Below are 57,671 nucleotides of genomic sequence, written 5' to 3'. Positions count from 1 at the left end.
TGGTCTGCCCGACGCTCTGGCTGTCGTGGATGATTTGCCGTTGCAGGTTGGTCAGATCGACAGTATCGAAGTCCGCCAGATGCAGCTCCCCAACACCGGCGGCAGCCAGGTACAGCGCCACTGGCGAGCCCAGCCCGCCCAGGCCGACGATCAATACCCGACTCTGCTTGAGATTCAACTGGCCGTCGATATCGACGTGCTGCAACAGAATCTGTCGGCTGTAGCGCAACAGTTCCTGATCACTCAGCACGGCAGGCGCCCGAAGGTGATGCGTTCATGGTCGCCCAGATCACGGCGGGTCTGGATTTTTTCGAAGCCATGGCTGCTCAACAGGTCCCGCACCGCAGCGCCTTGGTCGTAGCCGTGTTCCAGCAGCAGCCAGCCTTCCGGCCTCATGTGCGCAGGGGCTTGGTCAATGATCAAACGCAGGTCATCCAGGCCCTCAGCGCCGGCAACCAGCGCACTGTTGGGTTCGAAACGTACGTCGCCGGTGACCAGATGCGGATCCTCGGCAGCGATGTATGGCGGATTGCTGATGATCAGGTCGAAGCGCTTGCCTTGCACCGAATCAAACCAGTGGCTGCTCATCACGTGGGCGTTATCGAGTTGCAGACGCTGACGGTTGCGTTCGGCAAGGGCGACGGCTTCGAGCACCCGATCAACCGCCGTAACGTGCCAGGCCGGTCGTTCGCTGGCCAGCGCCAGGCCGATTGCGCCGGTACCGGTGCCCAAGTCCAGGACCTGAGCAGGGGCGAATGCGGGTACCAGCTCCAGAGCCGCCTCGACGAGCATTTCGGTTTCTGGACGCGGGATCAGGGTGTGTGGCGCGACTTCCAGGTCCAGTTTCCAGAAACCCTGCTGGCCCAGAATGTATGCCACAGGCTCACCAGTCTGGCGACGTTGCAGGTACGAGGCGAACTTCAATGCCGCTTCGCTGCTGACGATCCGCTCCGGCCAGGTGTGCAGGAAACTGCGGGGTTTGCCCAGTGCAGCTGCCAGCAGCAGCTCCACATCCAGACGCGCAGTTGGTGAATCGGGCAGTTCGGCGCTTCTTAACAAGCTGGCGATGATTGTCATTTACTCACCCAGTGCCGCTAGTTGGTCTGCCTGATATTCGGCAAGTAGCGGTTCTATCACTGCATCGACTCCACCGGCCAGAACTTCATCCAGCGAATACAAGGTCAGATTGACGCGGTGATCCGTTACTCGCCCCTGAGGAAAGTTGTATGTGCGAATCCGCTCGGAGCGATCCCCCGAGCCAACCAGCAGTTTACGCTCACTGGCGATGGCATTGGCCGCCGCGCTGGTTTGCTGGTCATTAAGTTTGGCAGATAGCCAGGACATCGCACGGGCGCGGTTCTTGTGCTGCGAACGTTCTTCCTGACACTCGACGACAATACCCGACGGAAGGTGGGTAATCCGAATCGCCGAGTCAGTCTTGTTCACGTGCTGCCCCCCTGCCCCCGACGACTTGTAGGTATCAATGCGCAAGTCCGACGGATTGATCTCGATAGCCTGCTGCTCATCCGGCTCCGGCAGCACCGCAACGGTGCAGGCCGAGGTGTGGATACGGCCTTGGGATTCAGTTTCCGGAACCCGCTGTACGCGGTGCGCGCCGGACTCGAACTTGAGTTTGCCGTAGACATTCTCGCCTTCGACCCGGGCGATCACTTCTTTATAACCGCCGTGCTCGCCTTCGTTCTCGGAGAGAATCTCGACCCGCCAGCCACGGCGCTCGGCATAACGCGAATACATGCGGAACAGATCGCCGGAAAAGATCGCTGCCTCATCGCCACCGGTGCCGGCGCGGATTTCAAGAAACACGTTGCGTCCGTCGTTGGGGTCCTTGGGCAGCAGCATGCGCTGCAACTGGGCTTCCAGGTCCGCCAGCAATTGCTTGGTTTCCCGGACTTCCTCGACAGCCATTTCACGCATGTCAGGATCGCTGTCCTTGAGCAGCGCCTGGGCGCCCTCCAGGTCAGCCAATGCCTTGAGCAATTGCTTGTAGGCCGCGACGATCGGCTCTACCTCCGCGTATTCACGGGAATACGCGCGGAATTTGGTCTGATCGGAAATGACCTCGGCATCGCCAAGCAACGCAGTCAGTTCCTCAAAGCGGTCGCTGAGGATATCCAGCTTATTGAGCAGTGAAGCTTTCATTGCGGGGGTTTATCCGTCGAGCCCTCACCGAGGGCAAAAAGTTCCTGGGCCATGGCCAGCGCATCGAGGCGGCCTTCGGCAGAGAGTTTTTTCAGTTGCACACTCGGTGCATGCAGCAATTTGTTAGTCAGCCCGCGGGCGAGCTGGACCAGCACGTCGTCGGCATTGCCACCGTTGGCAAGCAGGCGCTGGGCCTTGAGTAATTCTTCGTCGCGCATCCGCTCGCTTTGCTGACGATAGGCTCGCAACACGTCGACCGCCGCCAGTTCACGCAGGCGAAACATGAATTCATCGGTGCCCGCCGCGACCAGCTCTTCCGCAGCCTGGGCAGCACCCTGACGACTTTTGAGGTTCTCGGCGACCACTTCGTGCAGGTCATCGACGGTATACAGGTAAACATCGTCAAGATCGCCGACTTCAGGCTCGATGTCCCTGGGCACGGCGATGTCGACCATGAAAATCGGCTTGTGCTTGCGCAGTTTCAAGGCGCTTTCCACGGCGCCTTTACCGAGAATCGGCAACTGGCTGGCCGTGGAACTGATAACGATGTCGCTGTTGACCAGCTCCGCCGGTATGTCCGACAACAGCACCGCATGGGCACCAAACTCGGCCGCCAGAATGCTCGCGCGCTCCAGGGTCCGGTTGGCGACGACAATGCGTTTGACGCCAAGATCATGCAAGTGACGGGCAACCAGGGTAATGGTTTCGCCAGCCCCGATGAGCAAGGCCTGGCTGCGCTGTAAATCACTGAAGATCTGCTTCGCCAGGCTGACCGCGGCAAACGCCACCGACACCGGGTTTTCACCAATCGCGGTATCGGTGCGCACCTGCTTGGCGGCACTGAACGTGGCCTGAAACAGACGCCCCAGCAACGGACCAATGGTTCCGGCTTCCCTGGCCACTGCATAAGCCGATTTCATCTGACCCAGAATCTGTGGCTCGCCCAGCACCAGCGAGTCCAGCCCGGAGGCCACCCGCATCATGTGACGAACGGCCGCATCATCGGCGTGCACATAAGCACTCGCGCGCAGCTCTTCGAGGCTCAAATGGTGATAATTGGCAAGCCAGGCGAGGATGGTTTCCGAGCCAGCCTGGTCTTGTTCGATGTACAACTCACTGCGGTTGCACGTCGAAAGAATCGCGGCTTCGCGACTATTGGTCATGCGGCAAAGCTGCTGAAGCGCCTCTACCAGCTGCTCTGGCGTAAACGCCACGCGCTCGCGGACGTCTACCGAGGCAGTCTTATGGTTAATACCAAGTGCAAGGAAGGCCATTCAAGGTCGCTGATGGTGACGTGAAGCCGGCAATTGTCCTACTTCAATAGGTTCAGAACAACCACCGCTGACTATTGTCCTAATAGAGCTGCTCTCAAACCGCCACCATCGCGGGCTTTGCGCCCAGCCAAAAACCGCGTCCCAGCAGTTTTCGAACCCGCTGTGGGTTTGCTCTCGGCCTTGTGTCATGATGCTCCAACCGCAGGTAAGTCGTCCCTTCTTATATATGAATAGATCCTCCGCACTGTTCCTTGCTCTCGCCTTTCTCAGCGGCTGCCAATCCATGGCTCCCGTACAGCCGCAGAACACGCCTGCGCAGAAAGACACCGTTCCCGCACCTGAAGCCAAGCCTCAGGTGTATGGCTCGTTCACCCAGGAAACGCTCGTCAGCCTGTTGAGCGCGGAGCTGGCTGGCCAGCGCAATCGTTTTGATATTGCGCTGGACAACTACGTGACTCAGGCGATCAACACTCAGGATCCGGGCGTCTCCGAGCGTGCCTTTCGTATCGCCGAGTACCTGGGCGCCGATCAGGCTGCGCTGGATACCTCGCTGATCTGGGCCCGAAACGATCGGACCAACCTCGAAGCGCAGCGTGCAGCGGCCATTCAACTGGCCCGCGCCGGGCGCTACGACGACTCCATGATCTATATGGAGAAAGTTCTGCAGGGTCAGGGCGACACGCATTTTGATTTCCTGGCCTTGTCGGCTTCCGAGACCAATCCGGAAACCCGCAACGCGCTGTTGACCAGTTTCGACCGCTTGCTCGCTAAATACCCGAACAATGGCCAACTGATTTTCGGCAAGGCACTGCTGTTGCAGCAGAATGGCGATGCGGAAAACTCGTTGAAACTGTTGGAGGACAACCCGCCCAAGGAGGGTGAAGTTGCACCCATCCTGCTGCGCGCGCGTCTGCTGCAAGGCATGAATCGCGGCAAGGAAGCGCTGCCGATCCTTGAAAAAAGCATCAAGAAATACCCGGACGACAAACGTCTGCGCCTGACTTACGCCCGAATGTTGGTGGAGCAGAACCGCATGGACGACGCCAAGGTGCAGTTCTCCAGCCTTGTGCAGCAGTTTCCGGATGACGACGAACTGCGCTTCTCCCTGGCACTGGTATGCATAGAAGCCAAGGCCTGGGACGAGGCAATCGGCTACTTGCAGGAATTGATCGCCCGTGAAGCCCACGTCGATTCGGCACACCTGAATCTGGGCCGTATCTACGAAGAGCGTAACGATCCGCAAAATGCCCTCTCCGAATACGCCCAGGTTGGTCCCGGCAATGATTTCCTGCCCGCTCAGTTGCGTCAGGCCGACATCCTGATGAGCAATGGCGGCGCGGCTGAGGCATCCAAACGTCTGGCTGAAGCTCGGGAATCACAACCGGAGTTCGCCATTCAGCTGTATCTGATCGAAGCCGAGACCCTGACCAACAACAATCAGGCTGAACGCGGCTGGCAGGTGTTGAACCAGGCGCTCAAGCAATACCCTGACGACCTGAATCTGCTGTACACCCGCTCGATGCTGGCCGAGAAGCGCAACGATCTGACCCAGATGGAAAAAGATCTGCGCGCCATTCTCAAGCGTGAACCGGACAACGCCATGGCGCTCAACGCACTGGGCTACACCCTGTCCGACCGCACCACACGCTACGCCGAAGCCAAAGAGCTGATCGAAAAAGCCCATAGCCTGAACCCGGAAGATCCGGCCGTGCTCGACAGCCTGGGCTGGGTCAATTACCGCCTGGGCAATCTCGATGAAGCCGAACGTTTGCTGCGCAAGGCGCTTGAGCGCTTTCCCGATCACGAAGTCGCCGCTCACCTGGGCGAAGTGCTCTGGGCCAAGGGCGAACAGCGTGAAGCCCGTAAAGTATGGGGCAAAGCCCTTGAAGACCAACCCGATAGCCCAATCTTGCGCAGCACCGTGCGGCGCTTGACCGGATCCGAGACTCTTTGAATTTATGTTTTTGCGCCACGTAATCGTATTCAGCCTTATCGCCCTGCTTGCCGGTTGTGCCGGTTTGACCTCCCGCGAAGCCCTCCAGGGCAAGGGCGACCCCGCCCAATGGCAGCAACACAAACAGCAATTGACCAGCCTTGATGGCTGGCAGATCAACGGCAAGGTCGGCATCCGCGCCCCCAAGGATTCCGGCAGCGGCACCCTGTTCTGGCTACAACGCCAGGATTATTACGACATCCGCCTGTCCGGCCCCCTGGGTCGCGGTGCAGCACGCCTCACCGGTCGCCCTGGCGCGGTCAGCCTTGAAGTCGCCAATCAGGGTCGCTACGAAGCGCCGACGCCGGAAAGCCTGCTTGAAGAGCAACTGGGCTGGAAATTGCCGGTATCGCATCTGGTCTGGTGGGTCCGCGGCCTGCCCGCCCCTGACAGCAAAAGTCGTCTGACCCTGGATGGCGACAGCCGCCTGGCCAATCTCGAACAGGACGGCTGGCAGGTCGAATACCTCAGCTACGTCGAGCAGAACGGCTACTGGCTGCCCGAGCGGGTCAAACTGCACGGCCAGGACCTGGACGTCACGCTGGTGATCAAGGACTGGCAACCTCGCAAACTGGGTCAGTAAACATGAGTACACCTCGCCTGACCCTGCCCGCGCCGGCCAAACTGAATCTCATGCTGCACATCCTGGGCCGTCGACCTGACGGCTATCACGAGCTGCAAACCCTGTTTCAGTTTGTCGATTACGGTGATGAACTCAGTTTCGCCGTCCGTGAAGACGGCGAAATCCGCCTGCAGACCGATGTCCCCGGCGTTCCACACGACAGCAACCTGATTGTCAAAGCCGCCCGAGCGCTGCAAAAACAATCGGGCTGCACCCTCGGCATGGACATCTGGCTGGAAAAACGTCTGCCCATGGGCGGTGGTATCGGTGGCGGCAGTTCCGATGCGGCCACCACTTTGCTGGGCCTGAACCATTTATGGCAGTTGAACTGGGACGAAGATCGCCTGGCCGCGCTGGGCCTCACCCTCGGTGCCGACGTTCCGGTTTTCGTCCGTGGACACGCCGCATTTGCTGAGGGTGTGGGCGAAAAACTGACCCCCGTAGACCCCGAAGAACCGTGGTATCTGGTGCTCGTGCCGCAAGTATCTGTAAGTACAGCAGAAATTTTTTCAGATCCACTGTTGACACGTAACACTCCTCCCATTAAAGTGCGCCCCGTTCCCAAGGGAAACAGTCGAAATGACTGCTTACCGGTTGTAGCAAGGCGTTATCCAGAAGTACGTAACGCATTGAATTTGTTAGGTAAATTTACCGAAGCAAAATTAACCGGAACTGGAAGTTGTGTGTTTGGGGCCTTCCCAAACAAAGCTGAAGCTGATAAAGTCTCGGCCCTTCTGACAGAGACCCTTACAGGGTTTGTAGCGAAAGGAAGCAACATCTCGATGTTGCATCGCAAGCTGCAAAGTCTGCTTTAAAAGGAACCGAGTACTCGGTACTCGTTGCAACAGATACAGGGGCGTCGCCAAGCGGTAAGGCAGCAGGTTTTGATCCTGCCATGCGTTGGTTCGAATCCAGCCGCCCCTGCCATTTTCCTATACTCATCCAGGTTACCCTCAGCCTTCAGGTACTGCGCGTGTCCAAGATGATGGTCTTTACGGGGAACGCTAACCCCGATCTGGCTCGACGTGTTGTACGTCAGCTGCATATCCCACTAGGTGATGTTTCTGTCGGCAAGTTTTCCGACGGCGAGATTTCTACTGAGATCAATGAAAACGTCCGCGGTAAAGACGTCTTTATCATTCAGCCAACGTGCGCACCGACCAACGATAACCTGATGGAACTCGTCGTGATGGCAGATGCCTTCCGTCGCTCCTCAGCGTCCCGAATCACTGCGGTGATTCCTTACTTTGGTTATGCCCGCCAGGATCGCCGTCCGCGTTCGGCACGTGTTGCTATCAGCGCAAAAGTTGTCGCTGACATGCTGACCGTTGTCGGGATCGACCGTGTACTCACGGTGGATCTGCATGCTGACCAAATCCAGGGTTTCTTCGATATTCCGGTAGATAACATCTACGGCTCCCCTGTTCTGGTGGATGACATTGAAGATCAACGCTTCGAAAACCTGATGATCGTTTCCCCGGATATCGGCGGCGTCGTGCGTGCACGTGCTGTTGCCAAATCCCTGGGCGTCGATCTCGGGATCATCGACAAACGCCGTGAGAAAGCCAATCACTCTGAAGTGATGCATATCATCGGTGATGTCGAAGGGCGTACCTGTATTCTGGTCGATGACATGGTCGATACCGCCGGCACTCTGTGCCACGCGGCCAAGGCCCTGAAAGAGCATGGCGCTGCCAAGGTCTTTGCCTACTGCACACACCCCGTGCTGTCGGGTCGGGCGATCGAAAACATTGAAAATTCCGTGCTGGACGAGCTGGTGGTGACTAACACCATCCCGCTGTCCGCTGCAGCACAAGCCTGTAGCCGTATCCGTCAACTGGATATTGCTCCGGTAGTCGCCGAAGCGGTTCGCCGCATCAGCAACGAAGAATCGATCAGCGCGATGTTCCGCTAAGGGTTTTCCCTGAGCTGACACCCTGTTGACGAAAAGCGCCCCGCCCTGACATTCGGTCAGGGCGGGGCTTTTTTGCCCATATCGTTCTGACGTCGGTCGCAAACGTCAGCTCGAATGTGGCTAATTTGGAGATACAAAATGAACGATTTTACCCTGAATGCTGAAGTGCGTTCCGACCTGGGGAAAGGTGCGAGCCGCCGCCTGCGTCGTCTCGCAAGCCTGGTTCCAGCTGTTGTTTACGGTGGCGAAAAAGCCCCTGAATCCATCAGCCTGCTGGCTAAAGAAGTTGCCAAACTGCTGGAAAACGAAGCTTCGTACAGCCACATCATCGAGCTGACCGTTGCTGGCAAAAAGCAAAACGTGATCATCAAAGCTCTGCAACGTCACCCGGCCAAAGGCCACGTGATGCACGCTGACTTCGTACGCGTTATTGCTGGCCAGAAACTGACCGCTATCGTGCCTGTTCACTTCGTTGGTGAAGAAGCTCCGATCAAGAAAGGCGGCGAAGTTTCGCACGTAACTTCCGAACTGGAAGTAACCTGCCTGCCGAAAGATCTGCCTGAGTTCATCGAAGTCGACGTATCGGCTCTGGAAATCGGCGCAATCGTTCACCTGTCCGACCTGAAAGCGCCTAAAGGCGTTGAGTTCGTGGCACTGGCGCACGGTAACGACCTGGCTGTTGCAAACGTTCACGCTCCGCGCGTTGTACCGACCGAAGACGAAGCAGAAGGTACTGCCGAGTAATTCAATTACTTGGTAATGCCGGAGTTGCTCGGGAAACCGCTGTAGAAGTCAGGCAAAACGGGCAGAATCGCGGAGTTTACATCATGGTAAATGAGCAGTTTTCCTCCAGTTTTGCCGCTGCCTGCAGCGGCTTCATCCACAACTCCAGAAAAGGGCCCCTGTCGTGACTGCCATACAACTGATCGTTGGCCTGGGAAATCCAGGCGCTGAATACGAACAGACCCGGCATAACGCAGGGGCTCTTTTTGTTGAGCGTATCGCTGAGGCGCAACGGGTCAATCTCGTCGCCGAGCGCAAATTCTTTGGCCTGACCGGGCGCTTCACTCACCAGGGTCAGGATGTTCGTCTATTGATTCCCACCACCTATATGAACCGCAGCGGCCAGTCCGTCGCGGCGCTCGCTGGTTTCTACCGGATTCCGGTCGATGCCATTCTGGTGGCTCACGACGAACTCGATCTGCCACCGGGCGTTGCCAAATTCAAACAGGGCGGCGGCCATGGCGGTCATAACGGGTTGCGTGACATCATCGCGCAACTCGGCAATCAGAATACTTTTCACCGCTTGCGGCTTGGCATTGGCCACCCAGGCGATGCCAACAAGGTCTCCGGTTTTGTTCTGGGTCGAGCGCCACGCGCCGAACAGGAAAAACTGGACGCCAGCATCGACTTTGCCCTCGGCGTGCTGCCGGATATCTTCGCCGGTGAATGGAACCGGGCGATGAAAAACCTGCACAGCCAGAAGGCCTGACATCACTCGAGGGGATACACCATGGGCTTCAATTGCGGCATCGTCGGCCTGCCCAACGTCGGCAAATCCACCCTGTTCAACGCCTTGACCAAATCCGGTATTGCGGCGGAGAACTTCCCCTTCTGTACCATCGAACCGAACAGCGGCATCGTGGCCATGCCTGATCCGCGTCTGGCGGCACTGGCAGCTATCGTCAATCCGAAGCGCATCCTGCCGACCACCATGGAATTCGTCGACATCGCCGGTCTCGTTGCCGGTGCGTCGAAAGGTGAAGGCCTGGGCAACAAGTTCCTCGCCAACATCCGTGAAACCGATGCCATCGCCCACGTGGTCCGCTGCTTTGAAGACGAGAACGTGATTCACGTTTCCAACAGCGTCGATCCGAAACGCGACATCGAAATCATCGACCTTGAGCTGATCTTTGCCGACCTCGACAGCTGTGAAAAACAACTGCAGAAAGTCACCCGCAATGCCAAGGGCGGCGACAAGGACGCAGTGGTTCAGAAAGGCCTGCTGGAGCAGTTGATCGCTCACTTCACCGAAGGCAAGCCGGCGCGCAGCCTGATGAAGAGCATGAACGCTGACGAGAAAGCAGTGATTCGTGGCTTCCACCTGCTGACCACCAAGCCAGTGATGTACATCGCCAACGTTGCTGAAGACGGTTTCGAGAACAACCCGCTGCTCGATGTGGTGCGTGCCATTGCCGAAGAAGAAGGCGCAATGCTGGTGCCGGTCTGCAACAAGATCGAAGCTGAAATTGCCGAACTCGACGACGGCGAAGAAAAAGACATGTTCCTTGAAGCCCTGGGCTTCGAAGAGCCAGGTCTGAACCGAGTGATCCGTGCGGGCTACGAAATGCTGCACCTGCAGACTTACTTCACTGCAGGCGTCGAAGAAGTCCGCGCCTGGACCGTCCGCGTCGGTGCCACCGCACCGCAAGCCGCTGGCGTGATCCACACCGACTTCGAAAAAGGCTTCATCCGCGCCGAGTGCATCGCCTACAACGACTTCATCCAGTACAAGGGTGAAGCCGGTGCCAAAGAAGCCGGTAAATGGCGTCTGGAAGGTAAGGAATACATCGTTAAAGACGGCGATGTGCTGCACTTCCGCTTTAACGTCTGAGTGTTGCCGTGGTTTAGCACGGCACCTGATGAACCCAAGCCCCCGTGGTCGCACAGCGACACGGGGGTTTTTCGTTTAATGGGCCGTTGCAAAATCGGGTAATGCTTATAAAGGATTTCTGTTTAGCGATTAGACAAACAGCCACCAGAAACACATCCGCTAACAAATAAAGACAGATCAAGTTGCAACTTGTAGATATTTAGTTGAAAAAAATAATTACTACATTAAAATCCCGCCCCTTGCCTGCAAAGCCACTTACATGATGGCAAAATGCAGCCTCTCTATTTAGAAATATATTATTACAACTCGCCCTCCTTAAACGACTGATTCATGAAATTAAAACTTGAGACACCTATCCTGAGCGATAAAGGTGGCCTCCCCCGCCTGTTGGCTACGTCGAAGGGTTTACAGGGTATTTCAACCTTGCCCAGCCTGCTGCATGACTATCAGCTACTCCACAGTCGCGATTCTGCGGCCACGAAGGCCGATGCGGTATTGGTGTGGGGGCGCAAGCCAAGCTATAGAACGGCCAAACGAATAGCCGATAAGTTCCAGCTGCCTCTTGTAACAATTGAGGATGGTTTTCTGCGTTCAATCAAAGCGGGGCCTGATGAACCACCTCTTTCATTAGTGATCGACAACTTAGGCATTTATTTCGATGCCAGTGCGCCATCATTATTGGAACAACTCATTGCACAACCACTCACGGCCTCGGTAAAACAACGAGGTCTCGCACTTAAACTACTTTGGCAGAGTAATAGCGTTTCGAAATATAACGCAGCACGTATTGAAAGATTCGTACCGAAGATGCCCTGTGTTTTAGTGGCCGACCAGACATTGGGTGACGCCTCGTTGCAAGGCGCGGGTGTGGCGGAGTTTCAACAGATGCTGCAGGCCGCGCTCCTCGCATTCCCGCAATGCGAGGTTCTGCTGAAGGTGCACCCTGACGTAATAGCAGGGCGCAAGAAAGGCCATTTCAACCTGACCGCCCTGCGCCAAAACCAGCGCGTCAAAATCCTCGATCAGGATATTCACCCGGCAGAGCTGCTACCGCATATGCATGCCGTGTTTGTCATGACTTCCCAACTTGGTTTCGACGCTCTGCTGTGGGACGTCCCCGTCTATACCTTTGGCATGCCGTTCTACGCGGGCTATGGGTTGACCCGGGACGCCCTGTCCGCTCCGCTGCGACGTCAGCCAGCATCCCTGGCCCAATTGATCCATGCCACGCTGGTGCTCTATTCCCGTTACGTGCATCCAGAGACAGGCACCCTCTGCACACCGGAGGAGCTGATCGTGTGGCTGGGACTGCAGCGCCACAAGCGCAGCTGTCTGCCAGTACAGCTGCAGGTGCTGGGTTTCACTCGTTGGAAGCTGCCCCATGTCCGGCGCTTTTTCGATGGCAGCGTCCTGCACCTGAGTGGGCAGCGTATCGGTCGGCCTAACGCTCGTCATGTGGTGACCTGGGGTTGTAAGCACGATGCTGCACTGGACGGTAAACAGGTTTCGGTCATCCGTGTGGAAGACGGCTTCCTACGGTCTGTAGGGCTGGGATCGGCGAAAAACCGCCCACTGTCATGGGTCATTGATGACCTTGGAATCTACTACGATGCCACTCGTCCATCCCGTCTGGAGCACATCCTGCAGCACGGGGGCAGCACACCGGCACAGCTGCATCGTGCGGCGGCACTGCGTAACGCCATATGCAGCGCTGGAGTAACGAAATACAACCTCCCCGGCCCGTCCTGGAGGCGTCCGGATCACGCTGAAAAGGTGATTCTGGTAACGGGCCAAGTGGAGTCGGATGCCTCCATTCAGTTTGGCGCCAACAGCATTCGCACCAATCTTCAGCTGCTCATGGCAGTACGAGCGGGCAACCCGCAGGCCTGGGTGCTTTACAAGCCTCATCCCGAGGTGTTGACCAGTGCGCCGGCCAAAGGCGACAGCCAACACCAGATCGTGAACGGGTGTGACGAAGTGCTGGGCGGCAACTGTTTCCATCAGCTACTCAATCAGGTCGACGAAGTCCATGTGCTGACCTCGCAATCAGGCTTCGAAGCGCTCATGCGAGGGATTCCGGTGACCACGTATGGCCAGCCATTCTATGCGGGCTGGGGCCTCACGACTGACATCGACATGAGCCCTTCAGTCCAGGCCAGGCGCCAGCGCAGACTGAGCCTGGACGAGTTGGTCCTGGGCACTCTCATCCATTACCCCACTTACGTCAGCCGCATCACCGACCGCTTCACTACTGCAGAGCAGGCTCTTCTGGAGCTGACGAACTGGCATGAAATACCCGAGCAAGGAACTCCCGAAAAATGGCGGCATGTGATCAAAACCTGGTGGAAAAAACTGTCAACGAACCGGTACTCCACCATGTGAGCCGACCAAGCCGGGCTCGAAGTCTCGGCATCCGCCCCCGCAAGTCATTTTTGTTCCTGCAAGGGGTCAGCTCGCCCTTCTTCGCAAGACTCGCACATGGGCTGCGTGCCGAAGGCCACTTGGTGAAGTCCGTCAGTTTCAACATGGGCGACCAACTCTACAGCAGCGGCTCCAGGGTTTACTTTTCAGGGCGACCGGAACAACTGGAGGACTTCTATTTCCAGTTGATGCGCGACGAGTTCTTTACCGACCTCGTGCTATTTGGCGACCAGCGCCCGGTGCATCAGCCAGCGTTAAAAATAGCCAGTCTTAGAGGCATACAGGCTCATGTCTTCGAAGAAGGTTACTTTCGTCCGTACTGGGTGACACTGGAGCGTGACGGGGTCAACAACCACTCTCGGCTGCCCAGAGACCCCCGCTGGTACCTCGATGTCGGCAAGCACATCCCGCATTACCAGAACGGTCGCAGGTTCAAGCTTTCGTTCCCGCAGCGGGCGATGCACGACGTCCTCTATCACATGAGCGGAGCCTTGAATCCGGTGTGTTTCCCACACTACCGCACCCATGCCCCCTACAACGCTGCCATCGAATACGCAGGTTATCTACGGCAATGGCTGCGGCTGGCTGCTGCGAGAAGCCGTGATGCCGAAACCGTCAGGCAGATCGCGCAAGAGCGGCAGCCGACGTTTCTGCTGCCGTTGCAACTGGACAGCGACGCTCAGATTCGCAAGCACTCGGCGTTTTCCGGCATGGGTGAAGTGCTGCACAAAGTGCTGCGCTCGTTCGCTGCGCATGCGCCTGGCAATGCGCGCCTGGTGGTCAAGAACCACCCGTTGACGCCGGGCCTGGTGAACTACCACCGGGTAACCCGGGAAGTCGCTGCACACTATGCGGTTGCCGACCGTGTCGATTTCCTTGAAGGCGGTTGCATGCCAACTCTTCTATCCCATGTTGCCGGTGTTGTGACAGTTAACAGCACTGTGGGCGGGTCGGCCTTGCTGCACAGCCGTTCCACTTTGACCCTCGGCGACCCGATTTATGCGATGCCCGGCCTGACCCATCAAGGCAGCCTGGATGACTTCTGGGTTGCACCGCAAACACCGGATGCAACCCTGTTTCAGCGGTTCCGCAATACGGTCATTCACACCACTCAGGTCAATGGCGGCTTTTACACCCCCTGTGGCATTGAGATGGCGGTTAACAACTCAATGGAGGTGTTAATGGCCAAGACTTCAAGAGTCGAACTGTTTCTATGAAACTGATCAAATTCCCGCGCTGTATTGTCATCACCGGGGCCACGGGCGGGATTGGAGGCGCACTCGCAGCCGCCTATGCCGCGCCAGGAGTGACGTTGATTCTCCAGGGCCGACGCCTGGGGCGGCTGGAGCAACTGGCCACGCAATGCCGCGCTGCGGGTGCTCGGGTCGTGTTGGCTGAACTGGATGTCCAGGATCTCGACAGGCTGCGCGCCTGGATGCGGCGCATCAGCGATGAGGAGTCACCGGATCTGCTTATCGTCGGCGCCGGGGTGAATACCGATGTGGGGGCCGATGGCGCGGGGGAGGCCTGGGGCAATACCCAGGCACTGATCGAAATAAATGTGCTGGCGGCAATGGCGACAATTGAAGCCGCCCTGCCCGCCATGCGCGCTCGTCGCAGTGGTCAGATCGCTGTGTTCAGCTCGCTGGCTGCGTGGCGCGGCCTACCCATGACGCCTAGCTACAGCGCCAGCAAGGCCGCGATGAAAGCCTACGGTGAGTCGCTGCGGGACTGGCTCGCACCGCAAGGTGTCCGGGTCAGTGTGATCATGCCTGGCTATGTCGAATCGAAGATGTGCAACGAAATGCCGGGCCCTAAACCGCTGCTGTGCACGCCCGAAAAAGCCGCGCGCCTGATACAGCGCGGCCTGGGTAGTGACCGTGCACGTATCAGCTTTCCTTTCCCGCTGAATCTGGGCTGCTGGGCCCTGGCTTTCATTCCTCAGCGCCTGTCATCACTGATGCTGCGCTGGTTGCACTACGGAGTCTGATATGAGCGATCTGCTCTTTGCCTCGGCAACCCTCGGCGGACTCTGTCTGACTGTCGGAATTGAAGCGATTTTGAAACCCCGCCCCCGCCTGTTGCGCCCCCTCTCCTGCTGGCTGCTTCACAGTGGCGTCTGGTGCCTGCTGCTGACCTGTGTTTTAGCATTGACCGGCCGGGTCTGGTTCAGTGTGTTCAGCCTGCTGGCCGGATGGCTACTGATTGTGCTGGTCAGCAACGCCAAATTTCACACGCTACGCGAACCGTTTGTCTTCGCCGATTTCGAGTACTTCAGTGACGCGGTGCGTTTTCCACGGTTATATCTGCCCTTTTTCGGAATGGCTAAAACAGCAGCGATGGCGGCAGGTTTCTGCGCCTACCTCGTCTTCGGCCTGTATTTCGAAAGGCCCGCGACTGACGCATGGCTAAAAAGCACGCTGCTGCTGGGGGCTGGCGCGGCGCTTGTTGCCTTAGGCATGAGGCCGTTATGGAAACCCAGCTTTGCGCCGGAACTGGACCTACGCAACTGGGGGCTGGTTTTTTGCCTGTGGACCTATTTCCTTGCCGGTCGAAGCAAGGTTGATATCACCACACTAGGCTCGCCGTTCCTGAGCACCGCCACACAGCCGCCTGATCACAGGCTGCCGGACATGATCTCCATCCAGAGCGAATCGTTCTTCGACGTCCGACGTCTGTACAGCGGAGTCAAACCTCAGGTGTTACAAAACTTTGACCTCATGCGCAGCGAATCCCTGGCTCAGGGCGAGCTTCAGGTTGCAGCCTGGGGCGCCAACACGGTGCGCAGCGAGTTCGCTTATCTAACGGGCCTGAGCAGCGATAGCCTCGGGGTACACCGCTTCAATCCTTATCGCGTACTGGCGCGGCAGGGGCTGCCGAGCATCGCCACGCACCTTAAGCAACAGGGCTATCGAACCATCTGCATTCATCCTTTTGCTGGCGGCTTCTATGGTCGGGATCGAGTGCTGCCTGCTTTGGGATTCGACGAGTTTATTGACGGGCGGGCTTTTGATACCAGCCAGAAAGCCGGGCCCTTCATCGCTGACTCGGCCGTAGCTGAAAAGATCCTCGCACTACTTGATGCCCCTGGTCGTACCGAGCCCTTGTTCATTCACGCAATCACCATGGAAAACCATGGTCCGCTGCATCTGGAACAGGTTGACGCCGCGCAATTACCAGACTGGTTTGATGGTGCGCTCAGCAAGCACCTGTCCGACCTTGGACCCTATGTACGCCACATCGCCAATGCTGATCACATGCTGGGGATGCTGCGCCAGAACCTCAAGGCCAGCTTACGCCCTGCCAACCTGTGCTTCTTTGGTGACCACGTCCCCATATTGCCCAGCGTCTACCGCGCGCTTGGGGAGCCCGACGGCAGCACCGACTATTTCATCTGGTCCAATCGGGTCAGACACCATCAGCAGCCCAAGCTGCTAGCCGTGGACCACTTGGCCAAGACCTTCATCGAGCTTACTCAGCCATGAACAGTAGAGACTCGACAACTGCGGCCATGCTTCACACAGACGGTGAAGGCTGGATCGGCATCATGTCGCAATGGGTTGCCTGGAAGGTCTTGCACCTGCCGCGCTTCCTCGGCGACGAAGGGACTCCCCATTGGTTATGGCGACGAGGTCGGCGAGCACCCGAAGGCCTGAAAGCCATTGCCGGCATCGGTTACAAGCGCTCATCGGATCACGCCCGGGTTCTTTGCCAGCGCTGGGAAATTCCCTATATCGCACTTGAGGATGGTTTCCTGCGGTCTTCCTCTCTTGGGGTTCAAGGCGATACGCCAATGTCCATGGTGGTGGATCCCATCGGAATTCACTACTTGGCCGATCGGCCGTCTCTACTGGAAAACATTCTGCAGAACCCCGAAGACATCAGCTCACAGGAGCTGGACACGGCACGCGCACTCATAGACATCATGCGTACTAGCGGCATTGGTAAGTACAACCACGCGCCGGATCTTTGCCCGAGCGACGAGCTTGGGCAAAAGCGCCCTCTGGTCCTGGTGGTTGACCAGACCTTTGGCGACTTTTCGATTCCCGGGGGTGGCCTGTGTGAAGCGGATTTCATCCGAATGCTCGATTGTGCCCTGATGGAAAACCCGGACGCCGATGTGCGGGTCCGCATTCACCCCGATTGCGTCGCTGGCTATAAGAAAAGCTGTTTGTTGGAAGCCGCACAGCGTCGCGGGGTTAGCGTTGAAAGCCGCGTGATTTCCTGGTCATCCCTGGTCAGGCGCGCCAGCCGTGTCTACGTCGGCACCAGCCAGGCGGGTCTGGAAGCTTTGATCGAGGGAATACCGGTGACCTGTTTCGGCCTGCCGTTCTATGCAGGCTGGGGGCTGACGGACGACCGCATGCCGTCGCCCCGTCGCCAAGCACAGCCGAGTCTCTTGCAATTGGTAGCCGCGGCTTATATCCGTTACTGCCGCTATGTCGATCCGCTGACTGGCGAGCGAACTGACGTGTTGACCGTAGCGCGTCAACTCGCCCTGCAAAAAAATCGGGACAGTCTGTTTGCCGGACCTTTGGCAGTATTTGGCGTAAAACCAAGGGAGCGAAGGAGGATTCGACATTTTTTGCACAGTCGGTGGGGGCAACTGCGTTTTGTAAAGAATGCCACCCAGGCACTGCCGGGCATCTCGGCAGAGGGTGGGAAACTTGTGGTTTATGCAGGTCGAGAACCCGACGGATTGCAACAACACGCCAATGCCGTGCAAGTGCCAATCTGGCGGATCATTGAAGGCTTGTTGAAACCTGACGGCCCGATCGCCGCCAGGGCGTCAACCTTGTCGCTGCTGCTGGATCGAAACGGCGTGGATAAAGGCTCCGACAATGATCTGGCCTCGACGCTGGTCAACAACCTAAGCTGTCGAGCAGGGGTTCGACTTCATTGGCAAAGTCGGTCTGCAAATGCTGCATGACCGGCTCCCCCAGCACCGTTGACAGTGCGGCGTAAAGACTGACTGCCGGGGTGACCTGGATATCGGCACCGTTCACAGGCATTGCCACCCCGATTGTGTCGAGCCGTTTGATGTCGGCAGAACCATCACGCTGTAAACGAACACCCCGAAAACGCGCATCCTTGATATGCACCACTGCACGGCCGTCTTGATCGTAAAGGGTGAAATCCAGCAGCAATGAATGCTCGGACACCTTGACCTGTCGCACCTCGGCGAGTGTCGGGACACCTGCCTCGCGAGCGAAAGCAATACGGCCCAGTTTTACTGGAATGAATGCCACCCCCGGTCGCCGCATCGGGTCACGGGCCAATAATTGAGTCACCAGCTGAAACGCACCATCGAGCAATGCCGGGTGCAGATGCATCCTCTTCAGCTCAGCCTCGATCGACGCCGGGATGCGTAAACGGGCCAGAACACCCCGGTCCAGCCTCCAGCCCTGCTCCACTACTTGATAAGCAGGCCCGTAGTTCAGGCCCGCCGCCCGGGTCAACTGCAAGTGATCATCGCCGCTAAAGTCCGCAGCACGTTCCGGGATAACGGGAGCACGCCTATCGAGCATTACCCCTTGCGCCGCGCCAGGAAGACGAGCTACCACATGTGCTGACCAATCTTCGCTTTCACCGGTAGTACGCGATGTGATGCTCAGGCTGCCATCAGCCGTATCGATCCTGACCCGCACTTTCTTGCTGAAATCGGCACTGAGAATCAGTGGACCCAGGATCTCCAGCTCCTCGATATCCACGAATTCGCCGGGCTGATATTGCAGCGCTGCCGTCAATGCCAGCTCCGTGAATCCCGCCGCGGGAAACAAAACAGCATCACCGATCTGGTGATCCTCAAGCGTGGGAAACAATACCGTATCGAGCCGGTTTTCCCAGTGAAATGCCTGGTTCGGCAAGGGGTAACCCAACAGTGGGTGAAGCCGCTCACGCAACAACAACCCACCTGCCTCGGCCGTTACCGGGTGCCAATGATGCTCGCGCTGCCAAGGATAATTGGGTAGCTGCAACCAGCGTCCGGGGGTCGGAAACAATGCGTGCCAATCAGGCGTGACACCGGCGATCAACAGTTTGGCCAGGGTGCGGTCAATCAGATCCTCGCGGTCTTCGTTACGCCGCAGCGTTGGAATCACCACCCCTGGCAACGCATTGATGCGTAGAGTATCGAGCACATAACTGCTAAGAATCGGGTGTGGCCCCACCTCGACAAATACATTGCAACCCTGGTCGACCAGGCGCTCAATCGCCCCTTGAAACAAAACCGGCTGGCGTATGTTTTGCCACCAGTACTCGGCATCAAGACGCGTGCTGTCGAACACATCGCCAGTCACAGTGGAATAGAAAGGAATCAAGGCAGCCTGAGGCCTGACGCACCCAAGCGAGTCAATTACCGCTTGGCGAATGGGGTCCATGCTCGCCGAGTGGAAGGCATAGTCCAACTTCAACCGACGCACGAATACCTTCCGCTCGCCAAGCGCATGCTCAAGCACCTCCAGCGCGGCAGCAGAGCCCGCTACCGTCGAACCCTTCGCGCTGTTCTCTCCAGCCACGACAATCGCTTCAGCCAGACCCAACTCATTCAGCAACCGCTGAACGTGCTGGCTCTCCAGGCCCACTGCCGACATCTGCCCAGAGCCACGCGTCAGGCCCTGCAACAGACTGCGGTGGTAAATAACCAGGGTCGCATCCGCCAGACTCAGCGCGCCACATGCCCAGGCAGCAGCCACTTCACCCACACTGTGACCCATCACGGCCTGTGGCTTCAAACCGCGTTTCTCAAGCATGCGCACCACGCCAACCTGCACGGCAAACAGCGCAGGCTGGGCAACCTCGGTCAAGTCATAATGGTCCTCTCCATTCTTGCCAGCCAACTCGGCGAGCAACGAATAACCGGCCAAGGGTATGAACAACGTATCGACTTCGGCCACTGCATCGCTGAACACCTTATCGTCCATCAGCGCCCGCGCCATTCCACTCCACTGGGAACCGTTGCCGGAGAAGACCCAGACCGGTTCGCTGGCAACGGACAACGAGGTCCCTGTTTCCAGAATTACAGGCAACGGGCACGTTGATCGGTTGCCGGCAAAGGTCGTCAAGGCTTGAGCTGCCTGCGTGGCATCAGCGCTGATCACCACCACGCGCTGAGCTTGATGATCACGGCGCAGCAACGTGTGGTAGGTGGTGTCATACCAGGCATGGGCATGATCGTTCAGATGGGCGGCATGCAGCAGAGCGCTGGCAGCCAGGCCGCCGTCATCACGGGCGCTCACCATCAAGGGCAGCGGCTGCGGGTCCGCAGATGTGTCAGCGTGTGGCTGCGGCTCGACGCTGGTCAGAATCACGTGCGCATTAGCCCCGCCAAAACCAAATGAATTAACGCCTACCACCAACTCGCCTTCCGCCTTCAAGGCAAGCGTGTGAGCAACTACATTCAGATTCAATTCGGCAAACGGGATAGCCGGGTTCAGTTGAGTGATCCCCACGGTGGCCGGCACTTGACGATGCTTGATACACAGCAGCGCCTTGGCCATACCAGCCACTCCAGAGGCAGCTTCCAGATGGCCCAGATTACTTTTCACTGAACCGATTGGTAGTGGCCGGGACCGTTGCATCCCCAGAGCCTGACCAATGGCTTGCGCTTCGATAGGATCGCCAACCGGAGTGCCTGTTCCGTGCGCCTCGATGTAATCAATCTGGTCAGCAGTTATACCCGCGCTGGCACAGGCACTTTGCATCACGCTCACCTGCGCCTCTACACCTGGAAGCGTCAGGCTAGATGTACGACCCGTCGTATTGATCGCACTACCCGCGACGAATGCCAGAATTGGATTACCGTCGGCCAGCGCCTGCTCGTACTCCTTCAACAGGAACAGCCCACCCCCTTCGGAGCGCACATAGCCGTCAGCAGACTCGTCAAAGACGTGGCACTGACCGGTTCTAGACAACATCGACGCTTTTGAGAAAACAAGAAATCCAAAGGGATGCAGGTGCAAGCTGATACCGCCAGCGATTGCCTGGCTGATTTCTCCCGTGCGGATGGCTTGGCATGCTTGATGAACCGCCACTAACGACGACGAGCATGCCGTATCGACCACCATGCTCGGGCCGTGCAAATCATAGAACCAGGAAAGGCGATTGGCCGCGATGCTTGAAGCATTACCGGTAGCCGATCCCGCATCGATTGCCGCCATGTCTTCGGCCAGTCGGTAGCCGTGGTCGACACTTGCCAACCCCAGATAAACGCCACAATCAGAACCGCGAACACTCGACGGCCTGACGCCTGCATTTTCGAACAGCTCCCAGGCCATCTCCAGCAGCACACGCTGCTGGGGGTCCATGCTTGCCGCCTCCCTTGGGGAGATATTGAAAAAACCGGCATCGAAACCGGAAATATCACCTAGGGTTCCTGCGGCAAACGTGTAGGCAGTACCTGGGTTGGACTTGTCCGGATGAAGGAATTCCTCATGCGTCCAGCGGCTTGCATCCGCCTGAGTAATGAGGTTTCGCTCCTCAAGCAGGGCTGGCCAAAGCGTAGCGCTGTCTACACCCGGAAAACGACAGGACGCTGCCACTACTACGACTTTTTTCAACATAACCTACCTAAAATCATTCATCGGCTGCAGGCCCATACGTGTTATCGCGCAGGCGCCAGCGTCAACTGTCCACGACCGCAAGGTCGGCACTGTCCTTTGAAGTTAATTAACTCGTATTGGCGGCTGACCGGCTGATAGCAACTTGCCGTAGCACGCAGAACTTTCGGCCGAGGGCACCGAAGTAAATATGTAACCAGAGACTATAGAGAAAACCTGACACCTGTCGCTGAGGCGGCATGATAGAGACTTGCCGTAACCATTACACCCACGAACCACTAGATTAGGAAATTTCCTACAACCACGTCTTACTAGTCCTACATATCCCTTGAAAAGATTAGATGTATAAATAGCCTAATATTTTTCGATACAAATAATCCTTCCATCACAAGCTTATTTGCTGGCTTTACGCCAGTCATTTAGATGACTTCCATATATGGAAATCATCATTAACGCACCACTAAATTTCCTGTTCAGCGGGTGCGTCGGCACTTATCGGTAAATGTCTTGAAACAGCGTTCCCCACTTGAAATTCAAAGGTCGGTCATTTTCGCATTGCTGCTGCGGGAGGTTCGCTCGCGGTTGAGCGCGCGACGATTCGGCGCGGCATGGGCCCTGTTGGAGCCTGTCTGCCACATTCTGATTCTGAGCCTGTTATTCAGTTTGTTACGGAGTAACAGCGTCAGCGGCGTCGACTACCCCGTATTTGTTCTGTCTGGTCTGGTGCCTTTCCTGCTATTTCGCAACACAGCACTGCGCTTGATGGACAGCACGCGGGAAAACCGCTCACTGTTTGCCTACAGGCAGATCAAACCGCTGGACACCTTCATTGCTCGCGTTCTGGTCGAAACCTGCCTCTCAGCCTCGGTGTACGCCATCCTGTTATTCAGCTTTGCCTGGTTTGGGTATGACGTGAGCATCGCAGCGCCCATCGAATGGGCAATGACGCTGTTGCTGGGGCTGTTATTCGCAACGGGTCTGGGGATACTTCTCGCGCTGGTTGCCCACGCCATCCCTGGCAGTAAAACCGCCATCCGCATGATGTTCTTCCCGCTGTATTTCATCTCTGGCGTGCTGGTGCCGGCGACCTACCTGCCTTCGGCATTCATGCCGATATTGCTGCTCAATCCATTTCTCCACCTGCTCGAGCTGCTCCGCGCCGAGGTCTTCACGACCTACACGGCGGTCGCTGGGGTATCGGGGATGTATGTCATCGCTTGGACTTTAGTGCTCATCTTCGTCTCGCTGGGTACCTATCGGGCACGTCGCCTGCACCTGCTATCCACCAAGAACGGTTAAAACAGGCTTTCCGTGTTTGAACTCAGAAATATCACCAAGTCATACCTGACGCCTAAAGGTCGGCGCTACATTTTGCGCGATCTCTCCCTTGCTGTTCCTACAGGGAAAAACATCGCCTTGATCGGGCGCAATGGCGCCGGCAAAACCACTTTGATGAACCTGCTTGGTGGAGCGGACATTCCAGATTCGGGAACAATCGTCAGCGATAAAAGCCTCTCGTGGCCGGTGGGTTTGACGGGAGGCTTTCAAGGCAGCATGACAGGGCGAGACAACATCAAGTTCGTCTGCCGGGTTTACGGTGCGACCGGTGATGCGATGCGCGAGAAAATTCGCTATGTGCAGGAGTTCGCCGAGATCGGCGACTGGATCGATGAACCCATCAAGACCTACTCCTCCGGGATGCGCTCGCGGATAGCGTTCGGCCTGAGCATGGCGTTTGACTTCGACTACTACTTGATCGACGAGGTGATGTCGGTGGGTGACGCGCAGTTCCGTCGCAAATGCGCCGAAGTTTTTCAAGCCAAACGGCAAAGCTCCAGGATTGTGCTGGTCACCCACAACATGAATGAAGTTCGCAAGCTCTGCGACATCGTTCTGCATGTGCGCGACGGCGGCATCCAGCTCTATCAGGACGTGGAGCAGGGAATCGCAGCCTATGACGCCTGACCTTCTCCAACCAAACATCAAGTTTCAGCTTCAGGGGTTCATGAGCATATGAGTAATACGGGCATACCCAAACACTGGCGGATGATGATCGGCCTGGTCGTCGCGCCATTAGCTGTGGCCGTCATCTACTACGCATTCTTGGCCGTCGACCGCTTTGTAAGCTCGGCGCAAGTAGTCGTGCGCCAGGAAAGCAACACGACTTCCGCTGCCCTGCCTAACCTGGGAGCCCTGCTCAGTGGTGCCAGCACGACTTCCCGCGAAGAGACGCTGTACCTGCGCGAATACATCACTTCAAACGACATGATGCAATTGCTCGAAGAGCGTTTGCAGTGGGTAGAGCATTACCAGCAACAGCGCCGAGACGTCTTTTTTCTGCTGAGTAAAAAACCTCGGCGCGAAGACCTGCTCAAATTTTATCAGCGCATGGTCAAGGCCACGTACGACGAATCCACCGGTTTGCTCAAAGTAGAAGTCCACGCCTTGCAACCCGATATGGCCAAAAGAATGCTGACGGCCATCCTTGAAGCCAGCGAACATTTTGTCAACGAAGTTTCCCACGGTATCGCCCGCGAACAGATGACCTTCGCCAAGGAGGAACTTCAGGGTGCTCGTGAAAACTACGCTGTGCATAAAGAGCAACTGCTGAGCTTCCAAAACGAAAACAAAGTGCTGGACGGCAAAACGTCGGCCCAGGGTCGAGCTGAAATCATCGCCAGCCTGGAAAGTGAATATTCCAGGCAACAGGCCGTCGCCACCGAAATGAAGTACAAGCTGCGCGCCAACTCCCCGCAAGTGCTTCAACAGCAAGCGCGAGTCAATTCCATTCGTGCACAACTGGCTGCAGAAAAACGCCTGCTGGTATCAGCTCCGTCCGGTGGTCAGGCCAACGTTGTCGCTTCACGCTATCAACAGCTTCTACTGGACACCGGCATCGCGGAAGAAAGCTACAAAGCGGCCGTGGCAGCTCTCGAAAACGCACGCATCGAGGCGAGCAAGAAAATTCGCACGCTGGTCACCGTAGTCAGCCCGAATACCCCTGAGATGGCGCTTTATCCAGAGCGCATCTACAACCTGGCAACCATCCTGCTGGCGTTGCTCATGCTCTATGGCATCACCTGTTTTCTGATTGCATCCATTGAGGATCACCGTGATTAACTTTCCACCCCTGCTCACCCGTCGCGCCTGGACAACGAATATGCGCAAAGCCAGTGTTGCCAGCACGATGTCGCTGACCTTGGTGCTTAGCGGCTGCGCCGGCACTTTTTCCGGCGCCGGTCCGTTTAAAAGCTCTATCGAAACAACGACCGAGGCTTACACCCTGGTGGATATCAGCGCCAGCACCATTACGCCGTTCATGCGCAGTGCACAGGAGCCAACGCTTGCTACCGTGGCCAACTCTGCTCCCGCGAAAACCAGCTTGATGGCGGGCGACGTGATTGATGTCCTGATTACTGACAATGCCGCGCAGGGAATTGCGTTATTCGCCCCCCTTGCCACCGGCGGCACTCAAATAAAAGTCCGCCTTGATCATCAAGGCATGATTTCCCTGCCCTACGTTGGTCGCAAAAAAGTAGCTGGCATGACCCCGATGCAGGTCGAGACCCTGATCCGACGAAAACTCAAGGGCGTAACCTCCGACGTACAAGTCCATGTCGAACTGGTCGCAGACTTGTCGGGATCGGTACTGGTGGCGGGAGCCGTCAAATCCCCGGGACGTTTTTCGACACTGCAGGGACCATTGACACTGCTGGATGTGATCAATCAGGCAGGCGGCCCGATCATGGAGCCGCATCTCGTGAGTGTGACAGTGCGCAGTAGCGGCAAAGTGGAGACGATCAGCTACGAAGAAGTACTGGCCGGAAATAACTGGGCTCTGACTCCCCGCGCGGAAGTCGTGGTCGAGCGCTCTCGACAAAGATTCGTCGCCATGGGGGCCGTGGCGAAACCAGGCCTGCATGACTTACCACAAAAAAACACCAGCTTACTGGACGCACTCGGAGCTGTAGGTGGATTAAAGGAGAACATCGCAAATGCTCAAGGGGTATTTGTTTTTCGCCTTGACGAGCACGCACCTGACAAGCCTCTGGTAATGCGAGTGGATCTTAGGGATCCTGCGGCCATTTTTTTTGCAAAACGCATAGTACTTAAACCTGACGATACCCTTTACGTCACCAATGCTGCTGTCCATGAGTGGCAAAAAGTAATTACTCCCATCGTACAAACGTTGATTTTGGGTAATGCCTTGGGCAACTCGGCTAACTAGCAAGCAAACAAATATCGATGTTGATCACACTACGTCGTAATAAAAATCCCGCCCCCGCAATCACTAAGCATGTAGAGGTAGTTACCCCGCTCAAGCCAGTATCCACAAATGCCCATTGTGCACCTGCAGAGCAGCGCGACCTATAACAAAATGGAAGAAATTCTTAAAGAAACGCCAAGAAGACTTTTCTGGATTCAACAAACACACGAACCCGATGGCTATACGTCTTGTTTCCGGTGTTTATCTTAGAATAGCCTTTGATGCCTAAGCCGAACGAGCTCTTCGTCACCGCGCTGCCCCAGTGGATTTCTGGACAAACACCAAAAATCCGGATACTGAAAACGTGATGAAAGCTCCCGGGATTTAGCTCTTTAACTCAATCCCGAACAGGCTTGGCCCCACTGCTGACAGATACAACGTGTCAAATATCGAAATTGGCTTTAATAAAAAACCTGTTGAATGCTTGAAGAGTGCCTGCCGGAAATTCATACAATTCAGTAGGCACTCAGAGAGCTTTGTTTGGCTGTCAGTCGAAAATCTCCACAACCCCCACCACCTCTTCCCCCTCGTCCGCTATCACCGGCAGGGCTTTGATTTTTCGCTCCAGCATGTACATTTCGGCTTCCGAAAATTGCGTGCTGGCCTTGATGGTATGAGGGTTGCGACTCATGAAGCTGGATACGTCGTCGTTGACTGTCTGCGGGTTGTCCAGCAACGCTCGTCGCAGATCGCCATCAGTAACAATGCCCGCCAACTTGCCTTCGTCGATGACAACTGCCAAACCCAGGCGACCTGCTGTCATGACCCACAAGCAATCATGAAAGCTGGTAGTCGGTGTAACCGTGGGCATATTGGTGTGCATGACGTCGCTGACCTTAGTCAGCAGTTTTCTACCCAGGCTACCGCCGGGATGGTACCGGGCAAAGTCCATTGGCTTGAACTGCAATGCGTCGATCAGTGCGACTGCCAGTGCATCCCCCATGGCCATGGTTGCGAGGGTGGAAGTTGTAGGCGCGAGGTTGTTCGGGCAAACTTCTCGCTCGACGGAAATATCAAGCCAGATGTCCGCATGCTTTGCCAATATCGATTCGCCATTACCCGTCATGGCGATAATTTTATTGCCGAAGGATTTGAGACTCGGAATGAGTTTCACCACCTCCTCAGTCTCGCCGCTATAAGAGATGAGAATAATCACGTCACTCGGCTTGAGCATACCGAGGTCGCCATGCAAGGCTTCCGCCGGATGAAGAAACAGGCTTGGAGTACCCGTAGAAGCGAAAGTAGCGACCATTTTTTGGCCAATCAATCCGGATTTACCCATCCCGCAAACAGCGGTGCGTCCTTTACAGTTCAATATCAGTTCGACCGCGCTTTCGAACTCATCAGCAATGCGGTCCGCAAGTTTTTTAATCGCTTCAGCCTGAACGGTAAGAGCCTCTTTGGCGGTGAGAATATGTTTCATTACGAACAATGCATCCTTGAAACTTAAAATGAAACAAATTTTAACTAAATCAAAAGATTTAACAAAATTACATATGTAACGGAACATGCCAGAGGTGCAGCAAGCTGCTGATAAAAAACCTCAGGGATATACGTCTTTCTAAAGCGGAGTTAATTTGACCAGCTTTGAATTCAGCCGACTACAATCTGGTAAAACGGTGTACTGGCTCACCCGCAAAACGCTGCAAAAGCGCCTGGCCCTTATGCTGCCGGATATCGACATGAATGAAGTTGTAACTGTGACTGCCGAGCTGTCCGGCAACGCCTCCTTCGTAAACTATGTGCGGCATCACACACTTACCCACCTGCCCAGCGGCGCGGTGCTGGATGTTGTGGAGAAATCCATCCGCAAGCTGGGGTTTGTATCCAGTCTTGAAGCCAGTTTTTACCGTGAGAGACATCTGTTCGCCGACAGCATTCACTTTCAGCATCCGCCCTGTCATGCACTGATCGACACGCCGTGGGAAAGTCTGATCTTTATTCAATTCGTCGAAGGAAAGGCCCCGCACCTACACGCTATCGCTGAAAAAATCGCACGGGGTATCGCGGAGATCGAGAGTGTTTCCAGGCAACATTTGCGGGATTCGTCGAGAATCCAGGGTCTGAAGCATTGGCGAATGGATTTCTTCCGACTTTGGTACCTCCTGCGCCCGCGCTTCAATTTTTCACGATTGCTTCCAAGTGTCCGTGCGTTGGCCACGCAAGATACTCGCTTCGCTGGCCTGGAAGCCCAGTTGAGACCATTCATTGCGCAAGTCAGGGAAAATGCCCGCGCAGCCCAGCGTTCACCTCGTTGCTATTGCCATATGGATTACTTGCGGAAAAACCTGTTCGTTTCAGAGCAAGGTCTACATCTGATCGATTGGAGCGAGGTAAAAGTAGGCAGGGTCGGCTTCGATGGCGGTGCTTACTTGAGTGCCGTGTTCCGCCGCAACAACATGTTGCGATTCAGGCAAGTCAGCGAAGAGTTTTTAACCGCTTATTCACAGGCGCTCACCGATGACGCTGACAGATCACTGGCGATTGCCAACGTACGCTACGTATTCCTGCTAAACAGCCTGTGGTACTGCATGCGGCCGCAGACCATCGCCGAATATTCCAGAACGGAAAACCTCAACGAGTTACGGGAAAAGTTCGAGTACCTGCTGACTCTGAAAGTCGTGTAATAGCATGGACTCGCCCAGGGCGAGTCCATCAAAAAGCCTATGACTATCGGTCAGTCTTGGGCCCCTACCTCCACATGGTCACCCCGCAACCGCGCCGGCCAGACCCGCAGCCGCTCATCCGGAGTCTCGACACAAACGCCGTCCTCCAGGCCGAAATGCTGTTTGTACAAGGGCGCAGCCACCACCAGTTTGTTCGCCAGATTGGCAATCAGCCCACGGCCGATGATATTGGCGCCTGAGCGAGGGTCGCGATTGTCGACCGCATACACCCTACCGCCGCCCTCTTGGTCCGGCAGGAAAAACAAGGCGATCTGCGCGCCGTCCAGCCAGGCAACCACCCCGGAGTTGGGTACGAGGTCGTTGCGCGCACACACCGTGCGCCACGTCGCATTCACTTCGGTCAGCACAGCATTCAGACCACTCATCACACCACCTCCGTAGCGGTAATCAGGTTCAATTCATCAAGACGCGCCGGACGTCGCTGGCCGCGTTCTTTCACGAAATGGATATCAGGGTCCGCGCCATTGGCATTGACGAAGGTGCGGAAACGCTTGAGTTTTTCCGGGTCCTTCAGGGCGTTGGCCCATTCGCATTCATAGCGATCAACGACCAACTGCATTTGCGCTTCCAGCTCAACCGCGAGACCGAGGCTGTCATCGATCACCACCGCCTTCAGGTAATCCAGACCACCTTCCAGACTTTCGCGCCATACCGAGGTGCGCTGCAGTTTGTCTGCGGTGCGGATGTACAGCATCAGGAAGCGGTCGATGTAGCGAATCAGGGTTTCGTCATCCAGGTCAGTGGCGAACAGTTCGGCGTGACGCGGGCGCATGCCGCCGTTGCCGCTGATGTACAGGTTCCAACCCTTCTCGGTAGCAATCACACCGACGTCCTTGCTCTGGGCTTCGGCGCACTCGCGGGTGCATCCTGAGACGGCGAACTTGAGTTTGTGCGGCGAGCGCAAACCCTTGTAGCGATCCTCGATGCGCAGGGCCATTTTCACGCTGTCCTGCACGCCATAACGGCACCAGGTGCTGCCGACGCAGCTCTTCACGGTGCGCGTGGACTTGCCATACGCGTGTCCGGTTTCGAAGCCGGCGGCGATCAGTTCGGACCAGATGTCCGGCAGCTCGTGCAACTGGGCGCCAAACAGGTCGATGCGCTGGCCGCCGGTGATCTTGGTGTACAGGTCGTACTTTTTGGCGACAGCACCAATGGCGATCAAACCGTCCGGCGTAATCTCGCCACCCGGAATGCGCGGCACAACCGAGTAGGTGCCGTTCTTCTGCATGTTGGCCATGAAGGTGTCGTTGGTGTCTTGCAACGGCACCAGCCAGGGCTCCATGATCGGCCGATTCCAGCACGAGGCGAGGATCGAGCCGACAGCGGGCTTGCAGATATCGCAGCCCAGATGCCCTTTGCCATGACGGGCCAGCAGCTCGTCGAAGGTTTCGATGCTCTCGACCCGCACCAGCGAATACAGCTCCTGACGGGTATAAGCGAAATGCTCACACAGGCTCTTGTCGACTGTGACGCCCCGGGCAATCAGCTCATGCTCGAAGACCTGCTTGAGCAGCCCGGCGCAACCACCGCAACCGGTGGCGGCTTTGGTCTGGCTCTTGAGCCCGGCCAAATCGCCACAGCCGGCGTCAATGGCGCAGCAGATCGCACCTTTGCTGACGTTGTGGCAAGAGCAGATCGTTGCAGTGGCGGGCAACGCATCCACGCCAAGGGTGGGTGCCGCTTCGCCCTGGGGCAGAATCAGTGAAGAAGGGTCCGCAGGCAGCTTGATGCCGTTCTGGATGTATTGCAGCAGCGTGTCGTAATAGCTGTTATCCCCTACCAGCACGGCGCCGATGGCCTGTTTACCGTCAGCGGACACTACAAGACGTCGGTAGCTGGCCGTGGCTTCGTCGATAAAGCGATAGCTGCGTGCCCCAGCAGTGGCGCCGTGAGCGTCGCCGATGGAACCGACGTCGACACCCAGCAGCTTGAGTTTGGTGGACATGTCGGCGCCCACAAACGACTCGCCCTCGGCTGTACACAATTGCGCCGCCACGCTGCGAGCCATCTGGTAACCCGGAGCGACCAGGCCGAAGACGCTGCCGTTCCAGGCGGCGCACTCACCGATGGCATAGATGTGCGGGTCGTTGCTGCGGCAGTTGCTGTCGATGGCAATACCGCCCCGGACGCCCAGCTCCACCTGGCACGCTTTGGCCAGCGCATCCTGTGGGCGGATGCCGGCAGAAAACACGACGAGATCGGTTTCGAGAAATTCATCACCGGCGAAATTCATGCGGAAGCGATATTCGCTGCCCGGCGTGATCGATTGAGTAGCGCGGGATAAGTGCACGCTGACGCCTAACGCCTCGATACGCGCCTTGAGCGCGACCCCACCCGCCTCGTCCAACTGGACCGGCATCAGGCGTGGCGCGAACTCGACGACATGGGCTTCCAGCCCCAGACTTTTCAGCGCATTGGCCGCCTCGAGTCCTAGCAGACCGCCGCCGACCACGACGCCGCGACGGGCATTTCTGGCGGCTGCGCGGATGGTGTCCAGATCCGCCAGGGTGCGATAGACCAGACGCGAATCACCGGCCGCGCCTTCAATAGGTGGCACAAACGGGTAGGAGCCGGTGGCCATGATCAGGTGCGCATAGCTGACACAGCCATTGGCGGTAATCACTTCCTTGCGTGCCCGATCAATCTCCAGTACCGGTACACCCAGATGCAAGGTCACTCCGGCACGCTGATAGAGCGCCGCGTCGCCAAGGGCCAGGGATTCAGCATCGCGACCACCGAAGTACTCGGACAGATGCACGCGATCATAGGCGCGCAGCGGCTCTTCGCTGAACACGTGGATCTGGTAGCGGCTCAATGCACCGCCTTCCACCAGTTGCTCGACACAGTGGTGGCCGACCATGCCATTGCCGATTACCACCAGGTTTTGCAGATCACTCGCCAACTCGCTGTTCATAGATGCACCCATCAAAGCCGATCCGGTTTTTTCAAAGCAAAAAAAAACGCCTGGAACCAAAAGGTTCCAGGCGCCTTTGCCTGTTCGTGCTGCGGGCCCATGGGCCTGACGCAGTCATTGTTACCCGGGCCATTGAGGGGCCAAACGATCGCCGTTGATCGACCAGGTATCCCACTGGCGACTCCGCCGCGGGTTGAACAGGCTTATGCAGTGGTTGTGCCAGAAAGGCTGGGATGGTCTGCAAGCCCCGTTTCTAGGGCTTGCACCAGTCTTGAGAGATTTTAAGGAGACACGCACGACAAGGCCCAAAACAGTGCGATTCGAACACGGCATGCCCCACGGCGAGGCGATTCCATGCAATCGCAACCCCTTCGATGTACCTGAAAATCCACCTCAAAGGCCCCAGCCTCCGACGCCGCCCGTTGTTGGCCCAGCCATTGCTACACACATGCAAAGGCTATCAACGACGATGGTCATCTATCAGGCAACACCTCACGACAAAGGCGCCGTGCAGCTCCCGTTGAAAAACGGAGAAGCAGCATGGCGCCTTTGTCGTTTCTGCAAGAGAGAACGGCGATGGCGAATTCCCTTGAGGTCAGCAAGACAGTACGCAGCGTATGCCCCTATTGCGGCGTGGGCTGCGGCATCGTCATGCAGGTGGAAAACAACCTGATCGTTAAAGTCTCCGGTGACAAACAGCACCCGAGCAACTTCGGCCGCTTGTGCACCAAAGGCAGCACCTGCGCAATACCGGTCGCCAACAGCGGGCGGATGGAACATGCCTTCATGCGCCAGGAGCGTAATCGCGACCCGGCACGCATTGGCATGGACCAGGCGATTCAGGCCACTGCCAGCCGCTTGCGGGCGATCATCGATGAGCATGGGCCCGACGCATTCGCCTTGTATGTCAGCGGACAGATGTCCCTGGAAGCCCAGTACCTGGCCAACAAGTTGACCAAGGGTTTTATCCGCAGCAGCCATATCGAATCCAACTCGCGCCTGTGCATGGCCAGCGCCGGCAGCGGTTACAAGCTTTCCCTCGGCGCTGACGGGCCGCCCGGTGCTTACGACGATTTCGAGCACAGCGACGTGTTTCTGGTGATCGGCTCGAACATGGCCGACTGTCATCCGATTCTGTTTCTGCGTCTGCTGGATCGGGTCAAGGCCGGCGCCAGGCTGATCGTCGTCGACCCACGGCGCACCGCTACGGCGGACAAGGCCGATCTGTTACTGCAAATCGCGCCTGGCACCGACCTGGCGTTGCTCAATGGTCTGTTGCATTTGCTGGTCAAGAACGGCCACACGGACGCGGCCTTCATTGCCGACTTCACCGAGGGCTGGGAGGTCATGGAGGATTTTCTGCAGACCTATACGCCCGAGCACGTCGCGCAGTTGACCGGCCTGGCCGAAGCGGATATCCGCCAGACTGCGCAGTGGATCGGCGAAGCAGCCAACTGGATGAGTTGCTGGACCATGGGCCTGAACCAGAGCGTGCAAGGCACCTGGCACACCAACGCGCTGTGCAACCTGCACCTGGCCACCGGCGCCATTTGTCGAACCGGCAGCGGGCCGTTTTCCCTGACCGGGCAACCCAATGCCATGGGCGGCCGGGAAATGGGCTATATGGGTCCGGGTCTACCAGGGCAGCGCTCGGCGCTGGTGGCCGAAGACCGGTCCTTCATCGAACAACTGTGGAACATCGAAACTGGCAGCCTGCGCGCCGAAGGAGGCGACGGCACCGTGGAGATGTTCAAGGCCATGGCCGAAGGCAGCATCAAGGCTTGCTGGATCATTTGCACCAACCCGGTGGCCAGCGTGCCCAATCGCCAGCAAGTGATCGATGGCCTGCGCAAGGCTGAGCTGGTAATCACTCAGGACGCCTTTTTGGACACTGAAACCAACCGCTACGCTGACATCCTCCTGCCGGGTGCGCTGTGGGCCGAAGCTGAAGGGGTGATGATCAACTCCGAGCGCAACCTGACCCTCACCCAGCAAGCTGTACAACCGCCCGGCGAGACCCTGCCGGATTGGCAAATCATCGCCCGCGTCGCTTGCGCCATGGGCTATGCAGACGCATTCAGCTACGCCAGCGCCGCTGAAGTCTTTGAGGAAATCAAAGGAGCTGCCAATCCAAACACCGGCTACGATCTGCGCGGCGTCAGCTACGAACGCCTGCGCGAATCCCCGCTGCAATGGCCGTGCGCCACGCCGGACTCGTCCGACCGCAACCCCATTCGCTACCTTCAGCAAGCCGGCGCCGCAGAGCGGCCAGGCGTGGCCTTCCCCACCGCCAGCGGCAAAGCGCAATTCTTTGCCCGCCCCCATCTGCTGCCTGCCGAGCTGCCGGACGATGACTTCCCGCTGGTGCTCAACACCGGGCGCCTGCAACACCAATGGCACACCCTGACCAAGACCGGCAAAGTGCCGGCGCTGAACAAACTCAACCCCGATCCTTTCGTTGAAATCCATCCTCTCGACGCCGAGCGGTTGGCGATCAAACCGGGCAATCGGGTGCAGATCCGTTCGCAGCGCGGCGTTGCAGTGTTACCTGCCGTGCTCAGCGACCGGGTGCGGCCGGGCAATTGTTTTGCGCCCTTTCACTGGAGCGATGTGTTTGGCGAAGAGCTGGCGGTGAATGCCGTGACCAGCGACGCCGTGGACGCTATTTCACTGCAGCCGGCGTTCAAATATTGCGCGGTGGCCCTGCAAGCGCTGCCCTCGCCTGAACCTCAACCTGAAACAATCCTGCCGGTATCGACCAACGCGAATGCCAAGGAGTTTGCGCCGATGCAAATCGACGCCTTCGCCCGCGCGCTTAACCTCGAAAAGGCCGCGCCACTGGCCTTGAATGCCAACCAACAGTTGTACCTGAGCGGTTATCTGCTGGGGTTGCGCAGCGCCGAAAGCACACAAGGCGGCGTGCCGACGTTGCCCGCCAACGCCCCGTTCGGCGCGGACCAGCGTCTGCTGCTCAATGGTCTGCTGGCGGGGTTGTTTTCCCGAGGCGACGAAGCGCAGCCCCTTACTCCGGCAAGCCCTGAATGGCTGGTGCTCTGGGCGTCGCAGACCGGCAACTGCGAAACCCTGGCCGCCACGTGCGCCCAACGCCTTGGCCGCGCCGGTCAGCCTGCCCGGGTGCAAGCCATGGACAGTGCCAACCTCGAACAACTGCGCAAAGCCGCAGGCGTGTTGCTGGTCACCAGCACCTTCGGCGACGGCGATCCGCCGGACAATGCCAGTGATTTCTGGCAAGCGCTGCTCGACGCCGAACCTCAGACCCTGAGCGACAGCCGCTTCAGCGTGCTGGCCCTGGGCGATTCCAGCTATCAGCAATTCTGTGGTTTCGGCCGCAAGCTCGACGAGCGTCTGGAGGCGCTGGGTGCCGAGCGGATTCAGCCGCGTCTGGAATGTGAGCCAGATTATGCAGAGCCCGCCGAACAATGGCTGGCCCAGCTGTGCGGCAAGCTGGCGTCGACCCCGAACCCGGACGCTCCAGCCGACGACACCACGCCTGCCCCACCGGCGAGTGCCGACAGCAATCCCTATACCCGCGCTCATCCGCTGCGTACCAGGTTGCTGGCGAATCGTCGGCTCAATGGCGAGAGCGCGGAAAAGGAAACCCGCCACCTGGCCTTCGATCTTAGTGGCCACGATTTTCCGTACCAGGCGGGCGATGCGCTGGGCGTCTGGCCCTGCAATGCCCCCGAGCTGGTGGATGAGCTGTTAAGCACTATCGGACTGGACGGCTCTACTGAGGTCCTACTCAACAATCACCCGCCTATGTCCTTGCGCACGGCCCTGAGCGAGCATCTGGAAATCGCCCGCATCAGCCCGGATCTGCTGCGTCGGGTGGCGGACCACAGCGCCAGCCCGCAACTGCGAACCCTGCTGGAGGTGGACAATCACGGCGCCCTGCAGGATTGGCTGTGGGGTCGGCAGCTGCCCACCTTACTGCGCGAATTCCCCATGACGCTGGAAGCTGAGCAATGGGTGCAACTTCTCAAGCCGTTGCAGCCGCGGCTGTACTCCATCAGCTCCAGCCCGAACCTGACGCCCAATGAAGTGCATCTGACCGTCGCCACCGTGCGTTATCAGCATCAGGATCAAGCGCGCGGCGGCGTGTGTTCGACCTTTCTTGCTGATCGCGCCGAAGCGCAAGGCGTGCGGATTTACCTGCAACGGTCTGCGCATTTCCGCCCGCCCAAAAACCCTGAAACGCCCCTGATCATGATCGGCCCAGGCACCGGCATCGCGCCGTTCCGCGCCTTTCTCCAGGAGCGTCAGGCTCAGGGTGGCAGCGGCAAGAACTGGCTGTTCTTTGGCGAACAGCGCGCCCGCACTGATTTCTATTACCGCGAAGAACTGCGCGACTGGCAACGCAGCGGTTTGCTGCAGCGCCTGGATACGGCGTTCTCCCGGGACCAGAGCGAGAAGATCTATGTCCAGCAACGCATGCTCGAAGAAGGTGCCGAGCTGTGGAAGTGGCTGGAACAGGGCGCGTATGTCTGCGTGTGCGGCGATGCCAGCCGCATGGCCAAGGATGTCGATGCCGCGCTGAAGAAGATTGTGCAGATGCATGGCAAGATGAGCAGCGGTGCGGCGACGCTCTACGTGAGTGACATGAGCAAAGAGCGCCGCTACCTGCGCGATGTCTATTGAGCAGGGCCAGATGACACGTGTTTCAGGCAGTATTTTTTTCAAGCAGCATGATTCAGGAATAACGGCATGAGCGATAACAGCAACGACCTCGCAGCACTGCATGCATTAGCCTGGGTGGCAGGCAGCGACGGCCCGGAAAAGAACGAGCTGAATATCGGTTTCATGCCGCTTAGCGACTCCGCCTCTGTGGTGGTCGCTGCCACTCAGGGGTTCGCGCAACCTTATGGGCTGACCCTCAACCTGCGGCGGCAGCCGTCCTGGGCAGGCGTCAACGACAAACTGCTGAGCGGCGAACTGGACGCTGCTCACTCGCTGTACAGCATGATTTACGCCATTCAGCTCGGTATCAGTGGCGCGCCGGCCACCGACATGGCGGTGCTGATGGGGCTCAATCAGAACGGCCAGAGCATCAACCTTTCGCAACCACTCAAAAATGCCGGCATCACCAGCGCCAGCGCTTTGAAACAACGCGCCGATCAGGCCGGTGAAAAACTCAACTTTGCGCAGACTTTCCCTACCGGCACCCATGCCATGTGGCTGTATTACTGGCTCGCCAGTCAGGGCATTCATCCGCTGCAAGATGTGAATAGCGTGGTGGTCCCGCCGCCGCAGATGCTCGCGCACTTGCAGGCCGAGCGTATCGACGGCTTCTGCGTGGGCGAACCCTGGTGCGCCAATGCCTTGGCCCAGGGTCAGGGTTTCACCATCGCGACCAGCCAGTCGATCTGGCCGGACCACCCGGAAAAAGTCCTGGCCTGCACCCGGGAGTTCGTCGAGCAATACCCCAACACTGCCCGGGCGCTGGTGATGTCGGTACTGGAAGCCAGCCGCTTCATCGAGGCCAGCCAGGAAAATCGCCGCAGCACCGCGCAGCTGTTAAGCAGCAGCGATTACCTGGACGTACCGCTGGCCAGCATCGAGCCGCGCTTTATGGGCAATTACGACGATGGCCTCGGCAAGCAGTGGCATGACGCCCATCCGCTGAGTTTCCACAACCATGGCGCGGCGAACTTTCCGTACCTGTCGGATGGCATGTGGTTCCTCACCCAGTTCCGGCGTTGGGGCCTGCTGCGTGAAGACCCGGACTACCTTGCGGTGACACGTCAGGTGCAGCAGCTTGACCTTTATCGCCGGGCCGCCAGCAGCCTGGAAATCCCAGTGCCAGACAGCCCGATGCGCAGTTCGCGATTGCTCGACGGCAGCATCTGGGACGGCTCCGACCCGGCAGCCTACGCCCGCAGCTTTGCCCTGCATGCTCGTCATGACCAGTAACCGGAGGCTCACATGTTGCGCATCCTGCTGATCAACGACACCTCGAAAAAAGTCGGCCGCCTGCGCACCGCGCTGAGCGAGGCAGGCTTTGAAGTGATCGACGAGTCCGGTCTGACCATCGACTTGCCCGCCCGAGTCGAAGCGGTGCGCCCGGACGTGGTGTTGATCGATACCGAGTCCCCTGGCCGCGACGTGATGGAGCATGTGGTGATGATGACCCGCGACCAGCCGCGCCCCATCGTCATGTTCACCGACGAGCACGATCCGGCGGTGATGCGTCAGGCGATCAAATCCGGGGTCAGCGCCTACATCGTCGAAGGTATTCATGCCCAGCGCCTGCAACCGATCATGGACGTGGCGATGGCCCGCTTCGAAAGCGATCAGGTCCTGCGCTCGCAATTGCAGGCCCGTGACCAGCAACTGGCCGAACGCAAACGCGTGGAACTGGCCAAGGGCATGCTGATGAAAATGAAAAACTGCAACGAAGAAGAGGCCTACACCCTGATGCGCCGCCAGGCCATGAGTCGGCAACAGAAGTTGATTCAAGTGGCGGAGCAGATCATCGCGATGAATGAGTTGTTGAACTGACAGCGCTTCGTCCGACACACCGCCATCGCGGCCTCGCGGTGCTCGTGCGCTCCTACAGATGATCACCGAACCTGTGGGAGCGGTGCTTGGTCTGGGCCGCATTCGGACGATGCAGGCACCACGGTCCAACAGGCACACCGCGTCATCGTTCATCGCGGGCAAGCGCGCTCCTACAGGCGATCACCGACCTCGTTGGAGCGAGGCTTGCCCGCGATGCAGGCGCCTCGGTCCAGCAGGCACACCGCGTCATCGCTCATCGCGGGCAAGCGCGCTCCTACGGGTCAGCGCCGTACCTGTGGGAGCGGTGCTTGCCCGCGATGCAGGCGCTGCAGTCCAGCAGGCACACCGCGTCATCGTTCATCGCGGGCAAGCGCGCTCCTACGGGCGATCACCGACCTCGTTGGAGCGAGGCTTGCCCGCGATGCAGGCGCCTCGGTCCAGCAGGCACACCGCGTCATCGCTCATCGCGGGCAAGCGCGCTCCTACGGGTCAGCGCCGTACCTGTGGGAGCGGTGCTTGCCCGCGATGCAGGCGCTGCAGTCCAGCAGGCACACCGCGTCATCGTTCATCGCGGGCAAGCGCGCTCCTACAGGCGATCACCGACCTCGTTGGAGCGAGGCTTGCCCGCGATGCAGGCGCCACGGTCCAACAGGCACACCGCGTCATCGTTCATCGCGGGCAAGCGCGCTCCTACAAGTCAGCGCCGACCAGTGGAAGCGAGGCTTGCCCGCGATGCAGGCGCCTCGGTCCAGCAGGCACACCGCGTCATCGTTCATCGCGGGCAAGCGCGCTCCTACAGGCGATCACCGACCTCGTTGGAGCGAGGCTTGCCCGCGATGCAGGCGCCTCGGTCTAGCAGGCACACCACGCCATCGTTCATCGCGGGCAAGCCCGCTCCTACAGGCGATCACCGACCTCGTTGGAGCGAGGCTTGCCCGCGAATCAGTCAACACGGTCCAGCAGACACACCGAGCCATCGTTCATTCGCGGGCAAGCCCGGCTCCAACAAACAACGCGGATCGTCTATCGGAGCGAGCAGGACCTGTTTCGCACCACAATGCGGCAGCGCTGCACCAACAGAGTTACGGTCGGTCGGCCACGGAACCTAAACTGCTCGCCAAACCCTAACAAACCACTGACCTAGAGCCATCAAACGCACTTGGCACACAACCTGCTGTGGTCTTTCCACAGGTAGCCAACGGCGGTTGCCCCACCACGACAAAGACGTCGCACTTCCCTTCGCGAAAGCGGAACCGGGATTGCGACGTCTTTTGCGTTTTTGGCCTCGGAAACGAGGCGGTGGAGTGGCCGTAGGCGGTCACCCACCTGCAAGCACATGACCTTCGTTGACTCTTTTTGCAGATGAGGTGCTGGAATGAACAACAGTTTCTGGAAAGCCGGACACACACCCACATTGTTTGCCGCGTTTCTGTACTTCGATTTGAGCTTCATGGTCTGGTACCTGCTGGGCCCAATGGCGGTGCAGATCGCTACCGACCTGCAACTGACCACCCAGCAACGCGGCTTCATGGTCGCCACGCCGATTCTGGCCGGGGCGATTCTGCGCTTCATCATGGGCATGCTGGCTGACCAATTGTCGCCGAAGACCGCTGGCATCATCGGTCAAGTTATCGTGATCACATCTTTGCTGGCGGCCTGGCAGTTGGGCATCCACAGCTACGAACAGGCGCTGTTGCTCGGTATAGGTCTGGGCATGGCGGGCGCTTCTTTCGCCGTAGCGTTGCCCTTGGCTTCGCAGTGGTATCCCGCTGAACACCAAGGCAAGGCCATGGGCATCGCTGGCGCGGGTAACTCCGGGACGGTGCTGGCTGCACTGGCCGCACCCGTGCTGGCTGCCGCGTTCGGCTGGACCAACGTTTTCGGCCTGGCGCTGATTCCGCTGATTCTGACGCTGATCGCTTTCAGCCTGATGGCGAAAAACGCACCCAACCGCAGCAAGCCGAAATCCATGGCCGACTACTTCAAGGCCCTGGCAGATCGCGACAGCTGGTGGTTCATGTTCTTCTACAGCGTGACCTTCGGTGGTTTCATCGGTCTGGCCAGCGCCTTGCCGGGTTACTTCCATGATCAGTACGGCCTGAACCCGGTAACCGCCGGTTATTACACAGCCGCCTGTGTATTCGGTGGCAGCCTGATGCGTCCACTGGGTGGCGCACTGGCCGACCGGTTTGGCGGTATTCGGACGTTGCTGGGCATGTACGCAGTAGCCGCTATTTGCATCGCGGCGGTGGGCTTCCATCTTTCCAGTTCGGTTGCAGCGCTGGCCTTGTTCGTCAGTGCGATGCTGGGTCTGGGTGCCGGCAACGGTGCGGTTTTCCAGCTGGTGCCACAGCGCTTCAACAAAGAAATCGGTGTGATGACCGGATTGATCGGCATGGCCGGCGGCATCGGTGGTTTCCTGCTGGCCGCAGGTCTGGGCGCCATCAAGCAGAGCACCGGCGACTATCAACTCGGCCTGTGGCTGTTCGCAAGCCTTGGGGTTGTCGCATGGTTCGGCCTGTACAGCGTCAAGCGTCGCTGGAGAACCACTTGGGGTTCGGCAGCCTTTACCGCCGCGCGGGTCTGAGTCAGCCGCCATGCCTTTGCAATTGAGCTACGCCGACAGCAGCGCCAGCGGCCCTCGCGAGGAGAATCAGGACGCCACGCGCATGGTCAGCCCGGCGCTATCGCTGGCGGCCAGCAAAGGCTACCTGTTCGCTCTGGCCGACGGCGTCAGCCAATGTGCCGATGGTGGCCTGGCGGCGCGCTCAACTTTGCAGGCCTTGGCCCACGATTATTACGCCACGCCACAAACCTGGGGCGTGGCCCAGGCGCTGGATCGTCTGCTGTTGGCGCAGAACCGCTGGCTGCACGCCAATGGCGGTGGCCAGCCGCTACTGACCACCATCAGCGCACTGGTGCTGCGCGGTCGGCGTTTCACCCTGGCGCATATCGGTGATTGCCGGGTCTATCGCTGGTGCGAAGGGCAGTTGCAGCGCATCAGCGAAGACCACGTCTGGAGCCAGCCGGGCATGCAACATGTGCTCAAGCGCGCCATGGGCCTGGAACAGCATCTGGTGGTGGACTACCTGGAGGGCGAGCTGCGCACCGGCGAGAGTTTTCTACTGGTCAGCGATGGCATCTGGGCGACGCTCAGCGAGGCCTCGATTGCCGGAGTACTACGCGACGAAAGCAATCTGCAAAGTGCCACTCAGGCGCTGGTCAAAGCGGCGCACCTGGCTGGCAGCCAGGACAACGCCAGCGCCGTGCTGGTGCGCGTCGAACAACTGGGCGAAGCCAGCCTGAACGATGCACTTGAACAAGCGGAGCAATGGCCACTACCGCCGGCCTTGAAACCGGGGCAACGCTTCGAGGGTTGGCAGGTCGAGGCGCTGCTGAGTCAAACCCGCCAATCTCTGCTGTATCGAGTGCGCGACGCCCAGCAGCAAAGCTGGTTGCTGAAAACCCTGCCACCCCATCGCGAAGGTGACAGCGAAGCCGGTCAAAGTCTGCTGCAGGAAGAGTGGTTCCTGCGCCGGGTGGCCGGGCGATTTTTCCCTGAAGTACATTCCGCCAGCGAGCGGCAGCATTTGTATTACCTGATGCGTGAGCATCCGGGCATCACCCTGGCCGAGCATCATCGCCAGCATGGCAACCTGAGCCTGACCCAGGGGCTGGAAATCGCCATGCATCTGGTGCGTGCGCTGGGCATGTTGCACCGTCGCAACATCCTGCATCGCGACATCAAGCCAGACAATTTGCTGCTCAACGAAGATGGTGATCTGCGGGTGCTGGATTTCGGCCTGGCTTATTGCCCTGGTCTTTCCATCCAGGCACCGGGCGAGCTGCCTGGCACACCCAGCTACATCGCGCCTGAAGCTTACGCAGGAGCAGCGCCGACGGCAGCGCAGGATCTCTACAGCGCGGGAGTCACCCTGTATTTCCTGCTGACTGGCCATTATCCCCATGGCGAAATCGAGGCTTTTCAGCGGCCGCGTTTTGGCACGCCGATACCTGCCAGTCGCTACCGCCCTGACCTGCCCGAATGGCTAGTGCACAACCTCGACCAGGCACTGGCCAGCGACCCGGCCCAGCGCTTTGAAACCGCCGAGCAATGGCTGTTGGCGTTGCAAAACGGCGAGCAACAACCCAGCGTGCGCCCCCGTGCGTTGCTGGAACGCGAACCCTTGAAAGTCTGGCGAGCCCTGGCATTGGGTTCGATGCTGTTGAATGGCTTGCTGTTGATCTGGATGTTGCACCGATGATTCAACCCACCCAGGATCGCACCCGACGATCCGCCACCCTGATGAGGTAACCCCATGAATGCAAAAGTCTGGTTGGTAGGCGCAGGCCCCGGTGATCCGGAACTCCTGACCCTCAAGGCAGTGCGCGCCCTGCGTGCCGCCGAGGTGGTGATGATTGATGATCTGGTCAACCCGGCGGTCCTTGAGCATTGTCCCGATGCCAAGGTGATCAGCGTCGGCAAGCGCGGAGGTTGTCGTTCCACGCCTCAGGCGTTTATTCATCGCCTGATGTTGCGCTATGCCCGGCAAGGTAAATGCGTGGTACGCCTCAAGGGTGGAGACCCGTGCATTTTCGGCCGGGGCAGCGAAGAAGCCGAGTGGCTCAGTGCTTATGGCATAGAAGTGGAGCTGGTCAACGGCATCACCGCTGGCCTGGCGGGCGCGACCCAGTGCGGGATTCCCCTGACCCTGCGCGGCGTCGCTCGTGGCGTAACCCTCGTGACCGCCCACACTCAGGATGACAGCCAGCTGAACTGGCGAGCCCTGGCCCAGACCGGCACCACCCTGGTGATCTACATGGGCGTGGCCAAACTGGAAGAAGTACGTCGCGAACTGCTCGCCGGTGGCCTGGCGCCCGATACACCGGTAGCCATGATCGAAAACGCTTCCCTCCCCAAGCAGCGCGAGTGCTTCAGCGACCTGACCCATATGCATGAGGCGGCACTGGCGTTTGAACTGAAGGCGCCGGCGGTGATGGTGATTGGTGAAGTGGTGGCTCAGGCTTACATTCAAGCGGCGGCTGCGGGTGATGCGATTTCGGCGTGAGCTGATGGAGTAGTCATCCGTAGGAGCGCGCTTGCCCGCGATAAAAGCGCCGCGGTGTATCAGATAAGACGAGTTGTCCGTATCGCGGGCAAGCGCGCTCCTACAGGACTAATGGAATCCAACAGGTGATCGGCGTTTTCGATTGGAGCCGGGCTTGCCTGCGAAGAACGATAACGCGGTTTGCCGACAGGCCGCAGCGCCTGATTCGCGGGCAAGCCTCGCTCCAACGGAGGCGGTGATCATCGGCAGCGCCTACCGAGTGTATGAAAACCCCAATCACCGCCCATTGAACGCCGTCATCTCCTGCTGCAACTGGCCCAGCAACCGGCTGGAGCCGACGCTCAACTGGCGGCCCAGGCGGCTGATGATGTGGACCTGAGATTCGCTGAACACTGGCGACTCCAGAGGCAGCGCCACCAGCTTGCCGCTTTCCAGCTCATCGACCACCACGAACGTGGGCAGCAAGGTGACGCCGCCTTCCATGGCGAAGCGCTTGAGCATGGCGAAGGTGTTGCACGTCAGGGTCGGCACCAGAGAGACACCAGACTGTTGCTCGGCCTGGGTCAAGATCTGCCGGATGCCATAGGAAACCCCGAGCAAGCCCAGCCGATAACTGTCCAGCCCCTTGAGCGGAATCGGTCCCTGGTGCCGGGCCAGCGGATGGTCAGGACTGACCATCACGCACACCGGCTGTTTCTGATGGGCATGGGAGCGGATCTTGGGGTCGGCGGGTGGGTTGAAGACCAGGCCCAAGTGCGCTTCGTCCTCCACCACCTGGCGAATCACTTCGTTGGTGCCGCAGACATTCACTTGCAGCTCGACCTTGGGGTATAGGGTTGAAAACCGTGTCAGCGGTTCCGCCAGGCCGTCTATAAAACCCTCGCCAATGGCCAGCACCACCACACCACTTTGTAGACCGCGCAGTGCTTGCAGCGACTCCAGCAACACTTCCTGCTGAGAAAGCCGCTGGCGGTAGTAACCCAGCACCCGATCCCCCGCTTCGGTCGGTTTGACCCCACGGCGATGACGCTCCAGCAAGGGCGTGCCCAGTTCATGTTCAAGCTGCGCAATTTGCCGACTGACGGCCGACGGCGCGACGTCGAGGAAGTCCGCAGCCGCCCGTACGCTGCCCAGACGCACGGCCTCGAAGAAGTAAAGAATGCGTCGATCCTGAACCAGACTCATAGCCACCTGCGTTGCTTTTATCGCAACAAAAATGAATTTGTTGATTATTGCTGTGCGTGCAGAGCGATGTCCATACTCGGATCATCTGCCGATAACCACTGACGGTGCAACGTAGCCTGTCAAACAGCTGAGCGAGCATTTCAAATGACTATAAAAGTAGGCGTGATCGGGCTGGGCAACATGGGCGGCGGCATGGCGGCGACCCTGGCCAGCAAAGGTTTCGATGTCAGTGGCTTTGACCTGTCTCAGGCGGCCCTCGAGATGGCTGAAAGCAAAGGCGTGAAGCCGGTCACTGATCGCACCGTGCTGATCAAGCAGGTTGACGTGCTGATCCTGTCGCTACCAAAGGCTGAGCACGTTGAATCGGTTTGCCTGGGCGACGAAGGCGTGCTGCAACACGGCAACCCTGGCCTGATCGTCGTCGACACCACCACTTCCACACCGGAAGCCAGCCGCAAAGTGGCCGCTGCTCTGTTGGCTAAAAACATCGGTTTCATCGACGCCCCGGTTTCCGGCGGCCCGAAAGGTGCAGCCACCGGCACGATGTCCATGGTTATTGGCGCAGAAGACGCCGACCTGGAAAAAGTCCTGCCGGTCCTCGAAGGCATGAGCGGCACTCGCGTCCACGTGGGCAAATGCGGCGCTGGCAACGTGGCGAAGATCGCCAACAACATGCTTGCCGCCTGCCACCTGATCAGCACTGCTGAAGCCGTGAGCATGGCGGCCAAAGCGGGTGTCGATCCGGAAAAACTGATGCTCGGCCTCAACGCGGGTTCCGGCCGCAGCGGCGCGACTCAAGTGATGTTCCCGACCTGGGTACTGAACAAAACCTACAACTCCGGCTTCACCATGGGCCTGATGCGCAAAGACGTCGGCCTAGCCCAGGATCTCGCTGCAAGCCTGGATCTGGACCTGCCGCTGGCTCGTATCGTCGCTCAATTGTGGGCCGCCAGCAGCGAAACGCTGCCCGATGGCGAAGACTTCAACTGCATCGTCCAGCGGACCGATGCCCAGCTGTTCGGCAAAGGGGAATAACCGATGAGCACTCAAACACTGCTGGACCTGATGCGCCCGTACTGGGGCGACCGCAACACTGTAGCCAGCTATGTAGGCGGCGAGTTCATCGAAGGCCACGGCGAGCCGGTCGAAGTGCGCAACGCTCACGACGACAGCCTGATGCTGAGCTTTCCGGACGCCGACGCATCCCTGGTGGAAACCATCGACGCGGCCGCCAAAACCGCACAGGCACAATGGGCAGGCCTGACGGCTCAGGCTCGTGGTCGCCTGATGTATCAGGTGGGCGCGTTGATTCGTCAGGAAGCGGCCAATCTGGCGCAGATCGAATCCATCACCGCCAACAAACCGATCCGTGATGCCAACGTCGAAGTGGCGAAAGTCGCCGAGATGTTCGAGTACTACGCCGGTTGGGCTGACAAGCTGCACGGCGAGGTGATTCCGGTGCCGACCTCGCACCTCAATTACGTGACCTACGAACCACTGGGCACTGTGCTGCAAATCACCCCGTGGAACGCGCCGATCTTCACCTGCGGCTGGCAGATTGCACCGGCCATCACCGCTGGTAACGCGGTGATCCTCAAGCCATCGGAACTGACTGCATTGTCGTCCCTGGTCGTGGCCGTGCTGATCGAGCGCGCCGGCGTGCCAAAAGGCCTGGTCAACGTGGTAGCTGGTTTTGGCCACACCATCGGCCAGGCACTGATCGCCAAGGCGGATATTCGCAAAGTGGTATTCGTGGGCTCCCCTGCTACCGGTCGCCACATTGCCACCGCTGCGGCACAACGCTGCATCCCTTGCGTATTGGAACTGGGCGGCAAGTCGGCGAACATCGTCTTCGAAGACGCTGATCTGGAAACCGCCCTGCGCGGCGCTCAGGCAGCGATTTTTTCCGGTGCCGGTCAAAGCTGTGTATCGGGTTCGCGTCTGCTGGTGCAGGAATCGATCTTCGAGCGCTTTACCAAGGCTCTGGCAGCTGCGGGCAAGCAGTTCAAGGTCGGCGACCCGAGCGACCCGGAAACCCAGATTGGCCCGATCAACAACGCTAAACAGTACGCCCATGTGAAAACCATGGTCGAAGGCGCACTTAAAGACGGCGCCAGGCTGGTAGGCGTGGATGCTGATCCGCTGCCGGAAGGCCCGGGTTATTACGTCAACCCGACCGTGCTGGCGGGCCACAATGCGCTTTACTGTGCCCAGGAAGAAATCTTCGGCCCGGTGGTCGTGGCAATTCCTTTCAAGGATGAAGCCGACGCCATCCGCATTGCCAATGACAGCCGTTTCGGCCTGGCCGGTGGCGTGTGGACCCGTGATGTAGGCCGCGCTCATCGGGTCGCCAAACAAGTGCGCGCCGGGACTTTCTGGGTCAACGGCTACAAGACCATCCACGTCAGCTCGCCGTTTGGCGGCTATGGCGACAGCGGTTACGGTCGCTCGTCAGGTCTGGACGCACTGCGCGAGTACAGCGAAGTCAAAAGCGTCTGGGTCGAAACCTCGGCGGTCCCTGCCGCCAGCTTTGGTTATGGCGCGAGCCTGGAGTAACCCTGATGGAAATTTCCAACATCATTTCCAAAACCCTGATCGACGACGCCACCCTGTGGCGTCGCGACTTCCACTCGGCACCTGAACTGGGCTTTGAGGAACTGCGTACCTCCGAGCGGGTTGCAAAGCTGCTCGAAAGCTTCGGCATCGAGGTGCATCGCGGTCTGGGTGGCACCGGCGTGGTCGGCACCTTGCGTACCGGCGACGGCCCGAGTATTGGTATCCGTGCCGACATGGACGCACTGCCGATCCAGGAGCTGGGCGCTCATGCCCACGCCTCCACGCACAAAGGTTGCATGCACGCCTGTGGTCATGACGGCCACACCGCGATTCTGCTGGCCACCGCTCGGCATTTGAGCGAAACCCGCAACTTCAAAGGCACGGTTTATTTCGTGTTCCAGCCTGCCGAGGAAAACCTTGGCGGTGCTGGCCGCATGATCGATGACGGGCTGTTTGAGCTGTTCCCGATGGAGGAGATCTACGGCCTGCACAACTGGCCTGGGGCACCGGCTGGTCAGGTGATCATCAATCCGGGTCCGATGATGGCTTCGCTGGACACCTTCGAGATCACCCTCACCGGCAAAGGCAGCCACGCCGCCATGCCGGACAAGGGTGCTGACCCGATTGTGGCCGCTGCGCAGCTGGTACTGGGCCTGCAGACCATCGTTTCCCGACGTTTGTCGCCGCTGGATTCGGCGGTGGTCAGCATCACCCAGTTCAACGCCGGTGAAGCGATCAACGTTATTCCGGAGACCGCCGTGCTTCGCGGTACCGTGCGCTGCCTGCAATCGCCGGTGCGGGACAAGGTGGAAAAGCTGATTGGTGAGTTCGTCGAGCAGCTGCCGGTAGCCTTCGGCGTGTCGGGCAAACTGGCCTACAAAGTCGGCTACCCGGTGACCGAAAACAACCCCGACGCCGCCGCAACCATTCGCCGCGCTGCCATCACTGCGGTAGGTGAGGCCAACGTTCAATGGGGCTGCAACCCGTCCATGGCGTCCGAGGACTTTGCCTACATGCTCAACGCCCGTCCTGGTGCCTACATCTGGCTGGGCGTGGACGGCGAAAAACCGTCAGCGGCGCTGCACAACCCGTACTACGACTTCAATGATCAAGTGATCGGCGCGGGCGTGGCGGTGTGGACGAAGTTGGTGGAGCAGGAATTGCCAGCGGGCTGAGATCGGAATCCTGGGCTGAAATGAAATCCCAGTGGAGATTCTAGAGTTGCCTGCAGGCTGATGATGACGTGGGACCGGCTTTAGCCGGGAAGAGGCCGGGACAGCCGCTGGATTTGTGACATCCGGGAGGCAGCATTCCCGGCTAAAGCCGGTCCCACGTCGTCAGTGGTGTCTGTGCTATTGCATCCCAAGTAGTTTGGCTGGCTGACTCAACACTCAACCCACTTCACCGCCAAGCCACCGCGTGATGTTTCCTTGTACTTATCGAGCATGTCCGCGCCGGTATCGCGCATGGTGCGGATGGCGTGGTCCAGGGAGATGAAATGCTCGCCATCACCGCGCAGGGCCATTTGAGCGGCGTTGATCGCTTTCACGGCAGCAATTGCATTGCGTTCGATGCACGGCACTTGCACCAGGCCGCCCACCGGGTCGCAGGTCAGTCCCAGATTATGTTCCAGCCCGATTTCCGCAGCGTTTTCGACTTGCTCCGGGGTCGCGCCAAGAATCTCCGCCAGACCCGCCGCCGCCATGGCGCACGCCGAGCCCACTTCGCCCTGACAACCCACTTCTGCGCCGGAAATCGATGCATTCTTTTTGCACAGGATGCCCACCGCCGCCGCGCTCAAAAAGAAGCGCACCACGTCGTCTTCGTTGGCATCCGGATTGAATTTCATGAAGTAATGCAGCACCGCCGGGATAATACCCGCCGCGCCATTAGTGGGCGCGGTGACCATGCGCCCGCCTGCGGCGTTTTCCTCGTTGACTGCCAAGGCGAACAGGTTGACCCACTCCATGGCGCTGAGGGTCGAGCTGATCACGTTGGGCTTGCCGAGCTCCTGGAGGCTGCGATGCAGACGGAATGCACGCCGACGCACATTCAGGCCGCCGGGAAGGATCCCCTCCTCGCTCAAGCCTTTGTTGACGCAGTCCTGCATCGCGCCCCAGATGTGGATGATTCGCGAGCGGATCTCTGCCTCAGTGCGCCAGACCTTCTCGTTTTCCATCATCAACGCGGAAATACTCAAGCCGTGCTGCTTGCAGAGCCGCAGCAGTTGCGCGCCGCTGGAAAAGTCGTAAGGCAATTGGGTGTTGTCGTTATCCAGAACACCGCTGGCGGCCTGCTCGGCGTCGATGACAAAACCACCACCGACCGAATAATAAGTCTGCTCGTACACTTCCCCCGTGGCACCGTAGGCGCAAAGCGTCATGCCATTGGGGTGATACGGCAGGCTTTCCTCCAACAGACGCATGTCCCGCTGCCAAGCGAACGTGATGCGCTGCTCGCCGCCGAGCATCAGCACCTGGTCTTTAAGCACCGCGTCTACGCGCGGAGCGACTTGCGCCGGGTCAACTTGATCGGGCCACTCGCCCATCAAACCGATGACCGTGGCCCGATCGCTGCCGTGGCCAATGCCAGTGGCCGACAAGGATCCGTACAACTGCACCTCGACACGCTCGACTTTGTGCAGCAGCCCAGAGTCACGCAACTGGCTGGAAAAGATCGCGGCAGCACGCATTGGGCCTACAGTGTGGGAACTGGAGGGGCCGATGCCGATTTTGAACATGTCGAAGACGCTGATAGCCATACGGTTTGCTCGATTCATGAGAGGCTTGTCGCCTCGATAGACACTTATTATGTGTCGGTATTTTTAGGCTGCGCCCAAACGATCCACAAACGAAACTTCCTAAGCCACGGTTAAGCAGAACTGATCTATGAGCAAAATCCTCACCGCGCAAATGCACGCCTGGCTTCAGGTCTTCGCCTGTGCGGCACGACATCTGTCGTTTACCCGTTGCGCGGAAGAGCTGCACGTTACGCCAGGTGCTATCAGCCAGCAGATGCGCCAACTGGAAGAGCGACTGGGCTTTGCGCTGTTCCACCGGGTCGCACGCGGGCTGGAATTGACTGCCGAGGGCCAGCGCCTGGCAATCGTCGCCAACGAAGTGCACAGCCGCATCGATGACGAACTGCGCCTGCTGCACTCCGGACGCATCGGCGGCGTGTTCAAGCTGCGCTGTATTCCATCGTTCCTGAGCAAATGGCTGATGCCGAGGCTGCCGCAACTGGAGCGCGCCTTCCCGGACATCCAGCTGCGGATCATTGCCGAGGACAGCAGCGGCTCGTTGCGCGATGACGATTTCGATCTTGCCATCGACCTCAACGACGGCAGCTATCCGGGGCTGATGACGACTTCGCTGCTGGAGGAAGAGCTGTTCCCGGTCTGCTCGCCTGCCCTTCAGACCGGCAAACCGCCGCTGGACACCCCGAGCCAACTGGTGCACTACCCCTTGCTGCACGACATCACCGCCTGGCGCGGCAGTTATGAATATGCCGAGTGGGAGTTCTACCTGAATGCCATCGGTGCAGCAGGCATCGACGTGCGTCGCGGTCACACCTTCAATCGCAACCACCTGACCATCGAGGCGGCGATCATGGGCATGGGCGTGGCCATCGCCCGCAAAGCGCTGATCACTAATGAACTGGAAGAAGGCTCGTTGATCATTCCCTTCGGCCACCCGATTGCAGCGCGCAAGAAGTACGTGCTGGTCTACCGCGAAGGCGCCCTGCAAACCCCGGCACGCCGGGCGGTGCATGACTGGTTGGTGGAGCAGGCGTTGAAGTCTTGAGCTGACAGGTGGACAACCTGTGGGAGCGGTGCTTGCCCGCGATAAGGGCATCTCGGTTTGAGAGCCGGATCACTGAAACCTTATTGCGGGCAAGCACCGCTCCCACAGACATCATTCACAACCGGTAAAAATGGCCTACCGCTTTCGACTCAGACAAATATTTCGGCACCAGAACCGAATCGCCGTAGGCACTGCCCGCCCAATCCGTAGCACCGGCTTTAACCGGTCCTACGGGTAAGGTTGATAACCGAGCAAACTCTCAAGCTCATCAGAAACATCCCACAACCTTTGTCATCCGCTCCGACAGACTATTAACGTCGAAAAATGCAAAGTCCTGCGCTTCTACGGCCAAGGACCAGCCCATGTTCATCTCCGCGCGCAGCACTTCATTCCCAGCACAAACCATCTGCAATGACCTCGCACCTCTGACGTTGAGGGGATTCAAAACCCTCATCGGCGTCGGTGTTGGCGAGAAATCCTGAGATGGCTCACTACATCGGCGACTTGAGCCGTGGCCCTTGCTGTGAAATCAACAAACTCATCGTTCAGGTGGTCGGCAAGAATCATCCAGCCACCCAGCGGCTGGCCATTTATAAAAAGGACACAACTCAACGTTTTGACGCGCTGACTGCCGAAGATGAGCCGGAAACCGTCACGGCCTGGATGTGCAAGCCAAGTGCGCTGCACGTCTGGGACTGGGATGGCGAACCCGGCCATCGCATGGTGCTGGAGGTTGAAGAAGAACACGGCGGGATCATCAAACTGCCGCTGCCTGAAGTGCGTATCACCACTCGACAACTGGATATGCAATGGAACCAGATTGTCCCGGTCCTGCCCTTCGTCGCGTTGCCTGGGATCAGCAGTGCACAGGACCACGGCACCCCCGTACTCTGCCGCCCCGGCTACCTGTATGTGTTCATGGAAGGTCGGCTGTGGCGCGAACTCGAAATCCGCATCACGGATGAGCGCACCACTTACCACGACATTGAACTGGACAAGTTTCGCGTTGGCGATCAATACGCCGACGATGCCCGCTTGGCCACCGGTAAAGGGCTGGATGATATCTGGCTGCCTGCCAACTGGAATGACCGGCGCGTGGATATCCAGCTGTGCTTCAGCGAAATCCAGCTCAACCATGCGCGGCTCAAACGCCTTGAGCAAGACCCGGCACTGCGCAGACAGCGCTGCCAAAGCCCAGACCTGAGGGTGTCCAGAGAAGACACCGAAAGGCGCTTTACCGGCAAGCCCGATGGCGCGGCGATGCTTGAGACGTTCCGCAGTTTTGACGCGTTTGACGAGATCAATCAGTCCCAGACCGCCGCCACTCATGCCGCCTGGCTGAACCTCAAGCAAAACGCTTTTCCCCTTTCAGTTCCGGCTCCGCAACGGGCCAGGCAGGTGGGTTTTGAATGGATGCTTGATCAGCCTTCCCACTACCTGTGTGACCAGAGCGGATTGTTTCTGGCAAAAGCCTTCAAGGATGCCCGCTACCATGTCAAGGCGTGTGAAGAGGGGACCGCCCCCTATTGCCCCCGAGTCCTCGAAACCGGTGCCTGGGCCCAACGCCTGGAGCAAATCCTTGAACCTGCGGCCGATAACGGCAATGGACTGTGGGAGCCTCAGCCCCCCGTAACGGACGTGTTATCAAACGCTCGCGCCCGAGAGCTGCACGGCGTGATGGTGGAGGATACTCAATACCGGCTACGGCATTTGAATATGCGGATTCAGGACCAGCGCTACCTGCTGCAACTGCTCGCTGAGCGAGCACAAAAGTACCCCCATCACGGCAGTGCATTGCTGGTGCAGCAGTTGCTTGCCCCTCAGCGGATCAAGGGCAAGACGAACCCTCTGCATCACAAACTCGAACGGCTCAAAGAGCAGGGTCAGCGAGATATCAATCGCTTCACCGCCAGCAGCGAGCGCGCTCAGCTGTGGCGCCAGCTGGAAATGAGCCAGTCGATATTGTGTGAATGTCTGCAACTTCCCGCCACGGAACAAAGCCTTGCGGATCATTTCAGCCAGAACCCTTTCAACTACGCCGCAGCGTTGTATTTCGTCAGCCAACTGTTCGTCACCCTCGCCATGCGTCCAGCGCAATCTGACCCGTTAGCGGCCAGCGCAGACATTACCGACGCTACCACCGGCTTGAGCCTCTACAGCGCCAAAGCGAGCGCCGGGCAGCAATGGATTCACAAGGTCGTCAATGACACTGCGCATCCGCTGCACAGAATGCTCTGGCCTGACGCTGACAAACAGAATATGAACGCCCCTTACCAGCCGCCAGCGGAGCCTGATGTCAATAACGGCGACGGCAGCTTTCGGGCTACCGAGTTGGCGAAAGTCGAACTGGACGACTTACGGCCGGTGGAGAGCTATAGCACGATCGACAGCTTGTTTCTGGCGAGCGTGTTGAAGAAGGGTGACCTGAAAAACACCCTCACCCTTATCGCAAAAGCTGGCGCAGGGGCCTTGGTTTCGATTGGCGAGAGTATGCAGGGTGCCATTGAAGCAGCCGAGCGTGCTGTGGAAGCTGCAAAAGTTGCGGGTCTTGCCGAAGCTGATACCAAACCATGGCGGCTCAGTGACGCTCTGCATCGCCGTAGCATCGCTCAAATGCGCAGCATGCTGCCGCAAACCCTTGGAGACCTGCACTTTCTCCCACACAGCGACGCCTTGAACAAGGATTACTACATTTTCGGTCTTGAAGACGCTCCGACGAAAATACCCCGTTCCGCCCAGCCTTACGGTGTTTATCGCAACCAGTACGGCGTGCTGAACCCTCCTGCGGAGGAACATGGGTATAGCCATCCCCAAGGGTTGCGCTCGGACCGAGTAGTGCTCGGCATGCCCCGCAATCACCGTACGGCAATGGCCGTCAGCCGCGTTAACCAGCGCTTCAATGAGGCGTGGCAAAACGAGATGGCGACACGCGTTGCTGAACAGGGCGCGAAGGTCACTGCTTTTGAAAACGCGAAAATTCTGCGTGATGTTGCTAAGGATAGTTCGCTGGCCTGGATGCTGAATTCAGTTCCGGTGGCGGGGCTGATTGTGGGGTTGGAGATTTATAACCTGGTGAATGAGTTGGACGGGTGGGATAAAACCACGCGTGAGAAACATGCGCTTCGAAGTTTTGTGGGAATGGCGGGAGCAGTGCTTGATCTGGCTGTAGCGATGGAAGCGGTCACTGTGAAAGTCGCAGCCAGCACTTCCCTGCTAGCTGCTGGACGTAAAATCCTTTTTACGATTTCTGAAGCTTCAGCTGAGATGCTTCTCGGACCGCTGAGTGAATATCTGGTCAAGGCATACACCGCCCGCGCATTCGCGCAAACGGCCGCAGGACTGATATTTGCCGGAATCAATATTTATGACGTCTGGTATTCCTATCGATGGAATGACGATGCCTATATCGGCCACTTGATTATGGCTGCTGGGGGCCTGGTGGCTTCCGTTAGCAGTATGATTATCGCAGGCAATCTATTTCTAGGGCTGTCCCGCCTGGGCTGGGTCAGCCTGATTTTGATCGTGATCGGGGCTGGAGTGGCTTATGCGTTAAGCAGCAAGCCTGTTGACGATTGGTTGCAAAGAGGGCCTTTTGGAGAAGATCCTGATGAAGTGGCGATTCATCTACAAGACCCGGAACTGGCTTTTTACTACCTGGTTGGCCTGTTCGCGAACGTTCGCATCGGTATCTATCGCAACCCCGACTTTATTCCTGATGCAAAGCTTGATTCTCGCGACACGGTCCCCCAATCCATTCGCGATGCCAACACCTGTATTCGCATCAAGAGCAATCTAAGCGGGCTATTCAATGGTCTGGATTACCTGGAGACAAAAGCCTTTCTCAACCTGAAAAGCTTTGAGGTTTTCTTCGAAACCAGCAGTGAAAGAAGCAGGACCAACAGCTCAGAGATCAATGTGACTCCAGTTGCCCACAGACTGTGGCCGGATGCTTTGGAGCTGTTCGTAAAAACGCCTTACTCATACAGGGCAGAACCTGCTCAAAACTTGCCCGAGGTTTATCACGTATGGCGGGTACGCGCTCAATTGACTTTGAAAGACGGCCAGCGCACCTGGGTCTTTCCAACACCACCGCCTAAAGACCCAACACCTTTTAGTCAGGCCTATAGCAAACACGATTTTGAATCTCGCAGCAGTCTGTTCTGGGCCGACGAAACCGAGCACCGTGCCAAGGAGGTTCAATGAGCGCCGAGAAGATGCCCTACTATGCCTCGACGGCCTATCGACCAGACCGTATTCCCAACCAACCCGACTCTGCCGAACGTTCATGGCTCAAGCGCTTCGGCAAAAAAAGATTGCCGTGGGGCAGCACGACAGAAGTAGCCCCTGATGAGTTCATACAGCGGCGTGGACCGAGTAATCTTAGGTTTCGCGAAGAAATGCGTAAAGAGCGCGAGGAAAAATTAGCCGCAGGCACTTACGTACCTGCGCCTTATGAGCATGTGGATTTCCACGATAGACATGACCATGAGCGCTTCAGGTTTTCACTTTGGTCTACGCGCTCAAAGTTCTGGAGTTACGTGTACATGTTCGGGAAGGGGTGGTCGTTAATTTTCACTCCTATCTACATCCTTACCGCGCTGGCGATAGCAACAAAGTCGCGTGACACTTATCTGAATGCGCTTTTTGATCTGGTCGATGAAACGTTCTATGCGACCTTACTTCCGCTGTATTCAGCCTGGGCTCTGGGTGCTCTCGTTATCCACAAATTCCCCAAACTCTGGGTAAAACCCTCCAGAGGCCCAATGTGGGAAATCAACCGCCGCACCGGCCTGGTCACGGTCTTCGATTATAAAAACAACGGCGAATACAAAAAGAACGGCACCATCGGCGAACTTACTGCGCCGTTTTACGAGTTCGACGCTTACATCGTCTCGGCACCCGATCGCCAGGGGACGATGAATCACGTGCTGTGCCTTGCCCATCGTTATCGAGACATCGTGATCGACTTCTCATCCCTGGTGAATCTCGATGATCGCCTGCAAATGCCCTGCGCCTTGTGGGATTACCTGCAGAACTACATGGACACCAGCCGCCCGTTGCCGGACCTGCCACGCTATGAAGAATTCCGCCACCTGGACTCAACCACCGCCGCCCACGACTTGAAAACCGGCCGCAACCCGCGCTACTGGATCGACATGGATGACGAAACCTACAAACAGCACCTGAACCAGCTGCATAAAGATATCCACAACATCAACACCTTCAAACGTCCGAACCTCATGGCGCGGCATGTGCGGTATGTGGATTGAAAGAATAACGGAGTGCGTCTGGCCCATCGCTGCGTCCATTACTGCATAAAAAAAACGCCGGGCAGTTGATCTACCCGGCGTTTTTTATTGCCAACTGCTCAGTACTTAATGGAAGAACTCAGCAATCATCACAGCACCGATAAAGGTCCCGAAGTTGGCCAGGAATGACACCAACACGATGCGCCAGCCCAGCATGCGGAACGCTGGCAGGTCTTTGGCCACGGACAACCCGGCGAAGGCCAGCATCGGTGTGATCACTGCAAGCATGTTGATCGAGCCGACCATCTGCGCGATCTGCGGCGCCCAAGGGCATGCTGGCGAGGTCATGAACATGGCGACGATCGAGACCGTGCACACAGCCGGGATCTTGCGGCGCAGGGCGATGCAGATCAGCTCGCCGATGAATACGGCCAGGATCATCACTGCCATACCGCCGAAGGCCGCTGGCGTCAGGGTCTTGTAGCCGACGTAGTTGGCGATCAGCGCCAGCGCACCGGCTGCCAGCCAGGCGCTGACTTTGCCGCCCCAGCCCAGTTCGTTGACTTCCAGCGACACCTGATCATGGCTCGGGCCTTCAGTCATCACCGACGCTTTGGTGGTGCGCCCGATGATCGGCTCCAGCACGCGGTAACCCCAGACTGCCAGCGGCAGGGAGATGAACAGCGTGAAGTAAGTACCGATAGTGGTAGTGATCAGATTGGAAGCCGCCGCCAGGGCCATGACTTCCTTGGCCACTTCAGGCGTCTGCTGTGCAGCAATGGCACCTGCCGCTGCGGCCATCATGCTGCCAGAGCCGATACCCGAACCCATGGCCAGAGAATTGGGATGGAAGATCCCGAGGCTGGCGATGAAGCCGGCAACGATGGCGATGAACAGTGCGCCGAACAGGGTGCCGGTCAGGTATTCCGCCAGCACGCCGCGGCCTTCAGGGGAGTCCATGCCGTAGCGTTCGCCGATGATCGCCAGGCTTGGCTCACGGCCTACCGAGAAGGTTGCGCCAATGGCTTCACGCTTGATGCCGAGCATCAGCGCCACCGGCAAGCCAAGAATCACGGTGCCGACAAAGTGGCCGAACTCTTGAAACATCAACGCCCAGCCTGAAGCGAACACCAGTGGCAACGAACCGCCAACCACCATACCCAGCTTGGCAATGAACACCAGCAGCGCGGGTTGCAGGATTGACGCTGAACGAACCTGGTCACCCAGACCCAGACCAATGCTGGCGGGCATGCGCCGACTGAAAATACCGATGCCTGCGCCAAGCAACAACGCCCAGACCATAGGCAGCAGAACCACTTTGCCGGGGCCGAGGGGAATACTGATCGCGCCAATCGTTTCGGCAACAACCAGAATAATCGCTGCCCAGATGTACAGCTTTACAGTCGATGAAATCGCACGATTATCGCCCAGTGGTACGGCGTGAGAATGTTGCATGGTTGTCCCCTCACCTGTTGAAAAGCCGTCATGCGGCCGCTCAATAGTTGTTGTTTTTCAGGAGGTGCCGACGGCACCCAGGGCAGTTTCAAATCCATGTCGGGCATGGAGACCCGCGCTTTGCGAGTCATGACGCTTGATGCTCTCGCCTGCTTTATGACGTCCCTTTCACGGGTTGCTCCGTCAACAGATCCGGCCTTTGCGACCCCGGACACAATGCCCGTGGTGCAGCCCGAGTATGGGTAGGGACAGGGCACGCACCAATATTAAAGAATGACTTTATTGTTGCCTTAAAGAGAACACCAAAAGGTGTGGATGTGACTGTTCGGCGCCACCCCTGTAGGAGCGCGCTTGAACTGGCCTAATGATTCCGGACACCTCTTAAGGGCGATATGATTTCGCCCAAT

General features: G+C 58.3%; 40 protein-coding genes, 1 tRNA gene and 1 pseudogene (1 of these 42 running past the window's edge). 31 read left to right on the top strand and 11 right to left on the bottom strand.

Annotated features, from left to right (window positions below):
* The 4 genes in view from IV01_RS22255 to hemA are tightly spaced (each overlapping or abutting the next) and all read right to left on the bottom strand, a layout consistent with a single transcriptional unit that may run on beyond the window.
* On the bottom strand, positions 1–250 hold the 5' end (the start) of the coding sequence (locus tag IV01_RS22255; RefSeq protein WP_032625629.1) for a molybdopterin-synthase adenylyltransferase MoeB. The gene continues 500 nt to the left of window position 1, outside the view; the window shows 250 of its 750 coding nt (coding positions 1–250); it begins with the start codon at positions 248–250; the stop codon falls past the left edge of the window.
* Positions 244–1,077, bottom strand: a complete 834-nt coding sequence (gene prmC, locus IV01_RS22260; protein ID WP_032625628.1) for a peptide chain release factor N(5)-glutamine methyltransferase — start codon at positions 1,075–1,077, stop codon at positions 244–246. Before prmC ends, IV01_RS22255 begins: the two co-directional genes overlap by 7 nt.
* Positions 1,078–2,160, bottom strand: a complete 1,083-nt coding sequence (prfA, locus tag IV01_RS22265; protein ID WP_032625627.1) for a peptide chain release factor 1 — start codon at positions 2,158–2,160, stop codon at positions 1,078–1,080. It abuts the gene before it with no gap.
* Positions 2,157–3,434: a glutamyl-tRNA reductase gene (gene hemA, locus IV01_RS22270; protein ID WP_032625625.1), complete on the bottom strand. Its 1,278-nt coding sequence runs from the start codon at positions 3,432–3,434 to the stop codon at positions 2,157–2,159. The genes prfA and hemA overlap by 4 nt, the downstream gene beginning before the upstream one ends.
* 226 nt (positions 3,435–3,660) lie before the next feature.
* Here hemA and IV01_RS22275 point away from each other — a divergent pair, with 226 nt between their 5' ends.
* The 13 genes from IV01_RS22275 to IV01_RS0124530 all read left to right on the top strand — a co-directional run bounded on the left by IV01_RS22275 (position 3,661) and on the right by IV01_RS0124530 (position 17,929).
* Positions 3,661–5,388 carry a tetratricopeptide repeat protein gene (locus tag IV01_RS22275; RefSeq protein ID WP_080290199.1) on the top strand — a complete coding sequence of 576 codons (1,728 nt, stop codon included), beginning with the start codon at positions 3,661–3,663 and terminating at the stop codon, positions 5,386–5,388.
* A gap of 4 nt (positions 5,389–5,392) precedes the next feature.
* The gene (gene lolB / locus IV01_RS22280) at positions 5,393–6,010 is read left to right on the top strand and encodes a lipoprotein insertase outer membrane protein LolB (RefSeq protein ID WP_032625624.1); all 618 of its coding nucleotides are present in this window, start codon (positions 5,393–5,395) and stop codon (positions 6,008–6,010) included.
* A 2-nt stretch (positions 6,011–6,012) separates the two neighbouring features.
* On the top strand, positions 6,013–6,864 hold the full coding sequence (gene ispE / locus IV01_RS22285) for a 4-(cytidine 5'-diphospho)-2-C-methyl-D-erythritol kinase (RefSeq protein ID WP_032625623.1): 852 nt from the start codon (positions 6,013–6,015) through the stop codon (positions 6,862–6,864).
* Positions 6,865–6,901: 37 nt separating this feature from the next.
* Positions 6,902–6,976 (top strand) — tRNA-Gln (locus IV01_RS22290).
* A 46-nt stretch (positions 6,977–7,022) separates the two neighbouring features.
* Positions 7,023–7,964 carry a ribose-phosphate pyrophosphokinase gene (locus IV01_RS22295; RefSeq protein WP_002552145.1) on the top strand — a complete coding sequence of 314 codons (942 nt, stop codon included), beginning with the start codon at positions 7,023–7,025 and terminating at the stop codon, positions 7,962–7,964.
* Between the two features lie 138 nt (positions 7,965–8,102).
* Positions 8,103–8,708: a 50S ribosomal protein L25/general stress protein Ctc gene (locus IV01_RS22300; protein ID WP_032625622.1), complete on the top strand. Its 606-nt coding sequence runs from the start codon at positions 8,103–8,105 to the stop codon at positions 8,706–8,708.
* Between the two features lie 163 nt (positions 8,709–8,871).
* Positions 8,872–9,456, top strand: a complete 585-nt coding sequence (gene pth, locus IV01_RS22305; RefSeq protein ID WP_032625620.1) for an aminoacyl-tRNA hydrolase — start codon at positions 8,872–8,874, stop codon at positions 9,454–9,456.
* A gap of 21 nt (positions 9,457–9,477) precedes the next feature.
* Positions 9,478–10,578, top strand: a complete 1,101-nt coding sequence (ychF, locus tag IV01_RS22310; protein WP_032625619.1) for a redox-regulated ATPase YchF — start codon at positions 9,478–9,480, stop codon at positions 10,576–10,578.
* Between the two features lie 330 nt (positions 10,579–10,908).
* Positions 10,909–12,960, top strand: a complete 2,052-nt coding sequence (locus IV01_RS0124535; RefSeq protein ID WP_050507270.1) for a capsular polysaccharide biosynthesis protein — start codon at positions 10,909–10,911, stop codon at positions 12,958–12,960.
* 122 nt (positions 12,961–13,082) lie between these two features.
* The gene (locus IV01_RS22315; protein WP_229636081.1) at positions 13,083–14,216 is read left to right on the top strand and encodes a capsule biosynthesis protein; all 1,134 of its coding nucleotides are present in this window, start codon (positions 13,083–13,085) and stop codon (positions 14,214–14,216) included.
* Positions 14,213–14,989: an SDR family NAD(P)-dependent oxidoreductase gene (locus IV01_RS22320; protein ID WP_032625617.1), complete on the top strand. Its 777-nt coding sequence runs from the start codon at positions 14,213–14,215 to the stop codon at positions 14,987–14,989. The genes IV01_RS22315 and IV01_RS22320 overlap by 4 nt, the downstream gene beginning before the upstream one ends.
* A 1-nt stretch (position 14,990) precedes the next feature.
* Positions 14,991–16,484, top strand: coding sequence for an LTA synthase family protein (locus IV01_RS22325; RefSeq protein ID WP_032625616.1), 1,494 nt, complete (start codon positions 14,991–14,993; stop codon positions 16,482–16,484).
* Positions 16,481–17,929 (top strand): capsule biosynthesis protein, encoded by a 1,449-nt coding sequence (locus tag IV01_RS0124530; protein ID WP_080290197.1) that lies wholly within the window; start codon positions 16,481–16,483, stop codon positions 17,927–17,929. The genes IV01_RS22325 and IV01_RS0124530 overlap by 4 nt, the downstream gene beginning before the upstream one ends.
* Here the strand turns inward: IV01_RS0124530 and IV01_RS0124525 are convergent.
* Positions 17,862–21,560 (bottom strand): type I polyketide synthase, encoded by a 3,699-nt coding sequence (locus IV01_RS0124525; RefSeq protein WP_080290196.1) that lies wholly within the window; start codon positions 21,558–21,560, stop codon positions 17,862–17,864. The two genes, IV01_RS0124530 and IV01_RS0124525, sit on opposite strands and share 68 nt — an antisense overlap.
* Before the next feature lie 477 nt (positions 21,561–22,037).
* Between IV01_RS0124525 and IV01_RS22330 the strand changes: the two genes are divergently transcribed.
* From IV01_RS22330 to IV01_RS22345, 4 genes are all read left to right on the top strand, one after another.
* Entirely contained in the window at positions 22,038–22,856 is an 819-nt protein-coding gene (locus IV01_RS22330) for an ABC transporter permease (RefSeq protein ID WP_267872303.1), read from the top strand.
* Positions 22,857–22,928: 72 nt separating this feature from the next.
* Positions 22,929–23,522: an ABC transporter ATP-binding protein gene (locus IV01_RS22335; protein WP_229636079.1), complete on the top strand. Its 594-nt coding sequence runs from the start codon at positions 22,929–22,931 to the stop codon at positions 23,520–23,522.
* A gap of 48 nt (positions 23,523–23,570) precedes the next feature.
* Positions 23,571–24,677: an ABC transporter permease gene (locus IV01_RS22340; protein WP_032625614.1), complete on the top strand. Its 1,107-nt coding sequence runs from the start codon at positions 23,571–23,573 to the stop codon at positions 24,675–24,677.
* 40 nt (positions 24,678–24,717) lie between these two features.
* On the top strand, positions 24,718–25,785 hold the full coding sequence (locus IV01_RS22345; protein ID WP_050507268.1) for a polysaccharide biosynthesis/export family protein: 1,068 nt from the start codon (positions 24,718–24,720) through the stop codon (positions 25,783–25,785).
* Positions 25,786–26,311: 526 nt separating this feature from the next.
* On the opposite strand, the gene IV01_RS22350 is transcribed toward IV01_RS22345, so the two are convergent.
* Entirely contained in the window at positions 26,312–27,247 is a 936-nt protein-coding gene (locus tag IV01_RS22350) for a KpsF/GutQ family sugar-phosphate isomerase (RefSeq protein ID WP_032625613.1), read from the bottom strand.
* 154 nt (positions 27,248–27,401) lie between these two features.
* On the opposite strand from IV01_RS22350, the gene IV01_RS22355 reads away from it, so the two are divergent.
* Complete coding sequence (locus IV01_RS22355; protein WP_229636078.1) at positions 27,402–28,451, top strand: phosphotransferase family protein; 1,050 nt, start codon at positions 27,402–27,404, stop codon at positions 28,449–28,451.
* A 50-nt stretch (positions 28,452–28,501) separates the two neighbouring features.
* Here the strand turns inward: IV01_RS22355 and nirD are convergent, their stop codons facing one another.
* Positions 28,502–28,876: a nitrite reductase small subunit NirD gene (gene nirD, locus IV01_RS22360; protein ID WP_032625611.1), complete on the bottom strand. Its 375-nt coding sequence runs from the start codon at positions 28,874–28,876 to the stop codon at positions 28,502–28,504.
* The gene (gene nirB / locus IV01_RS22365; RefSeq protein WP_032625610.1) at positions 28,876–31,428 is read right to left on the bottom strand and encodes a nitrite reductase large subunit NirB; all 2,553 of its coding nucleotides are present in this window, start codon (positions 31,426–31,428) and stop codon (positions 28,876–28,878) included. The genes nirD and nirB overlap by 1 nt, the downstream gene beginning before the upstream one ends.
* 576 nt (positions 31,429–32,004) lie before the next feature.
* Here nirB and IV01_RS22370 point away from each other — a divergent pair.
* From IV01_RS22370 to cobA, 6 genes are all read left to right on the top strand, one after another.
* Entirely contained in the window at positions 32,005–36,087 is a 4,083-nt protein-coding gene (locus tag IV01_RS22370; RefSeq protein WP_032625791.1) for a sulfite reductase subunit alpha, read from the top strand.
* 66 nt (positions 36,088–36,153) lie between these two features.
* Entirely contained in the window at positions 36,154–37,359 is a 1,206-nt protein-coding gene (locus IV01_RS22375) for a CmpA/NrtA family ABC transporter substrate-binding protein (protein WP_032625609.1), read from the top strand.
* A gap of 12 nt (positions 37,360–37,371) precedes the next feature.
* Positions 37,372–37,947, top strand: a complete 576-nt coding sequence (locus tag IV01_RS22380; protein WP_032625608.1) for an ANTAR domain-containing response regulator — start codon at positions 37,372–37,374, stop codon at positions 37,945–37,947.
* 1,375 nt (positions 37,948–39,322) lie between these two features.
* On the top strand, positions 39,323–40,534 hold the full coding sequence (locus IV01_RS22385) for a nitrate/nitrite transporter (RefSeq protein WP_032625606.1): 1,212 nt from the start codon (positions 39,323–39,325) through the stop codon (positions 40,532–40,534).
* Between the two features lie 10 nt (positions 40,535–40,544).
* Positions 40,545–42,212 carry a bifunctional protein-serine/threonine kinase/phosphatase gene (locus IV01_RS22390; protein WP_032625605.1) on the top strand — a complete coding sequence of 556 codons (1,668 nt, stop codon included), beginning with the start codon at positions 40,545–40,547 and terminating at the stop codon, positions 42,210–42,212.
* Positions 42,213–42,266: 54 nt separating this feature from the next.
* Positions 42,267–43,016, top strand: a complete 750-nt coding sequence (gene cobA / locus IV01_RS22395; RefSeq protein ID WP_032625604.1) for a uroporphyrinogen-III C-methyltransferase — start codon at positions 42,267–42,269, stop codon at positions 43,014–43,016.
* 276 nt (positions 43,017–43,292) lie between these two features.
* Here the strand turns inward: cobA and IV01_RS22400 are convergent, their stop codons facing one another.
* On the bottom strand, positions 43,293–44,201 hold the full coding sequence (locus tag IV01_RS22400) for a LysR family transcriptional regulator (protein WP_032625603.1): 909 nt from the start codon (positions 44,199–44,201) through the stop codon (positions 43,293–43,295).
* Positions 44,202–44,345: 144 nt separating this feature from the next.
* Between IV01_RS22400 and IV01_RS22405 the strand changes: the two genes are divergently transcribed.
* The 3 genes from IV01_RS22405 to IV01_RS22415 are packed head-to-tail and all read left to right on the top strand — an operon-like array spanning position 44,346 to position 47,932.
* Positions 44,346–45,236 carry an NAD(P)-dependent oxidoreductase gene (locus IV01_RS22405; RefSeq protein ID WP_032625602.1) on the top strand — a complete coding sequence of 297 codons (891 nt, stop codon included), beginning with the start codon at positions 44,346–44,348 and terminating at the stop codon, positions 45,234–45,236.
* Positions 45,237–45,239: 3 nt separating this feature from the next.
* The gene (locus IV01_RS22410) at positions 45,240–46,757 is read left to right on the top strand and encodes an aldehyde dehydrogenase family protein (protein ID WP_032625599.1); all 1,518 of its coding nucleotides are present in this window, start codon (positions 45,240–45,242) and stop codon (positions 46,755–46,757) included.
* 5 nt (positions 46,758–46,762) lie between these two features.
* Positions 46,763–47,932 carry a M20 aminoacylase family protein gene (locus tag IV01_RS22415; RefSeq protein ID WP_032625597.1) on the top strand — a complete coding sequence of 390 codons (1,170 nt, stop codon included), beginning with the start codon at positions 46,763–46,765 and terminating at the stop codon, positions 47,930–47,932.
* 209 nt (positions 47,933–48,141) lie between these two features.
* Here the strand turns inward: IV01_RS22415 and IV01_RS22420 are convergent, their stop codons facing one another.
* Positions 48,142–49,518 carry an L-serine ammonia-lyase gene (locus tag IV01_RS22420; protein WP_032625595.1) on the bottom strand — a complete coding sequence of 459 codons (1,377 nt, stop codon included), beginning with the start codon at positions 49,516–49,518 and terminating at the stop codon, positions 48,142–48,144.
* Positions 49,519–49,645: 127 nt separating this feature from the next.
* On the opposite strand from IV01_RS22420, the gene IV01_RS22425 reads away from it, so the two are divergent.
* From IV01_RS22425 to IV01_RS26940, 4 genes and pseudogenes are all read left to right on the top strand, one after another.
* Positions 49,646–50,560 carry a LysR substrate-binding domain-containing protein gene (locus tag IV01_RS22425; RefSeq protein ID WP_032625593.1) on the top strand — a complete coding sequence of 305 codons (915 nt, stop codon included), beginning with the start codon at positions 49,646–49,648 and terminating at the stop codon, positions 50,558–50,560.
* Between the two features lie 483 nt (positions 50,561–51,043).
* Positions 51,044–51,703, top strand: a pseudogene (locus IV01_RS27350) (hypothetical protein); the annotation flags it as partial.
* Positions 51,704–51,973: 270 nt separating this feature from the next.
* A complete protein-coding gene (locus tag IV01_RS22435) occupies positions 51,974–54,763 on the top strand; it encodes a hypothetical protein (RefSeq protein WP_154232171.1) in 2,790 nt (929 codons plus the stop codon).
* The gene (locus IV01_RS26940) at positions 54,760–55,830 is read left to right on the top strand and encodes a hypothetical protein (protein ID WP_229636077.1); all 1,071 of its coding nucleotides are present in this window, start codon (positions 54,760–54,762) and stop codon (positions 55,828–55,830) included. Before IV01_RS22435 ends, IV01_RS26940 begins: the two co-directional genes overlap by 4 nt.
* Positions 55,831–55,935: 105 nt before the next feature.
* Here IV01_RS26940 and IV01_RS22445 read toward each other — a convergent pair whose 3' ends face one another.
* Positions 55,936–57,264 (bottom strand): DUF3100 domain-containing protein, encoded by a 1,329-nt coding sequence (locus IV01_RS22445; RefSeq protein ID WP_032625587.1) that lies wholly within the window; start codon positions 57,262–57,264, stop codon positions 55,936–55,938.
* Between the last annotated feature and the right edge of the window lie 407 nt (positions 57,265–57,671).

The organism is Pseudomonas syringae (genome assembly GCF_000737245.1).
GTDB lineage: Bacteria > Pseudomonadota > Gammaproteobacteria > Pseudomonadales > Pseudomonadaceae > Aquipseudomonas > Aquipseudomonas syringae_J.
Note: the sequence above shows the minus strand (reverse complement) of the source record. Positions and strands in the feature narration are given on the sequence as shown.

Coding starts and splice junctions, on each gene's coding strand:
- IV01_RS22320 (WP_032625617.1), top strand. CDS start 14,213: ATGAAACTGATCAAATTCCCGCGCTGTATTGTCATCACCGGGGCCACG.
- IV01_RS22375 (WP_032625609.1), top strand. CDS start 36,154: ATGAGCGATAACAGCAACGACCTCGCAGCACTGCATGCATTAGCCTGG.
- IV01_RS0124535 (WP_050507270.1), top strand. CDS start 10,909: ATGAAATTAAAACTTGAGACACCTATCCTGAGCGATAAAGGTGGCCTC.
- hemA (WP_032625625.1), bottom strand. CDS start 3,434: ATGGCCTTCCTTGCACTTGGTATTAACCATAAGACTGCCTCGGTAGAC.
- IV01_RS22445 (WP_032625587.1), bottom strand. CDS start 57,264: ATGCAACATTCTCACGCCGTACCACTGGGCGATAATCGTGCGATTTCA.
- nirB (WP_032625610.1), bottom strand. CDS start 31,428: ATGAACAGCGAGTTGGCGAGTGATCTGCAAAACCTGGTGGTAATCGGC.
- IV01_RS22275 (WP_080290199.1), top strand. CDS start 3,661: ATGAATAGATCCTCCGCACTGTTCCTTGCTCTCGCCTTTCTCAGCGGC.
- prfA (WP_032625627.1), bottom strand. CDS start 2,160: ATGAAAGCTTCACTGCTCAATAAGCTGGATATCCTCAGCGACCGCTTT.
- ispE (WP_032625623.1), top strand. CDS start 6,013: ATGAGTACACCTCGCCTGACCCTGCCCGCGCCGGCCAAACTGAATCTC.
- cobA (WP_032625604.1), top strand. CDS start 42,267: ATGAATGCAAAAGTCTGGTTGGTAGGCGCAGGCCCCGGTGATCCGGAA.
- IV01_RS22420 (WP_032625595.1), bottom strand. CDS start 49,518: ATGGCTATCAGCGTCTTCGACATGTTCAAAATCGGCATCGGCCCCTCC.
- lolB (WP_032625624.1), top strand. CDS start 5,393: ATGTTTTTGCGCCACGTAATCGTATTCAGCCTTATCGCCCTGCTTGCC.
- IV01_RS0124530 (WP_080290197.1), top strand. CDS start 16,481: ATGAACAGTAGAGACTCGACAACTGCGGCCATGCTTCACACAGACGGT.
- IV01_RS22350 (WP_032625613.1), bottom strand. CDS start 27,247: ATGAAACATATTCTCACCGCCAAAGAGGCTCTTACCGTTCAGGCTGAA.
- IV01_RS22415 (WP_032625597.1), top strand. CDS start 46,763: ATGGAAATTTCCAACATCATTTCCAAAACCCTGATCGACGACGCCACC.
- IV01_RS22385 (WP_032625606.1), top strand. CDS start 39,323: ATGAACAACAGTTTCTGGAAAGCCGGACACACACCCACATTGTTTGCC.
- IV01_RS22340 (WP_032625614.1), top strand. CDS start 23,571: ATGAGTAATACGGGCATACCCAAACACTGGCGGATGATGATCGGCCTG.
- IV01_RS22380 (WP_032625608.1), top strand. CDS start 37,372: ATGTTGCGCATCCTGCTGATCAACGACACCTCGAAAAAAGTCGGCCGC.
- IV01_RS22400 (WP_032625603.1), bottom strand. CDS start 44,201: ATGAGTCTGGTTCAGGATCGACGCATTCTTTACTTCTTCGAGGCCGTG.
- IV01_RS22370 (WP_032625791.1), top strand. CDS start 32,005: ATGGCGAATTCCCTTGAGGTCAGCAAGACAGTACGCAGCGTATGCCCC.
- IV01_RS22435 (WP_154232171.1), top strand. CDS start 51,974: ATGCTTGATCAGCCTTCCCACTACCTGTGTGACCAGAGCGGATTGTTT.
- IV01_RS22325 (WP_032625616.1), top strand. CDS start 14,991: ATGAGCGATCTGCTCTTTGCCTCGGCAACCCTCGGCGGACTCTGTCTG.
- IV01_RS22390 (WP_032625605.1), top strand. CDS start 40,545: ATGCCTTTGCAATTGAGCTACGCCGACAGCAGCGCCAGCGGCCCTCGC.
- IV01_RS22345 (WP_050507268.1), top strand. CDS start 24,718: ATGCGCAAAGCCAGTGTTGCCAGCACGATGTCGCTGACCTTGGTGCTT.
- IV01_RS26940 (WP_229636077.1), top strand. CDS start 54,760: ATGAGCGCCGAGAAGATGCCCTACTATGCCTCGACGGCCTATCGACCA.
- IV01_RS22410 (WP_032625599.1), top strand. CDS start 45,240: ATGAGCACTCAAACACTGCTGGACCTGATGCGCCCGTACTGGGGCGAC.
- nirD (WP_032625611.1), bottom strand. CDS start 28,876: ATGAGTGGTCTGAATGCTGTGCTGACCGAAGTGAATGCGACGTGGCGC.
- IV01_RS0124525 (WP_080290196.1), bottom strand. CDS start 21,560: ATGTTGAAAAAAGTCGTAGTAGTGGCAGCGTCCTGTCGTTTTCCGGGT.
- IV01_RS22425 (WP_032625593.1), top strand. CDS start 49,646: ATGAGCAAAATCCTCACCGCGCAAATGCACGCCTGGCTTCAGGTCTTC.
- ychF (WP_032625619.1), top strand. CDS start 9,478: ATGGGCTTCAATTGCGGCATCGTCGGCCTGCCCAACGTCGGCAAATCC.
- prmC (WP_032625628.1), bottom strand. CDS start 1,077: ATGACAATCATCGCCAGCTTGTTAAGAAGCGCCGAACTGCCCGATTCA.
- IV01_RS22405 (WP_032625602.1), top strand. CDS start 44,346: ATGACTATAAAAGTAGGCGTGATCGGGCTGGGCAACATGGGCGGCGGC.
- IV01_RS22300 (WP_032625622.1), top strand. CDS start 8,103: ATGAACGATTTTACCCTGAATGCTGAAGTGCGTTCCGACCTGGGGAAA.